Genomic DNA, 48,030 nt, shown 5'->3' on the forward strand with positions numbered 1-48,030 from the left:
CAGGCGGGAGCTCGGTGAACAGAGGCAGCCAGGGCCGATACGGGCGGCGGGGCCCGAGCCGGACGATCACGCGATCGGGCGCTCGCGCGGCCGACGCCAGAGGCAGATCCCGCACACCATCCCGGAGCGGCGTGACCACGCCGGACACCGCCTCCACCGCGGCTCGGCCGGAGGACGTCCGCCCGGTTTCGACCACACGGTCCAGCCATGCGCTGCCGGAGGGATCAGCCCGGTGCAACTCGCTGGACTGCCTCAGCGGGCGAGACATGGTGAAGGCGCTTGGGGCGGCCTTCGGCCGCGAGCCGCAGCAGCTCCCGTGTCCCCTCGACGTTCGCGCATAACGACCGGCCGCTCGTGACCGCCCGGGATCCATCTCCTGCGCCCGCGCGGCGGTCTCGTAGAGCATCCGCCCACAAAGTCTCATCCGGCAGTCGACCGAGTGCCGGGCGACCAGCCGGGCGATTGCCCTACGTGGACGGATGGAGGCGCCGGATTGCTTCCGTGCCCTCAACCCCCCCGGGTGCCACGCAACGTCGCGTCGACGTCAGCGAGCGAACTTCTTCGCCAGATATTCCTCCCAGGTCCGCTTGCCCACCGCGCGGTCGGGCGCGGTCAGAGCCCCGGAACGAAGGCCCGCGCCGGCCTTCCCCGGGATGAGCACCGGCAGGACGAGGCGGCGCTTGCCCGCTGCCCGCAGCCAGTTCCTGGCCAGCCCGCCTGCCGTGTACACCGTTGGCCCGGCCAGGTCCGGCACCTGTCCAGCGGGGCCGGCCAGCGCCAACTCGACGAGCCGGTCCGCGACTTCACCCGGGTCGACCGGCTGGCAGACGGTACGGGCCGGCACGATGACCACGGGCAGCTTGGACAAGACGGAGAAGATCCTGTCCAACAGCTCGTGGAACTGAGTGGCGCGCACACTGCTCCAGCCGATTCCCGACGCCGCCAGCAGCCGCTCCCCTTCCAGCTTGATCCGGTAGTAGGGGTACGGGATCCGGTCGATGCCGACGATCGAGATGTTGACGACGTGCTCGACCCCGGCCCGCTTCGCGGCCTCCAGCAGGTGGTGGAGGGCCGGGATGTCGTTCTTGAAATGCCGGATGTCGGTCGCACAGTGAATGATCGTACGGACGCCGGCGAACGCCTCGTCCAGGCCCGCGCCGCTCGCCAGATCACCGGTGAACCAGGTCACCCCCGCATCGCCCGGCAGCACGGCCTTGCGGGTGAGCGCCCGCACCGGCACCCCGGTGCGGCGCGCCCGCTCCAGCACCTGTCGGCCGAGTACGCCCGTCGCCCCGGTCACCATGATCCCGTTGTTGTTCATCAGCCAGCCCTTCTCGTATCGCTGTCACTCATGAGGAACCGACGACTCACGTGTTCTGTGACAGCTCCCGCAACTGACTTGACAGAAAGGCCAGTTTGTCAGGGTTGCGGACGATCCGAATCCCGATGATTCCCGCCTCGCCGACCTCCAGCGCACCCAACGAAGTCAGCTCGCCGTCCTCCCAGCCGAGCACCACCGCACCGCCGTTCGCCTCGGCGATCTCGATCCGTACCCCACTCGCCCACCGGGCGGACAGGCCTGCCAGGTACCGAGCCACCCTCTCCCGGCCGACGACCGGCCGTCGCGCCGCACCGACCTTGCCGCCGCCGTCCGACCACGCAACCACGTCGTCGGCGAGCAGTGCCTCCAACTGCGCCATCGCACCCTGAGCCGCCGCCTCCAGAAACCGGGCCAGCAACCCGCTGCTCGACTCCGGGGACGACACGAACTTCTGGCGACCGTCCGCCAGATGCTGCTTCGCCCTGCGGTACAGCTGCCGCGCGTTCGCCTCCGAGCAGTCGATCACGCCCGCGACGTCCCGATGGCTGTAGCCGAAGGCGTCACGCAGCACCACCGCCGCGCGCTCCGGCGGCGTCAAACGCTCCATCAGCACCAGCACCGCCAGCGACACCGCCTCGCGCTGCTCCGCCGTCTCCATCGGCCCCAGTGACCCGTCATCGGTCCGCACCGGCTCCGGCAGCCACGGCCCCACGTACTCCACACGCCGCACCCGCGCCGAGGTCAGCCGGTTCATGCACAGATTCGTGAGCACCTTCGCCAGCCACGGCCCCGGCGCAGTGACCTGCCCGGGCTCGGCCCCGTGCCACCGCAGGTACGCATCCTGCACGGCATCCTCCGCCTCCGCCGCCGACCCAAGCATCCGGTATGCCAACGAGAACAGCCGGGGCCGGTGCTCTTCGAACTGCTGCGCCTTGTCCATGAGCGCCTACGCTAGAAGATCATTGAGGATCTCGGCGGCCGGGGCGTCCTGCCGTGGACCAGAAGGTTGAGGAACTTCGGAGCGAAGACCGGCGGCACGCCTTGCGGTCCCATTCGATCGGCTCGGATTCGCGACGGCGGACGGGTCGGCGGAGAGGGAACCGCCTGTGCCCCTTGTTCTCTTCAGCCGGCGACCGAACTCATCCGCGCTGGCGCAGGTACGCCTCCAGTTCGGCGGCCCCGGTCAGCATCGCCCGCCCGCGGGCGGACAGCCGGCCGCGCCAGTCGCACAGTGCGGCCTCCAGCGGCTCCAGCCCACCGGCCGCCCGCACCTGGGCGATCAGCGGGGCGATCTGCTCCAGCAGGTAGCCGCCCCGCCTGAGCTGGTGGGCCAGCCGGGCGTCCCGCACGTCGGCCTCGCCGTAGAGGCGGTAGCCGGTCAGCGGGTCGCGGCGCGGGCGCACCAACCCGGCGCGCTCCCATTTACGCAGCGTCGCGGGCCGGATCCCGAGCTTCGCTGCCAGCGGCCCGATGAACGTGTCACCGGGCGGCCCGGACCCCGCGGCCGGCTCGGACCCCACTCCGGGCTCGGGCGCCGTGGTGCGGTCGGGCGCCGTGGTGCGGTCGGGCGCCGTGGTGGTGTCGGACGCCGTCGTGGGCTCCAGGTCGCGGAGGGCGCTCTCCACGGCCTGGAGGGTCCGGCGGTCGTCGAGGAGTTGGGCGTGGCTCTCGTCGATGAGGCGGAACGCCTCATCGACCGCGCCCTCGTTCACGGCCCGCATGATCGACGCCGCCCTCTGGTGGCCGTGGCCGGGCACCAGGGCAAGAAATGCGCGCAGGGCCCCCGCGTGCAGCGAGGTATAGGTGCGGTAGCCGTGGGGTGTGCGACCGGCGGCCGGAAGGATGCCGGCCTCCTCGTAATTCCTGACCGCCTGCGTGGACAGACCGTGCCCGCGCGCCAGATCAATCGGCCTGAGCTGCCCGCCGCTTTGAAGGTTTCGTCCCACCTGCCCGACGATATCGTGGGAAAGTTTCAAACGAAAGTTCAACGATACCGTTGAAGGCATGGCTACTGACATCAAGGACACCGCCCATGCCGTCGAGGCCGCCGCCGTCATGAGGCTGCTCCCAGCCCGGCCGCGGGTGCTCGCCCTGGGCGAACCCACCCACGGCGAGGACACTCTGCTCGACCTGCGCAACGATCTCTTCCGGCAGCTCGTCGAGCAGGAGGGCTACCGGACGATCGCGATCGAGAGCGACTGCATGATGGGCCTGGTCGTGGACGACTACGTCACCTCGGGCACGGGCACCCTCGACGAGGTCATGGAGTGCGGATTCAGTCACGGGTGGGGCGCGTCCGCGGCCAACCGCGAACTCGTGCGCTGGATACGGGCGTACAACGACGGCCGGCCCGCGTCCGAGCGGCTCCGCTTCGCCGGTTTCGACGGCCCGCTGGAGATCACCGGCGCCGCGAGCCCCCGGCAGGCCCTCATCCCACTCCACGGCTACCTCTCGGCCAGGGTGGACGCCGACCTGCTCCCCTGCTCCGCGGAAACGCTCGACCGCCTGCTCGGCGCCGACGACCGGTGGACCGATCCCGCCGCGATGATGGACCCGTCCCGGTCCGTGGGGCAGTCGGCCGAGGCCAGGGAGCTGCGGCTGCTCGCCGACGATCTGGTGGCACTGCTCGACGCGCAGACGCCACACCTGATCGAGGCGACCACGCGGGACGACTGGGACCGGGCGCGACTGTACGGACGCACCGCCACCGGCCTGCTGCGCTACCACTTCTGGATGGCCGACACCTCAACGAGCCGCATGACGCGGCTGGTAAGTCTGCGGGACCGGATGATGGCCGGCAACCTCCTCGCCGTCGCCGAACGGGGACCGGCGCTGGTCCACGCCCACAACGGCCATCTCCAGCGGCACAAGAGCACGATGCGGATGGGCGACCTGCCGCTGGAGTGGTGGAGCGCCGGCGCGCTCGTGAGCGCCCATCTGGGCGAGGAGTATGCCTTCCTGGCCACGGCCCTCGGCACGATCCGGCACCAGGGAGTGGGCACCCCGCCACCCGACACCATCGAAGGACTCCTGTACGCGCTCCCGGAGGACCACTACGTCGTCGACGCCGCCGGGCTGGCCACCGCCCTCGGCGACACACGGCCCGCCCCCCGCGTGTCCCCCTACTACGGCTACAGCCCACTTGACCCGGCCCACCTGGCCGGAAACGACGGGATCGTCTTCGTCAAGGACGTCCCGCAGAGCTAGTGCCACCGTCAACGGTCCAGCCTGTCGGGGCGCCTCGGAGGGGCGGGAGGCGTTCCGGCGTCCCGATAGTGAAGTCACCAGGTCGATGACAAACCCATCGGTACGCGGTGCTTCACTCTCCGTGGGCCTGACAGCGCGCAAGTGGCTCGACACATCCGCGTCGCGCCGGTGCAGGTCCACCACCGCACCAGGGCCGACCTCGCCGAGGCCGGGATGGCATCGAGGAGCTCCACAACGGCTACCACTACCTCGTCCTCACCACGCTCGGCCAACAGGAGGCGCGGGAGGAGCCGAAGGGCCACACGATCCACCCGGCCTGTATGCCGGCGGCCCCGCCATGCGCCTCCCCGACCAAAGCGACCCCTGACGATGCAGCCACGCAGCGTTGCTACCCGTACAGGAGCGGCGCGACCATCGGGCTGCGGAGGTCTCGGGAATTCGGGGTCCGGAAGATCGTCCACGGCGGGAACGCGCGGCGGCGGAGGCCGGAGCCGAGCACGGCCTCCTGACCGTCACTCCGGGCGGCGGGCGAAGAAGACGAACTCCCGGCCGGGGCGGTCGGGGGCGTCGCGCACCTCGTCCACGATGTAGCCGTTCGCGGTCAGCGCGGCCTCCACCTCCGCACGCTCGCGGAAGCGGAGGGTCGAGTCGGATGTGAGCGTCTCACCGGTCGCCGTGAAGATGACGGTGCCGCGGAAAGTCACCAGCGGCCAGCTGACGTCCGTGACGTCCACCCAGGTCTCGACGGGGCCGACTCCTTCGACGGCGACGACACGGTGTGTCGCTGCCCGGGTCCACCCCTCCCACGCCCGCCGGGCCGGGTCCCTTGTCTCGAAGACGAGGTGACCGCCCGGCCGCAGTGCCGGGCGGATCCCGCGCAGCGTGCCCTCCCACATCTCCGAGTCCACGATGGCCTGAACAACGTTGGCGGTCATGGTGGCGAGGTCGACCCGCATGTCCGGGAGCGCCGTCGCATCGCCGTGAATCCACCGCACCCGTTCGCCGCCCTGCTTGGACCGCGCGACGTCGAGGGAGGCCTCGGACGGGTCCACGCCGGACACCGTCAGCCCGCGGTCGGCCAGCATCAGCGCGAACGTGCCCGTCCCGCACCCAATGTCAAGGACCTGACGTGCCTTCAATTCCTGGGCCACGGCCACGTATACGTCCAGATCGCTGCGGTCCGGTTCGAGCGGATCGTAGAGTGCGGCCAGCCGTGGATTGTCGTAGGCCTCGTTTGCCATGCCCGCCACGCTACCGTCGGTCATGCATCCCACCGCGCCCACCTGAGTGATTCCGGTACGCCGGTCGAGACCTGCCCAACGTGCCGCCGGAGGTTCGATGCGCCTGCTCGATACCTTCCAGGAAAGCCGACAGCCGGCCCCGCCCGGCTGTCCATGAGGCAACAAGGAGCTGATCATTCATGGCTGTGTGCGAGGTCTGCAACAACGACTACGAGATGTCCTTCGAAGTGCATGCCGCAGGAGCCGTCCACATCTTCGACAGCATCGAGTGCGCAGCACAGAAGATGGCACCGATCTGCGAGAACTGCCAGTGCCGCATCCTCGGCCACGGCCTTCAATCGGACGGGCAGTTCTTCTGTTGCGCGCACTGTGCTCGCCAGAGGGGCGTTGCGCAACTCGTGGACCACGCCTGAGCGCCGGCAGAGCCGCACTGCCGGCGATTCCCCGCTCGACGACGGCCGAATGCTGACCCTCTGGCCGAAGTCTCCGGCCGGACGATTCGCAGTCCTGATCTCAGCGTCCAGCCGGTTCTTCAGCAGCGTCTCCGGTTCCGCGTCGTTGCGCATTCTCTGAAGGTTTCGCTGTCTGCCCAGGCCGACGGGCTGCACTGTCACCGAAGCCGCAGGACGCCCGGAGCGCGATCCTCGAAGATCTCGACCAGCCAGTCGAAGACAGTCGTTCCGCGCTCTTCACGCGCCGCGTCCAGATCGGCGCTGACAGCGGGCCGGTTCGTGGGGTGACACCGCGAAAGGCGGATCTCCAGCTGGCGAGCTGTCTCCGGGTAACCCAGATTCTCGCGAGACGCCTGATGATCCCGCCACTCGACCACATAGTCATCGTCGTCGGGCGCCCCGAAGCCACCGCTGAGGCAGTCGGCGAAAGCATCGAGGTTCCTGCCGAAGTAACCACCGGGACCGTTGATCGCCTCACCGATGACTCGCCAGAAGTCCTCCAGCGTCCTGATCCGGGCCCCGTCCAGTACATATATCGCCGTCACAGTTCGCAGAATACGTGCGGCTCGGCTGCGCCCCCGTCCTTCTGACGCACCCGCATCCCGTCAGGAACTGAACCTGCAGCGTCACACCGCCACACGGCCCATCACTCGACCGGCGAACGTTCCCCGGTCACAGCACTACAGGTCTTGTTCGGCCCAGATGGTCTTGCCGGTGGGGGCGTGCCGGGTGCCCCAGCGTTGGGCGAGTTGGGCGACGAGCAGCAGGCCGCGTCCGCCTTCGTCGAAGGTGCGGGCGCGACGCATGTGGGGCGTGGTGCTGCTGGAGTCGGAGACTTCGCAGATGAGGGTGCTGTTCTCGTGGATGAGGCGTAGCTGGATGGGTGGTCGGCCGTAGCGGATGGCGTTGGTGACCAGCTCGCTGACCATCAGTTCGGTGACGAAGACGGCGTCGTCGAGTCCCCAGGCGGCGAGTTGGTCGGTGGCGTACTGACGGGCCCGGGCGACGATGGCGGGGTCGGAGGCCAGGTCCCAGGCGACGACCCGGTCGGCGTGCAGGACCCGGGTGCGGGCGATGAGCAGAGCGACATCGTCGTCGGGGCGGTGGGTGAGCAGGGCCGTGAGAACCCGGTCGCAGACGGTGTCCAGGGCCTGGGTGGGGCGGGCGAGCGCGGCGAACATCTTGTCGAAGGCGTCGTCGATGTCGCGCTCGCGGGGTTGGAGCAGGCCGTCGGTGTAGAGGGCGAGGAGGCTGCCCTCGGGCAGTTCGGTCTCGATGGTTTCGAAGGGGAGGCCGCCCAGGCCCAGCGGTGGGCCGGCCGGCACATCCAACAGATACACACTGCCGTCCGGGCTGACCACGGCGGGCGGGGGATGACCGGCCCGGGCCAGCGTGCAATGGCGGGTGACCGGATCGTAGACCGCGTACAGGCACGTGGTGCCAATCCCCCCGGCAGCCTCGGCACCGCCTTCCGCATCGCCCTCGTCCGCGGAGAGGTGCATGACCAGATCGTCGAGGTGTGTCAGCAGCTCGTCGGGCGGCAGGTCCACATCGGCCAGGGTGCGCACCGCAGTACGCAGCCGCCCCATGGTCGCGGAAGCACGGATGCCGTGGCCGACCACATCGCCCACCACCAGCGCCACCCGTGCCCCGGAGAGCGGGATCACATCGAACCAGTCGCCGCCCACACCCGCCCCGCTCCCGGCAGGCAGATAGCGGGAGGCAATCTCCAGCCCCGCCTGATCGGGCAGCGTCTGCGGGAGCAGACTGCGCTGCAAGGTCATCGTGCTGGTGCGCTCCCGGGTGAAGCGGCGGGCATTGTGGATGCTGACAGCCGCCCTGGCCGCGAGTTCCTCGGCCAGGGCCAGATCATCCGGACCGAACGGCTCCGGACGCTGGTGACGACCGAAGAGAGCCGCACCAAGAGTGACTCCACGAGCACGCACCGGAACCACCATCACCGAGTGCGTCCCCGCCTCGCGGATCCAGGCGGCCCCCGGATCGTGCGCCACCCACTGGACAAGCGCCGGATCGGCCACGTCGTACACCGCGCCACGGCCCGCGACCAGACACTCCGCCGCAGGCGAAAGCGCCGGATAGGCCAAGCTCTCCCCCACCTTGCCCAGAGACTCCCGGCTACCCTCGTGCACCGACCGCGCAGCGAGGCGGCTCACGCGAACAGGCTGCCCGGCCGGCACGGCCGCCGGCAGCTCGTCACCGTGCCGGGGAGAATCAAGCAGGTCGACAGCCACGAAGTCCGCAAAGCCAGGGACGGCGACGCCGGCCAGCTCCTGCGCCGTACCCGCGACATCCAGACTGGAACCGATCCGCGCGCCCGCGTCATGCAGCAACAGCATCCGCTGCTGGGCAAGATCCTCCCCCGGCCCGCGGTGCGCCGCCACGCACACCGCACTCACCCGGCCGTCCGCATCCCGCAACGGAGCAAGCGAAGCCGACCAGCCGCCCTCCGGGCTCACACCCGTGGGACCGATGAAGGCCTTCACCTGCTGCGGCTCACCGGTCTCCAACGCCAGGCGCATCGCTCCCTCGGCCTCTACGCTCGCCGGATACGGCGCGATCTCCGGCAACCGCAGCCCGCGCATCTCCGACTCCGCGAAGGACAGCACCCGCTCCATACCGGCATTCGCCCGCACAAGCCGGAGATCTGCGTCGAACACCGCCCCGGCACAGGGGGACTGCACGAACGCCCACTCCCCCAGCGCCCCGCCCCCGGGCGTCACCGGCCTGCCCACCACCGCGGACACCACCAGCCACTCCACATCCCCGCCGCCACCCGCCGCCCGCCGGTGCGCCAGAACCCCCACCTCCAGCCGCCGGCCATCCTGGTGCCGTAGCGCCACGTTGCCGCCCCACCGCCCCCGCCCGGTCGCCGCCCGCCATGCGCTCTCACGCTCATCAGCGGCGTCGTCGGCGAGCAGCTGGGCGGCGGGGCGCCCCACGACCCCGGAGGGCGCGTAGCCGAGCAGCCGCGAAGCGCCCTCGCTCCACCCCGTCACGATGCCCTGCCCGCTGATCGTGGCCGTGGCCGTGTACGTCGACTCGAGCGGGGCCTCCGCCTCGCCTCGCCGCTCACCAGAAGGGGTGGGAATCCGCTCCATCACCACTCATCTCACCCTCGCCAAAGCCCGCACGACCAACGAACCAGCCCAGCCACCACCCCACTGACAAGCATGATCCTGCGGGGCAGCCAGCACCAACGCAGCGCTGCGGCGAGGCCCCCGGCCCGGCGCGGACCGCCGCCCACGCCGGCCCACGCAGGACGAGCCCGCCAACGAGCCTGCCCGCGGCACCCGCTCCAACCTCCAATGGACGTCGCCCGAACCTCGCTGGCCTGGGCGGATAAAGAAAACTTCAGAAAATGTGCCCCGTCGTGGAACCGGACCCCAGGCTTCCCGCGTGATGGACGGCAAATATCCGAATTTCGTCGATTTCATCGCATATGCACTGCTTCCGAGAGTGTGAGCAGCGATGCCCGAGCCGATCAGGCGGAGGAGGTCCGATGAGTCCCACGCCCACGCTGTCCGCCGAAGCCCCCGCACCCGCACAGCTCGCGCAGCAGGCGCTGGCTCCGCGCGAGCAGGAAACACTGCGGCACATCGCCGCAGGACGCACCTACCTGCAGACCGCCCGCCACATGGGACTCTCCAAGCACACCGTCGACGCCTATCTCCGCCGCATCCGCGCCAAGCTCGGCACCCACAGCACCGCGGAACTCACCCGCCTCGCCATCACTCTCGGCCTGTGACACCCGGCCACCCAAGCCATGCGGCTGCCCGAGCACGGCCTCGCCTCCCCCATGATCGCCGCGACAGCCGTCGCGGCGATCACCAAGAAGAAACTCATCGCCACCGCCACCGCCGTTCCGTGATCGACGGCATCGCTGGGGCAGGGGGGACAGGCGGGGGCACTGCCCGCATCCGCGTTTCGGGAGTATGTCCCCTGTCGCAGGAGGAGGCGGGCGCCTCCCGTGAGCGGGGTGCAACTCGCCTCTTACGGAAGGGAAATGGCGTACTGACGGCCCGTCTCTAACGTCGTGCTCCGTGACCGAGACGGGGCATGTGAAGCCCAGTGAACCCAAACACACCGACCGAATCGAACCCACCGAAGCCACCGAAGCCACCGAAGCCACCAGAGTCACCGAACCGGCCGAACTGGACTCACCGGCCTTTCCCCAACGCCTGGCCCGCCTGACCCCGGGCTGGCGCACCATCCGCGGGCGGGTTGCGGTCGTGCTGGCCGTACCGACGTGTCTGCTGCTCGTGCTCACCGGGCTCGCGGTCGCGGACCGGATGACCGACTGGGCCGCGGCCCGGGAGACCAGGGACCGGGTCGACGTGGTCCTCGGCGTACAGGCCCTGGTGCACGAGCTCCAACGCGAACGGGGCCTCACCAACGGGCTCTTAGGGGGAGCCGACGAGTACCGGGACGATCTGGCCGCACAGCGGGAGCGTTCCGACTCCGCGCGTGCCGGCCTCACGGCCGTACTCGCCGAGGACGCCGCCGACACGGAGTCCGCCGTCGAGGCGGCCGACGACCGGCTCGCACGGCTCGTCGCCGTGCGTTCCGGCGTCGACGCGGGCAGCGCGGCCCGCACCGAGACCTTCGACTACTACACGGCCGTGATCTCCGCGTTCATCCGCGCACAGTCGGCCGACACCACCGACACGGCCCGCGGCGACCGGACCCTGGTCGACGGGATGGCCGCGCTGCAGGCGCTCGCCGACGCCACCGAATCGGTGGCGCTGGAGCGCGGCGCGCTCAACGGCGTCTTCGCCGCCGGACGCTTCCGCGGGGACGAGTACCTGAAATTCACCGAGGTTCGGGCGGCCCGCGTGGCGGCCCTGCGCCAGTACGAACAGTCGGCGACAGCGGCCCAGCGCAAGGCGCTCAAGGGGACGTTCGCGACCAAGGACGCCCGGCGCGCCCTCGCGCTGGAGGACCGGGCCTCCGCTGCCGCGGACGGCTCGCGTCCCGGGGTCGACCCCGCGCAGTGGTGGCAGTCCATGACGGTCCTGGTCGACGACCTGTACGGCGTACAGCAACGCGTCGGCGCGGACGCACAGGCACGGGCCGGGCAGCTCAGCGACACCGCGACCGGGCAACTCATCGGGTTCATCGGGCTGGGAGTCCTCATCGTCGTGGTCGCGGCAGCCCTCGCCATGCTCTCGGCCCGCTCCATCACCCGACCGCTCGGCGCGCTCGCGGAAGAGGCGGACGACGTGGCCGGGACCCGGCTGCGGGAGGCGGTGCGACGGATCCAGGAGGCGGAGCCGGACCCGGCCGGCACGCGACCGCTCACGCCCGTTCCGTACGAGTCGAGGTTCCACACCGGCGCCCAGGAGATCTCCCAGCTCGCCGCGGCCCTGCGCAACGTGGAGCGCACGGCTGTGAGCCTCGCCGCCGAGCAGGCGGCCCTGCGCCGCAACACGTCCGAGTCCCTCGCCAACCTCGGCCGCAGGAACCAGAGTCTGCTCCGCCGCCAGCTCGGACTGATCACCACGCTGGAGAGCCAGGAGATCGACCCGGACGCGCTCGGCGAGCTGTTCGAGCTCGACCACCTCGCCACCCGGATGCGCCGCAACGCCGAGTCGCTCCTGGTGCTGGTCGGCGAACAGGAGCCGCCCCGCGCCTGGTCGGGGACCGTCACGACGCTCGAGGTGGTGCAGTCGGCACTTTCGGAGGTTGAGCAGTACCGGCGGGTCGTGCTGCCCGACGTCCAGCCGTGCCGCATCCGCGGCCACGCCGTCGCCGATCTCTCCCACCTGCTCGCCGAGCTGATCGAGAACGCCCTCTGCTACTCATCGGCGAACCTGCCGGTCGAGGTGTACGGCTGGCGCGATGTGGACGAGTACTGCCTCGCCGTCGTGGACCGCGGCATAGGGATGTCCGCCGAGGGACTGGCCCGGGCGAACGCCCGGCTGGCCGGTGAGGAGAGCTTCCTCGTCGCACCGACGGGATTCCTCGGCCACTATGTCGTCGGCAGGCTCGCCGCCCGCCTGGGCGCGCAGGTCGAGCTACGCCCGAGCGAGGGCTCCGGCACCACCGCGTACGTGGCCCTGCCGGCATCGCTGCTCGCCGTGTCGCCGCCTGCGCCCGCCACCGAGCAGCCGCTGACAGCCCAGCCGTGACCGGGCTCCCGCCGCCTGGCAGGCGCGCGGGCGCGACACGTCCCTCATCCTGGCGAGCCCGCGGCGGACCCGCGGCGGGTCCGGGGCGGGTCCGGGGCGGTTCCGCGGCGGGTCCGGCGGCAGGACGAATGCGTCGTGCAGACCACGCCGTCAGCACGGCGTCCCCGGGTCGGTGTACCGGAGCAGCGCGCCGACGCCTTCCCGCAGGCGCAGCACGTGCTCCGGTGCCACGACCAGTTCGGCACCGGTGCCGACGAGGGCGCGGACCAAGGCCTCGTCGGCAGGCTCCTCCCTGGGTGCCCGTACCCCGAAGGACAGCAGCTCGTCCTCCGTCAGGGCCAGCTGAGTGGGCCGTGAGCCCGTCCAGAGACGGAGGGACGACGCCGGAGGGCGGTTGAGCAGGAGTGCCGCGACCTGGCCGCGCTGCAGTGCCGCGACCGTGGCGGCCAGACCCTCGGCCGCGGCTCCGTGCCGGGCCCGCCTGGCGATGAACGTCTCCACGAGTACCCGGTCGTGGATGGCCATGTGCCCTCGGAAGACCGTCTCGAGCTGCGGCTCCAGGAGCGCCCGCCCGGTGTCCGTCGGCGTCTCGCCCCCGACCCGTACGACCCGGTCCCGCAGCCTGTCGGGCAGCCGGCGCACCAGGACGCCGCAGGCCCACTCGTCCCCGCCGATCACGAAGGCGTCGGCGCCGTCCTGCCGCGCCCACTGGTCCAGTTCGTGGCCGAGCCGGACGGCCGTGTCGTGCCACTCGCCCACCGGGACCCGCCGGTGCAGCCGCTCGCCCGGGGCGACGTTCGAAACCGGCCAGACACCGGTCTCCGCCACCACCGTCACCGTGCCCTCGGTCTCGGCGGTGGGCAGTCCGCCGTAGTGCACGACCGCGGTCAGATACGGGATCTCCGGAACGTGCTGCGCCACCAGCGGCATCGCGTCGGGCAAGGTGCCGTAGCGCGCCGAGTCGTGCGCTGGCGGCTTCGGCAGCTCGCCGTCCAGCACCAGCGCCCCGTGGGCGGTGAAGATGGCCTGCCCGTGCATGCCGGGCAGCTCCGCGTCCGCGCCCACCACCTGCTCCACGGCAGTGATGGTCGCCCGGTCGACGCCCTGTCGGGTCAGCTCGTCGCGCAGGCGGCGCCAGCGCAGCGCGATCGCCCGCTCCGGATGGTCGATGTCGCGCGAAGTGTCCAGGTACACGGACACGAAGGGGCCCGGCTCCGCATAGAGAGGCCCCAGGAACGACAGCCTCATCATCACTCCTCGGCGCTCTTCTCCCTCCTTCTTCTTCGATGATGCTGCAGTCGTACGGCAACCCACGATGCGAGGAAGAAGACCGGCAGCGTGGTCCCCACGAGCAGCGCGCCTCCCGTGGCCGCGCTCTCCAGCAGCCGGCCTCCCCGGCTCGCCACACCTTCGTAGGTCACGGCCACCACGGCCATCAGCAGCACATAACCGCCCACCGCGGTGCCGGCCACCTGGCGGATCAGTCCCGGCCACCCGCGCCCGCCGGCCATCAGGGCCGGCCGCCGCGCAGGCTGCCGGGAGCCGTACGGCTGTCGGCGCAGAATGCGCAGGCCGAGGGCGAGATATCCCATGACCAGCGCATAGCCGATCAGCATGAACGAGATGTTCAGCGGCAGGGGGAGCACGGCCGGTCCCTTCCCCCGCGCCGACGGATCATCACGACGCGTCCCGGAGCAGGAAGTGCCAGCCTCTGACGAACGTGTGCCAGCCGAACCAGAGCCACAGGGCGAAGAGCGCCCATCGCCCCGCGGGACGGCGCATGACGGCGCCCATGGCATCGCTGAGGGTGGGGAAGGCGTCGTCGGCCCGGATCAGGCCGATGCCCTCCCAGGTGAAGACGGCGCCGAACAGTACGGCCCAGACGAGATACCCGATCACCGGATGCTCCGCCACCGCGACCTCCCGCACGCGTGTGTGCCACTGCCCCGCCGGACCGGGGCGGTCAGGCTGATCATCCGCCACGACCGGCCCGGAAAGCCGGACCCGCCACGGGAAGGCGCGGTGGACGTGGCGTCGGACGCTTCCTCGAGCCCTCCGCCGGACCCTGGCCGGCGCACGGCAGACCATCCATCTGTGTGGCGTTCGGCGGGCCTGCGCCTCCTCGGCTCGGCCCCATGCCGCCCGGGACATGGTCGTTCGATCTCCGGTGCCGAACGGCCCGAACCTGGCATGTTCGGCAGCCTCGAAGTGCCGGTTCACAGGCCTTCTCAGAGGTTGGCGAAGGTCTGGACCTCGCGCGTTGCAGCATGATCAAATAGGGGATGACATCGTTCTGGACCGGCAAACGGGTGCGCCTGCGCGGTATCGAGCCCGACGACTGGACCGCGTTCATGCGCTTCGCCGAGGACGAGGAGCGGTTGGGAGACACACTGCACCCACCCCGTTCCGCCGAGAGCTACCGCGCCTGGGCGAAGGAGCAGGCCGCTGCCAAGTCCGATGGCAACTGCTTCCAGTTGGCAATCGAAGCCGCCGACACGGGGGAAATAGTCGGTGCCGTCGGCTCGCACCACGCCGACCCATGTGCGGGCTGGTTCGAGTACGGCATCACGATCGGCGCCGATCATCGGCGCAAGGGCTACGCGACAGAAGCTGTGGTGATGCTGCTGCGCTTCATGTTCGCCGAGCGGCGCTTCCACAAGGGCGGAGCGCGGATCTTCGCACACAACGAGGCTTCGCTGGCACTCCATCGTCGGCTCGGCTTCATCGAGGAGGGCCGCCTCCGCGATCAGGTGTTCTTCGCCGGTGGGCGCCACGATCTCGTCATGATGGGCATGCTCGCCGACGAGTTCGCCCAACTGCACTCGATGAGGGAACTGTGAGCTTGTCATCCGGGTCCGGTGTCGAGTGCGAGAACGAGATGATCGCCGTCCCGCCGGGGCAGGTAACGCTGTCGGACCGGCGGACGCAGCGCAATTGGTCGGTGGAGCTTGCGCCCTACCGGCTCTCGGCGTTCCCGGTCACTCAGGCGCTCCACGCACAGATCACCGGCCGACGGCCAAGCACCGCTCGTGGGGACCGGCTACCCGTCGAGGGTGTTTCCTGGTGGGACGCGGTCAGGTTCTGCAACGCCCTGTCCCAGCGCGAAGGATGCGCACCCGCCTACCGCCTTCATGCCGACGGCGAAGGCATCGACTGGGACGCGTCCGCCGACGGGTACCGGCTGCCGACCGAGGCGGAGTGGGAGCACGCCTGTCGTGCCGGTACGACCGGACCGCGTTACGGGCCGCTCGACGAGATCGCCTGGTGCCGCAGCAACTCGGGCGAACGCATCCACGATGTGGGCGGCAAGCAGCGCAACGCGTGGGGCTTCTACGACATGATCGGCAACGTCTGGGAATGGTGCTGGGACATCTACGACCCCGAGGTCTACGGCACCTACCGGGTGCTGCGTGGCGGCGGGTGGTTCGACGAGCACTGGAGCTGCCGGGCCTCGGTGCGGCGCCGCAGCCACCCGACGTTCCAGGTCGATGACGTGGGTTTTCGCATCGCGCGTTCCGTCATGCACTGACAGTGACGTGTGCGCCATGGTCGCATCCCACACCGCGTGACCACCTGCCGGTGATCACACCACGGACGACCGCGCCCGTCGACCTGCGGAGGCACGTGATGTCAGTGGCGGTCACGCGCGGCAACGGGCGCAACGGTCGGGACGAACAGACTCGAGGGTGTGCGGAATCTGCCGTCGTCGCCGCTGGGCCTGGATGGGCGGGTGGCCGGGGGTGGAGTGTCACAGGCCGAGGGAGATGGCCAGTCGGGTGAGTTCGGCCGTGTTGTTGATGTTGAGCTTGGCGCGGATGCGGCGGAGGTAGGCGTCGACGGTGTGCTTGGAGAGTCCCATGTGGCGGGCCGTCTGCAGGTAGGTGCGCCCGGCGGCGATGTGCCGCAGCGTCTCCTGCTCGCGCGGAGCCAGCGCGGGTGCGGGGGCTTCGGCGTACGGCGTGGCGAGTGCGAGGCTCATGGGATTCCCTCCGGCGGATCGGCCCGTTCATCTCTGCTCACGCCCTCGGAAGCAGGAGGCATATGCCCGAATAAGGCGTTTTGCCCTCTTTTCAAAAGGCTGCCGGGGCGACTTCACGACGGCGTCCGCCCACTGTCACAGGCGTGTCACACGCCACACCGTCACGGACGGTCACGGGCGATCACAGAGAAAGCCGGTCGAGCTGGTTGGCGCCGACCTGCCCCCTGCGGTCCCCGACGGTCAGGAGTGGGAGCAGCCCGCACACGCAGAGACCAGGCGGAACGACGACCTCGACGTACAGCGCTGCCTTCCCGGGCTACCCCTCAGTTCGCGCCACTGCCCGGCCGACGCCGTCTGGTGGACGGCGACCGTCGGCACCGGCCACGGGGTGGCCCGGAAAGTCATTTGCGGATGCAGGAACCCGGTTGACAGGCTGAGGTCATGAGCGCTCAGCCAGACCCCGTCCCGGGCTCCCCCACCACGCCCCGGGCGACGAACTGGGTGACCACGCCCGTCACCGCCGACCTCCTGCGCGGCGCGCTCGACTTGGAGCGCACCGAGCACGGTGTGCTGCCGCACCGGCTGCCCGCCCGGGCCCGCACGCAGTGCGCCGATGGGCAGTTGGCCATGGCGGAGGCCCAGCCCTCCGGCGTACGGCTGGTGTTCCGCAGCCGGGCCACCGCCGTCGAGCTGGACGCGCTCCGTACCAAGATGGCCTACCAGGGCGCGCCGCCCCGTCCGGACGGTGTGTACGACCTGCTTGTCGATGGCCGGCTGGCCGGGCAGGCCAGTGTGACCGGTGGCAACGTGCTGCTGGTGGACATGGCCACCGGATCTGCGGAAACCCGGCCCGGCCCGGTCGGCACGGTCCGGTTCACCGGTCTGCCCGACGGTGTGAAGGACGTCGAGATCTGGCTGCCCCACAACGAGATCACCCAGCTGGTCGCCCTGCGCACCGACGCCGCCGTCGAGGCCGTGCCGGAAGAGGGCCACAGCGTGTGGCTGCATCACGGCAGTTCGATCAGCCACGGCTCCGACGCCGCAAGCCCCACCACGACGTGGCCGGCGCTGGCCGCCTCTCTGGGCGGCGTGGAGCTGATCAACCTCGGTCTGGGCGGCAGCGCCCTCCTCGACGCGTTCACCGCCCGTGCCCTGCGGGACACCCCCGCGGACCTGATCAGCGTTAAGATCGGCATCAACCTGGTCAACACCGACCTGATGCGTCTGCGCGCTTTCACTCCGGCCGTGCACGGCTTCCTCGACACGATCCGCGAGGGGCATCCCACCACGCCGCTGCTGGTCGTCTCGCCGATCCTGTGCCCCATCCACGAGGACACGCCCGGACCCAGCGCCCCGGACTTCAGCAACCTCAGCGCAGGGAAGCTACAGTTCCGGGCCGCGGGCGACCCCGCGGAACGGCGCAGCGGGAAGCTGACGCTCAACGTCATCCGGGAAGAACTGGCCCGCATCGTGAAGCAGCGGGCAGCCGACGACCCGAACCTGCACCACCTCGACGGCCGCGACCTCTATGGCGAGGCGGACTTCGCCGAGCTGCCACTGCCCGACCAGCTCCACCCGGACGCCGCCACACACCGCCGCATCGGCGAACGCTTCGCCGCCCTGGCCTTCGGCACCGGCGGACCGTTCACCGCCGAACGCGCCTGAACGCCCGTACTCTCCCGGCGCCGGATCATTGCGCGTCCGCCCGTCCAGGGTGCGCCTATGCGGAGAGATGTCGCAAACCTGTGTTTCCCGAGGTCGAGTTCAGGTCGCCCGTCGACGCGGCCGCGGTTGCTGCGGCGGAGCACTGTCTGGGCTGCCGCCTGCCGTCCGAGCTCATCAGCTCTGCTTCCGGAAACCGACGGCATAACGGCACAGTGGGGCACCACTGAGTGGAATCAGCCTGGCGCGCCTGGACAGGTTGCCGCACGGAACCTTTCCTCGGGCCACGATCAGGGCTGATGACCATGATCGCCGCCGAGGCTCCTCCTTCCAAAGGGCCGGATCCGGTACGGCGGCGCGATGCGCGGCGCAACCGTGAGCTGCTGGTGGAGGCGGCCCGCGAGGTGTTCGCCGAGCAGGGGCTGGACGCGCCACTCGACGTGATCGCCCGCCGGGCGGGCGTGGGAAACGCCACCCTGTACCGGCATTTCCCCAGCCGCGCCGCGCTCGGCGACGAGGTCTTCCGGGATGCCCTGGCAGAGACCATGACCGCCGGGGAGCGGGCCCGGGCCGCCGAGGACGGCTGGTCAGGCCTGCTGGCCTACGTCGAAACGGTCTTCGCGGGCCTGGCCGCCGACCGCGGTACGAACGACTTGATGACCACACGCCTGGACGGCGTCGGCTCGCTGGACGCCGTCCACGCCCACAACCGCGAGACCGTGGATCTGCTTCTGCGCCGCGGGCGCGAACAGGGCACCATTCGCGACGATCTCAGCACCGAGGATCTCCTCCTCGCGCTGGCGGCGCTCGGCCGGGCCGTCCCGGCCCTCACCGCCGCGGCCCCGGACGCCTGGCGCCGCCCTCTCGCCCTGCTCCTCGACGGCCTGCGCGCCTCCCCCGCCGCCGGCCGGCTGCCCGAGCCCCCGCTCACCGCGGCCCAACTCGGGCAGGTCCTGGGCAACTTGGGCCCGCACTGAGACTGACCGGAGCGCCGGAGTGGCCTGCGCTGCGGCCCGGGACACCAGCCGCCGCCCGACATGCCTGAGGAGCTGCGGCACGGGATTCCGGACACTGGACACGGCATCAGGCCGGCCTTGAGCGTGCTCCGTCAGACAGCGAATCAGAAGGCTCGCTCACATCCGTGATGCTCATGGCCAAAGCCGTCGGACTCAGACAAGAGCGTCGAGCAACTCGCGTTCGCGCTGGGCGCTGAGGCCGGCTCGCCTGGCCCGGTCCAGCCCCTGCTCGCGTTCCCAGAGCAGTGTGTCGGCCAGCAGCTCCGTCCGGGGCCGGTGGCGGAGCCCCGCGGCGCGCGCCGCGGACCCGTTCCGGGCAGACCAGCCTTTCCAGCCCGGATCGACCAGCCACATCGGCAGCGACTGGGTGCCCATGTACTCCGCCACGCCGTTCGCGAGCAGCCACGCCGAGTCGGCGGTCACCACCGGCCCGGTGTGCTCGCCGATGGCGCGGGACAGCTCGATCCACTCTCCGAACGGAACGACCGGACCGACAGCGTCGTATGTGCCGATGCTGCCCGTCTCGGCGGCGTCGAGCAGCCAGGCGGTGAGGTCCCGCACGTCAACTGCCTGTGTGGGCATGGCCGTTGCATCGGGAACCAGCATCGGCCCTTGCGGATCGCGTGCGGCACGGGCCACCCAGTAGCCGGAGCGCCCGCTGTGATCACCCGGGCCGCCGATGAGACCGGCTCGTGCGATGAGGAGGCGGTCGCCCATGACGGCCGTCGACGCCTGCTCGCAGGCGACCTTCGCCTCGCCGTACACCGCGCGGTCGACCTCGCTTCGGTCGGTCGGAGCATGGAGGGCCGCGCACTCGTCCGCGTCCGGTGTCGCATGGGAGGCGTAGGCGCTGATGGAGGAGACATAGGTCCAGTGCCTGGCCCTGCCGCCCAGTGCGCCGAGCGCCTCGCGAACGAAGCCCGGCTGCCATGACACCTCGACGACCGCATCCCATTCGCGGTCGAGCAGTGGTCCGTACGCCGAAGGATCGCGCCGGTCGGCGGCCACCAGCCTCGCTCCGTCCGCGACGTCTCCGCTTTCACCGCGAGCGAGGCACGTCACCCGATGGCCGCGCTCAACAGCCTGCCGCGACAACTCCCGGCCCACCCATGCTGTTCCGCCCAGAACCAAGATCTCCATCCCGACACCCAAGCACCGCGAACACCGAGCGTCGAGGCGGGTTCACTGACAGCGGACTCGAGTCGTGGCGTCCTCCCGGGCATGAATGCCCGGATTCCCTGTCGCAGAGTCCGCTCGGCAACTTCATCGGGAGGAACTCTTCGACTGCTCCGGGGAGTGACGAACAGGCCGGTTGCCAAGAGGCGTACAGGCCCAGACCATCGAACGGGCCCTGTTCAGCGGTCAGGACGACGGCGCGTCGGGGCGGTCACCGATCGGCGTACAGCGCCTCCAGTTCCCCCGAGAGCGCGGCGCGCACGTGGCGGGTTACCTCGTCGGCCAGCACTTCGGGGTCGTCATTGAGCAGCGCCGCCATCGTCTTCTCGGCCACGTCGCTCGCAAGGATCTTCGGGGAGTCGACATCCGCCGCCAAGTCGGTGTCGACATAGCCGGCATGGACGCCGACCACCAGCGTGCCCTGCTCCCGCAGCGCCAGCCGGAAGGCGTTCGTCAGCGACCACTGAGCGGACTTGGAGGCCGCGTAGCTCGGAAGCCGCCTGTTGGCCACCCATGACGCCACGGACAGCATGTTGACCAGCGCTCCCCCGCCATGGGCGGCCAATACGGGCGCGAACGCACGCGAGACGGCCCAGGTGCCGAAGTAGTTGACCTCCATCTCGCGCCTGGCACCGTCGAATGACCCCTCGAGGAGGGACGGGCCACCGGCGACCCCGGCGTTGTTGATGACGATGCTGACATCGTCGGCGGCACGTACGGCTGCGGCGACCTGTTCCTCGTCGGTGACGTCCAGTCGCAGCGGAACGAGCCCGGGGTCCCGGACGCTCTCCGGCTCCCGGACACCGGCGTAGACCTTGGCGGCGCCGTGAGCGAGCAGTGCCTGGGCGAAGGCCAGCCCGATGCCACGGTTGGCTCCCGTCACAAGGGCTACCGAACCCTTGATGTCCATGATCACCCCTCCCTGCGGGCGAATGTGGAGGACTCCTGTCTTCTGACGCTAAGCCCCGGACAGCGGCTGATCGACCCGTCACCTGGCTGCACCTGAGTCGCTACCTCTTCGCGCACTCGACGGCAGGGCCACAAGACAGACACCCGCCCCGAGCCTGGCTCGGGGCGGGTGTCGCGTCTGTCCGCAGGGATACGGCGTTCGGATCAGCCGGCGCTGGGGCTGTCGCTCGGTGCCGGCGCGGGCGGGCTTTCCGGCCGGTCCGCTGTCGGTGCCGGTTCCGGTTCCGCTGCCGGAGCGGGGGTGGTCTTCTCCGGGGTGCAGGTGACCTTGTCGCGGGGCGTGTAGTGGGTCTGGAAGTTCTCCCGCTTGACTTCCCGGCCGTCCTGGACGAAGACGCGGTCGACGGCGACGTCGAAGCCTTCGAGCGGGGTCTGGACCTCGCACGTGGGACCGCTGCCGGTGCGTGTGCCCGGCGGTGTGATGTGGGTACGCGGTCCCTGGGTCGCGCGTATCTCGTCGTACTTCTTGGTGCCGAGGAAGGTGATGGTCACCGAGGTGTCAGTGGATTCGGCCTGGATGTAGAGGGCGTGGTCCAGGTCGTTGGTGAAGCGCAGATCGAGGGTGCCCCACGCGACGGTGGCCTCACGGCCTTCCGGATAGCGCTCGATGTAGAAGGAGTGGGCGCCGTACTCGAGGGGTTTGACGCCCGCGAAGAACATGGCGTTGAACATCGTGGTGGCGACGGCGGACACGCCGCCGCCGGGAGACTTCTCGTACTGACCATTGTTGATCATGATGCCGTCGACGAAGCCGTTCTCCTTCGTGCGCTCGCCGACGGTCTTGTTGAAGCTCCATTCCTGTCCGGGCAGGACGACGGAGCCGTTGATGAGTTCCACGGCGCGGGCGATGTTGGTGATGCGGTAGGGAGCGGCCGGGAAATTGACGGTGAAGGAGGAGACCTTCTCCGTGATGCCGAGCCGCTGCGCCGTGGCGCTCGTGAACTCCGGCTGGAGGGCTGGGGCGGCGATCTCGCCGGTGCGGGCCGCGCCGGTGCGGGTCAGCAGGGGCAGGACGGCCTCGTCGAGCGCGGTGTCGGTGACCTTCCGCCCCACGCGGGCCTCCTTCGCGACCACCACGCGGTCGTTGCCGCCGAGGCGAAGTGTGGCGTCCGAGGGGCCCTGAGCGGCTTCCTGCAGCGGCCCGGCCACCGCGGGATCCGCGAGCAGGCCCTTGGAGTCGAGGGCCGGCACGAGGCGGTTCTGATTGTCGGGCCTCATCGCCAGATGCTTGCTGAGCGTGGCGGGGCCGATGGATATGCGCTCGCCGGCGAGGGTGAGGGTGATCGGGCCGGAGAGTGCGGGCCGGGCGAACTGATTCATGGCCCGCTCCGTCTCCTGCGGACCGATCCGCGGCTTCGTCTGCTTCACCGGCATCACGACGGGGCCCGGGCCGCGGCCGGCATCGGTCGTGCGGAGGTAGGCGTCACGGAGAGTGTGAAGGGCCTGGTCAGTGCTCAGGGAGATACCGGTGACGGGGGCGATGGCCCGTGCCCGGCCGCCCTCGAACGAGATCGCCCCGTCGCCGGCCTGGCGCTCGGTGGCCGCGGCCATGCGCTCGACCGCGGCCCGGCTCTTGCGCTCGTCCACGCGTATCACCGGCTCGATGTCCCGACCGCCGGAGGTGAGGAGCCTGCCGGCCACGGTGAGGGGGTCGGAGCCTGCGCGAGCGGCGCGGTCGGCGGTCGCTGCGGTGTCCAGGGACAGTCCGAGCGTGGCGGGATCGGCCTTCTCGACGCGGTCCCCGATCTTCATCGCGACCGGCGCCGCGAAGGCCGGCGCGAGCTTTTCGTCCAGGACCCGCTGGGCCTCCGCTCGGCTCATGCGGCCGATGTCGACCCCTCGCACCTGAGTGCCCTCGGGGATGTCGCTGGTGGCGAGCCCGGCGGTGTAGATGCCGCCCAGGGCCAGCAGGACAGCCCCGCCCGCGGCGGGCAGAGCGTTCCCTGTGGCAGGCAGAGCAATCCGCCAGGTGCCCGTTGTGCGGGGTGCGCGTCCCATGTATCTCCCTGTAGCGCCGGCCGGCCGGAAAGGCGCTTGGGAACGCCAGAACAGCCCGATGTACGTGGATTCGCCCAAAACGATCCGGCAAAACAGGCAAAAAGAGATCAAAATGTGATTGGTTTCACGAGGGGGGAATCCCCCGGATGCCCGGATTCCCTGGAGCCACCGGGGCGCCTGGAGCCCTTGGGGCGCTTGGGGTGAGGTGTACGGGGCGCACGGGTGCACAGGGTGTACGGGGGTGGATGGGATTCGTGGCCGGTCAGGCTGGCACCCCGGCCCCATCAGCGCGAGGTGGGTGTCCATCGCTGGAGAGCGGGTGCTCGAGGTCGGGCTTGTCCGCCGGCGGCTGGGGGACGTCGTGATGCCTGAACAGTTTGCTGGGCCACCACATCCATCGACCCACGTCCAGGGTCAGCGCGGTCACCAGCACCGAGCGGACGATGATGGTGTCCAGCAGCACGCCGAACGCCACCGCGAACCCGAGCTCGGCCGCGAACACGAGCGGCAGCGAGGCCATCGCCGCGAAGGTACCGGCCAGCACCGCCCCCGCTGAGGTGATCACGCCTCCAGTGGCGGAGAGGCCCACCAGCGCGCCGCGCCGGGTGCCGTGTTCCAGGGTCGCTTCGCGCACCCGGGTGACCAGGAAGATGTTGTAGTCGATGCCCAGGGCGACCAGGAACACGAACGACAGGAGCGGGAAGGAGGCTTCCGCCCCGGCGAGGCCGAAGACATGGTTGAACATCAGACTGCTCACGCCGAGGGCCGCCGCGAACGACAGCACCACCGTCGCCATGAGCAGCAATGGTGCGACGATCGCCCGCAGCAGCAGAGTGAGGATGAGGAACACCACGATCAGCACGATGGGGATGATCACCTCGGAGTCGCGGGCGGCGGCTTCCTGCGTGTCGAGAACGATCGCCGTGTTGCCGCCGACCTCGGCATCCGCACCCTCGATCTGGTGGACCGCGGTTCGGGCCCGCTCCACGGTCCGCATGGCGGCCGTGCTGCTGGGGTCGTCCTTGAGCTCCCCGAGCACGATGACCTCACCGTTCTTGACCACCGGCGGCGAGACGGCGGCGACGCCCGGCACCCCGGACAGCGCGGTCTTCACCTGCTCCGCCGAGGCAGCCTTGGCCACGACGTGGACGGGGTCGCCCGACCCGGCCGGGAAGTGCTTGGACTGGATCTCCTCGCCGACCGCCATCTGCGGCTTGTTGGTGAACTGGTCCTTGTTGGCAAGCCCGTCGGCCTTGAGCCCGAACACCCCGAGTGCCATGAAGGCCAGGACGAGCGAGGTCCCGATCCAGACGATCCGCGGCCGGCCGGAGACGGCGGTGCCGACCCGGGTCCAGATGCCCTCCTTGGTCGCCGTGCCCGATCCGTACGACGGCTTCACCGGCCAGAAGATCCAGCGGCCGCAGATGACCAGCAGAGCCGGCATCAGGGTGACCATGGCGAGCAGCCCCACGAGGATGCCGACGGCACAGGCCGGCCCGAGACCCTGGGTGGAGTTCAGGGTGGCCAGCATCAGCAGCATCAAGCTGACCGCGACGGTCGCGGCGCTGGCGATGATGGCGGGAGAGGAGCGGTGCAGGGCCTCCGCCATCGCCTCGTGACGGTCCTCGTGCCGCCGCAACTCCTCGCGGTACCGCGAGGTAAGCAGGAGGGCGTAGTCGGTGGCGGCGCCGAACACCAGCACGGTCAGGATGAAGCTCGTCTGCTTGTTGACGGTGAGTCCGGCGTTCTTCGCCAGCAGGTAGATTACCGCTTCCGACGTGACCAGGGCTCCGCCCACGGTCACCAGGGGCAGCAGCGGCAGCAACGGGCTGCGGTAGGTGAGCAGCAGGATGGCGACCACCACCACCGCTGTGATCGTCGTCAGGCTGCCTCCCCCGCTGAATGCCTTGATCGAGTCGGATGCGTAACCGGCCGGTCCGGTGACGTGGAATCCGAGACCGTCCGCGTTCTTCTTCCCGACCTCGGTCATGTCGTCGACGACCTTGCCGATGCCTTCCCAGCCCGACTTGTCCTTGCGCACCTGGACCACGGTCTGGATGGCCTTGCCGTCCTGGGCCGTCAACGGGCCCTGCGGCTGCCCCACGACGTTCTTGACGCCCTTGAAGGCTTCGACGTCGGCTTGGGCCTTGGCCGTGTCGGCGGGCGTGATGCCCCCGGGCCGGTCGTAGACCACAATCGCCGGCAGGGTGTCGGCCGGCTGGAACTTCTCGGCCGCTCGACGACCTTGGTCGACTCCGCATTACCGGGCAGCCAGGCCGAATTGTCGTTCTCCTCGACGTCGCCGAGCTTGCCGGCCAGCATGAGGGCCGGGATCAGCAGGGCGATCCAGAGGGCGAGGATGACCCATTTCGCCACCCTGCCACTGGGCAATGACGTCAATTTGCGCACCACGTGAATTCCTCAGTGTTCAGTCGACGTGAGAGAGCTTGTCGGGATTGGCGACGGCGTAGATCCCGCACACCTGGTTGCCGTCCGGGGTGAGGTCGAGGACGAGGACGGCGTAGGGGGTGTCGCCGGCGAACAGCAGCGCTGAAGGGTCGCCGTTGACGCTGCGGTAGGCGATGTGGAGACCCTTGCCGGAGTGAGGGGCGACAGCGGCGAGCAGGCGGGCGACCTTGTCCCGGCCGTGGAGCGGCCGCGGGCCCCCCGCTGCCTTCCCTGCGCCGTCGCCCCACAGGGTCACGTCCGGCGCCAGCAGCTGCAGGAGGGCGCCCAGGTCACCGCCGAGCGCGGCGGCCAGGAACCGCTCGGTCACCTGCTGCCGGACGTGCGGCTCGGGCTCGTAGCGGGGGCGCCGGGCGTGGACGTGCTCGCGGGCGCGATGGGCGAGCTGGCGAATCGCCGAGGGACTGCGGCCGAGGATCTCTGCGATCTCGGTGTGGGCGTAGCCGAACACCTCGTGCAGGACGAACACGCCGCGTTCCAGTGGGGTGAGGGTTTCCAGGACCACCAGCAGCGCCATCGACACCGACTCGGCGCGCACTGCCGCATCCGCGGCGTCGTCGGGGACAGGAGTGTCGATGAGGGGGCTGACGAGCGGTTCAGGCAGCCATGGCCCGACGTAGGTTTCACGGCGGCGGCTGACGGTGGCCTGCTGGGCGAGGGCCCGGTTCACCGCGATCCGCACCAGGTAGGCGCGCGGGTTGTCGATCCGCTCCGCGCTCGGTGCCTGGTTTCTGGCCGTCCACGACAGCCATGTCTCCTGCAACACGTCCTCGGTGTCGGCGACGCTGCCGAGCATGTTGTAGACGATGGAGAACAGCAGCTCACGGTGGTCGTGGAACACCTGTGTCGCGGTGTTCGCCACCGGATCCGATGCCGGCTCCCGCGGGCTGCCTTCGGATGGGGCTGGCTGTGGGTCCGGCGGAGGGTGGTACATCGTAGGGCCTCCCGTCGCGGATGCATTCCGGACTGAGAGCAATCCAGGCCCCCGGAGTGTGACATCCGCCCCCGAAATATGATCCACATCTCATCAATGGCCCTGCGCCGCCTGGCAGGACGCGGTGAGGTCAGGGCCCCGGGACCGGCGTCGCGGCGGGGCCCGAAACCTCCGACGGGCTACAGCCGCCACCGGCGCCCGCATCCCGGCGAGGCCCACCGATGCCGCCGGAACACTGAACTCCAGAATCTGCGCGGCCAGCTGAACGAACTGGAACGCGAGGGGACCCCGCTCCAAAGCCGCCTCGACGCGGCGGCCATCGTCATCGTCGCACTGCACCACGACAACGCAGGCCTGCGCAAAGAACTCGCCGGACGCGACCGAGCCGGTCGCGGCACGGCGCCATCGTCGCCCTCGACGAATGACGCGCCGCCCGCACCGAAACCACCAGCCCTTTGCCGAAGGTCTTCAGTGCTGCGGATAGCCGATCTCTGCGATGTCCGCCGCAAGACCGGCCAGGGTGACCTCAGGGTTCAACGCACTGACCACTGCGTCGGTCAGCGGACGCGAGGCAAAGACGTGGCGGACAGCCTCGACGTCGACCGGGACCTCGTAATAGTCCTCGGCCCACTCCTGAAATGCCTCCGCAGAGCGATCCGCCAGCAGCTGGAACAGGTGCCCTGCGCCGTCCGGATCTCCCGCCGCGCCCCCGGGAAAGTCGATCGTTCCTGCCTTCCAGACATCATCTCCCGTCTCCCGCCACATGCATGCGGTGATGACAGGCATCCCGTCCTCGTCCGAGAATGCGGGTTCTTCCACACACGACCGGAAGACTTCGGGAACCTCGTCGAGCACGCCGGGCCATGGTCCGTCCTCTGCGTAGGGGCTCATGGGTGATTCATGGGCGAACCCACGGACGTACGCACCGGCCGCCGAGAAGACGATCGAGTACTCGTCGCCCGACCCGTTGCGCATCGAGGCCATCGCCTCTGTCTCGGACCAGTGGGCATCGAAGGAACAGCAGCGGTCGGCCCACTCAGGACTCAGCACCGCCTCCAGCATGGCCATGGAGCGGCAGTGGTCCCGGAGGACTGCTGTCCCGGGCAGCCGCCGAGCAACGTCATGAACGGTCATGCGCACATCCAAGCGCACGCTTCTGACACTCCGGATTCCTGCCGGACAGCTGTGGAGTCCTCGTCAATGGTCCGCTCGAGGTGGTGCCGGGCGTCCGCATCATCCGGGCCGCTGAACACGCACAGGTACTCTCCGCAGATGCCTCTTGATCAGTACGTCTACTTCGCACTGTCCAGCGAGCGCACCACCGCACAGGAGATGACGGCCTCACTGGGCATCGAACCTGATGAGACGACAGTGCGCGCAAGCCGCTGTGCCGAGCCGGCGAGACCCGTCCTCCATCGCTGGAAAGTCGTGTGCCGAGAGCCGGGCCGGCGGGTCGATGAACAGGTCACTCACGTCCTGGACCGGCTCCGTCCCCACACGGCTCGCATCGCTGAGCTCGCGCGGTACCTGGACGGAGAAGGATCTGGCCCCTCGGCGGTGCTGCAGATCGTGCGCTGCTTCAACGATGTCGAGGGCGCAGACGCGAGGGACCCGTCAGGCGCCCCAGAGGGCCCCAACCTCTTCGGCTGGCACCTGGACCGCGAGGTACTGGACTTCCTCGCCGCCACCGGTGCGGTCCTTGATGTCGACGAGTACGACATGACCCCGGACGTCTCCTGAGGCTGTCTCCCTTCCGAGGGGCGATGGTGTCCCGTCCGAGGGGTATCGCGTCTGCGGCACGCGCTCCAGGAAGAGCACCAGGCTGGAAGAGGAGCGGCCGATGGCTCCAACCACTCGCACACGGCCGGCGAACGCGCCCGGGGTCGGCGGTGCGGGTCGTGGGCGTCACTCAGATCGCGACGGCGGTGTAGGACTCGGTGTAGTGATCGCCGTCGGCCCCGTAGTAGGTGCAGGTGCGTGCGTTCAGGTCGACGTCGTACCAGAGCACCCCGGCCTTCCAGCAGCCCTGGACGAACTCGGGGAAGGTGGACTCACCGGCCTGGTCGGTCCGCAGGGCCGTGATCAGGGCCTCACGGTCGAACGACGCGATGTCGACCATGCCGCTGCAGAGCGGCTCACCCTGGACGGCGACGGGGCCGGCGTCGGTGAGGTAGAGGAAGGCGTTGGAGGGCACTGCCATGCGGCAGCGGCTGACGCCCGCCTGGCGGAGCGCTTCGGCGAGGTAGGGAAACCCGCCGACCTTCGGCCGGACGGCGGCCGCCCGCTCCAGGGCGGCCTGCAGGGTGGTGATCGCGCTGCTCATCGGTTTCTCCGGACGTAGTGGGGGCATTGCCCGTGCGGGAGTGCGCCACGGTAAGATGACAACAGGTTTCCAAACTGTCATCATGTTGTCAATGTGAGGGTGTGGCATGGCTGACGAGATGGCCCTGCTGGTCGCTGACGTGTTCGAAGCAGCGGGTCTGCTCCGCAAGACGGGCGAAGCCATCGCTGCGACCGAAGGGCAGACACAGGCGCGCTGGCAGCTGCTGAGCGTGGCCAGCGAGAAGGGGCTCACTGTGGCGCAGGCCGCCCGCCGCCTCGGGATCGCTCGCCAGGGAGTCCAGCGCGTCGCCAACGACCTCGTACGGGAGGAGCTGGCTGTCTTCCGGACCAACCCGGACCATCGCGCATCACCGCTGCTGACCCTCACCCCCGCCGGAGAGCAGACGCTGGCAAGGATCACCACCCGCGCGACCCGGGTTCACCGGACACTGACCGCGGAACTCCCCCTGGCCGAGATCACTGCCGCCCGAAGCCTGCTGCACCGCCTGATCGACCAGGTGCACCGCTACGAGCAACGTGATGAGACAAGCCGGCACCCATAGCTCGCGGATCGGAACAGCAACCGCTACGGTCCCCACTCAGGACCCCGCATGAGAGCACCTGCGCCTGCACTGTCGCAGATCCTGTGACATCCCCGGGCGATCGCCGGCGACTGCGGGCGGTGCCGCCGTACCAATGGCCATCCGGTAAGGTCGCGATCTTCGGCCGGCGCAAGCTCCGGAGTCCCTGAAGGCGAACGCCATGATCAACCTCGACCAGCCCACCGCACGCCTTCGCCTCGACGCCGCGCTCGACGGCCTGGCCGCCACCTTCCGCGGGATGACCGCCCACCATCTGCCACGCTCAGCCCGTGGCTCACCACCTGGGAAACACTGACCGGCACCCCGGCCGGCCGGCGCCTGGCCGAGGCGGTGGAGCGGTGGGAGTACGACCTGCTCGGAGACCAACTCCCGTGGCACGCCTGGGACAACGAAGAAACGATGCGCGCCGAGCTGACGGACTGGCTGGTCCGCCATGCCCCTATCCGGCTCCACGCCCACGGCGTGTCCGAGGAACTGCTGCACCGGATACGGCTGCTCGGCCTCACCGGCATCGACCGCTGGGACGACCCACAGTGGCCCGGCCAGCGACAACGCTCCCCCGAGACCCCCGGAACTGGCTCCTGCCCCCGCACCGGGCCGTCCGGGTGCGTGCCGGGGGGTCTTCCCCAGCTTCCGGCCGATCTACGGGAACTCGCGATCCGCGCACTCGATCGAACGGTCACCGAGCGATCGGAACTCACGGAACTTTGGGACGAATCAGACCACAGCAGTCCCTGGCGAGAGAAGATTCACGAACTACGCGGCGCCCTTACGCCACGCTGAGCACCATGCCCTGCGTGATCGCGCCGCAGAAGTCGGGCCAGAACCACGACCCGTGAGTGAGCCAGTCCCGCACCGCCTGCCCCGCGTCACTGCCACGCCGGCCAGGGACAGATCCGGCAGGCTACCGGCACGGGCAGCAGGACCGGCTCCCACAGGCGGCACGAGGGACGCGACAACGAGGGACGTGACGATTCCGCCGTCGATCGTGGAATGCTGGGTTGCCGAACTGCGCGCCGGCCTATGATCCGACCTTCCCGCACTGGAAGGTGATCCCTCAATGCCTGTGCCGAGCCTGCTCGCGGTTTACGCTCACCCGGACGACGAGTCCCTGTGGTCGGGCGGAGTGCTCGCCCGTCACGCGGCCGCGGGCGCTCGAACCGCCGTTGTCACGGCAACCTGGGCCGCGGACACCCCGCGCGCTGCGGAACTGGCCGAGGCACTCCGGATCCTCGGCGCCGACGAGCCGCGGATGCTCGGCTATGCAGACGCCCGTGCACCGCAGTCGGCCCCGGGCAATGTGCGGTTCTGCGATGCGCCGCTCGACGAGACGGTGCGGCAATTGGTCGCGCACATCCGGGAGTTCCGCCCGGAGATCGTGGTCACCCATGACGCCTACGGCGGACTGACCGGCCATCCGGACCATGTGCACACCCACCGGGTGACCATGCTCGCCGTCCAGGCCGCCGGGCTTGACCGGTTCCTCCCGGATGCCGGCGACCCCTGGCAGCCGAGCGCCCTCTACCTGGCCACGCACCCGCACTCGGCTGTGCGGGCGCTGGGCGGGTACCTGGCCGATGGGGGCAAGGCGATGCACAGCGTCCCGGACGCGTGGATCACCGCGACCGTCGACGTCAGACCCTGGGTGGAGCAGAAGTGGGCCGCCGTGCTGGCCCACCGCACCGAGCTGGAACGGGGAGCCGCACCGGCTCTCATGGCCGGCCTCCCGGCTGCCGTGCGGGAGCGGATTCTCTCCACCGAGTGGTATGTCCGCCACGACCCCGTCTCCGCGGCGGCAGCCCAAACGGAACTGACCGCCTGAGCAGGAGCCCGCCCGTGAGCGCGGCTGTCACGGCAGGCGCCCTGAGGCCGTCGACAACAACTGGCCGAGTACCCCGCGCAGGCCGGTGCCTCGCGGCAGGCTGATCAACACCTGGTCAACACCCGGTCCGGAAGCGGATATCCGTCGGCCTCCGTCCGGAGCCGACGAGCACCGCCCCCCGGAATCGCGTATTGCGACGCAACGACCACCCACAGCGTCGCGCATCAAATCACGGACCTTGCAACCGCGAGAACGCGGCTGATCAACTGCGCTTGAACTCCACCGGCCCGGCGTCCATCAGCACCGTGCCGTCGGTGTGCAGGACCGGCCGCCTCTCCGTGAACCGCTTGCTGTAGCGCTCGACTTGGCGGATGGCCACGCCTTGCGGATCCGTGAAGTCGACGAAGGCGCTGGCCACCCAGTACGACGTGTTGCTGTCCTCGTAGAGCGACACCGTCACCATCGAGCCGAGCCCGTCCTTGACGACGACCCGCGCACCGTAACTGCGGAAGCCGCCTGCGCCGTTGCTCACTGCGCTGTACGCGCAGATCAGGGCGTACCCCTGCTGGTCCGGGCGGACGATGCTGATCGTCCCCTCGCCGGAAGTTTTCGCGTCGCCGCTCAACTGCATGTACGGCGGCTCGTTCAGGGAGCCGGGGTTCTTGTAGCGCTCACCGTCCTGCATTCCCTTTCCCTTGAGCCACACAGGCATCCAGGAGGGGGCCGAGCTCCCGCGCCACGGTCGTCAAAGCGCGCACATCCCGTTCCGCGCGCGCGATCAGGATCGCTCCCTCCAGCGCACTGATCATGAGCGTAGCGAGTCCTTCGGCACGCCCGGCCGGCACGCCCATCTCCCCGAGGGCCTGCGTCACCGGCCGGGTCCAGCACGCGAACGCGGCAGCGGCAGCCGTCCTGGTGGATTCGGTGGAGGCCGTACAGTCCACCGTCGCCGCGGCGACAGGGCAGCCCGAAGCGAACCCGGCTGTCCGGTACTCCTCGGTCCACTGGTGCACCATGGCGGCGAACAGCCCGCTGGGCGACGGCTGGGGCATCTCGGCGAGGAACCGGCCGACGCGCTTGGCGGCGTACTTCCCGGCCCAGTCGACGGCTTCGTCGACGAGCTGCTGCTTGCCGCCCGGAAAGTAGTGCTGGAGAGAGCCGCGTGGCGCTTCCGCGTGAGCGACGACGTCCCTCATCCCTGTCGCCGTAACGCCGTCGCGCCGAATCAGCTGGGCCGCACTGAAGACGATCCGCTCCCGCGGCCCCCGTTCCGAACCCGCCATCACTGACCTCCAACCGACCGGCGCGGGCACCACTTCTCACCCCACGGATCAGGTCAGCCTATATACGCCGGTCAGGCCGTCCTGATCACGTGTCGAGCTCTCCAGCTCCACGTGGCGGGCGAGCGCGGTAAGCAGTCCGGACCTGCCCGGCAGCACGCAGGCCGACACGCGCTCGACGCCGCGTTCTCGGGCGCGGGCGAGGAGGGCGTCGACCAGGGCCGTACCCATCCCCTGCCGCTGCCAGGCGTCCGCGACGAGCACGCCGAGTACGGGCCCCCGCGGGGCCGCTCTCCGGCGCGGCGGCGAGGCTGGCAAGACCGGCGAGGCGGCTGCGGTCGCCCTGGTGGGCGACGACTGCGTCATGCGCCTCGGGACGGCGGGCCAGCGCGCTTTCCGCATAGTCGCGGGGCAGCTCGTGGAGGTATCCGAAGAACCGCAAGCGGACGGTCTCGGGCGAGCAGCTGTCGAAGAGAGCCTTCAGGGCAGGGCCGTCGGTCGGCCGGACACTGTCGAGTCGCCACGGACCAGCTCCCCCGGGCTGCCGCGTGCGGGCCGCGGAGGGCTCGTCGACTGTACTCCTGCCGGGCATTCCTGATGCGGATGAACCCACTATGACCACTGTCATAGAACCCAGTATTATGACCACTGTCATAGATGGCAAGCTCGACGAGGGCGGTGCACGGTGGACGTAGGTTTCCTCGGCCTCGGCGTCATGGGGCAGCCCATGGCGCTCAATCTGGCCCGGTCCGGTCAGGACCTCGTCGTCTGGAACCGAACCGCCGCCAAGAGCGAGCCGCTGCGGGCGGCCGGCGCACACGTGGCGGCATCTCCCGCCGAGGTATTCGAGCGGGCCCGCGTGGTGATCCTCATGCTGGCCGACGAGGCGGCGATCGACTCTGCCCTGGACCGCGGGGCGCCGGGCTTCGCCGTGAACGTCGCGGGGCGCACGATCGTCCCTATGGGGACGACGTCGCCGGACTACTCACAACGACTCGAAGCCGATGTCCGCGCAGTCGGCGGCAGCTACGTGGAAGCGCCTGTCTCCGGCTCGCGCGTGCCTGCGGAGGCAGGGCGGCTCGTGGCGATGCTGGCCGGCGAGCGGACCGCGGTCGAGACGGTCCGCCCGCTGATACGGCCGATGTGCCATGAGACGTTCGTCTGCGGACCGGCCCCGAACGCTCTGCTGATGAAGCTCTCGGTCAATCTGTTCCTCATCACGATGGTCACCGGGCTCACCGAGGCGTTCCACTTCGCCGACCGGCACGGCCTGGACAGGGAGCAGTTTCTGGCCGTGCTCGACGCGGGCCCGATGGCCAGTGGCGTCTCCCGCATGAAAGCACACAAGTTGATGACCCGTGACTTCTCCGTTCAGGCGGCAGCCGTGGATGTTCTGAAGAACAACCGGCTGATCGCGCAGGCGGCGAGGAAGTCCGACCTGGCTTCACCGTTGCTGGACGTCTGCCACGCCCTCTTCGACGAGACCGTGGCCAGGGGGCACGGCAGGTCCGACATGGTTGCGGTCCTACGCGCCATTGAAGCCCGAACCGACGAAGGCCGACTTCGCTGAGGCATTCGGTACGAGGCCGACGGCGCCCCCCACCGCGACCAACGACGCCACGGAACAGGCAGGACGACACGGAACGCTCCCCCGGTTCGAGCCAACGGGACGAACGCTTCCAGTTCGGGGTCCATGTCGGCCATCCTCACCGGCACCACCCCGAGATCACCCGCCAACGGGGTCGTTGGCGCTGCTCGCACAGGTACCCCAGGGCACCGTGCGAAACAACGCCGACGTGGCCGCGATCGCCCGCATAGCCGGCAACCCGGAAAATCTGGAGACTCTGGACGCCTACTGCGCCACCGGCTCCCTACGTCGGGCCGCTGACCTCCTCCACCTGCACCACAGCAGTGTCGCCCGCCGACTCGACCAGATCGCGAAGACCCTGGGCATCGAACTCACCGAACCCACCGGACTGATCCGGGCCGGGCTCGCTCTCACCGCATGGCGGCTACTCAACGACTGAGGAAGACAACCCGGTCGCCCTCCGGCTGGCGGGTCACGACGAACGGGCTACGGGGTGACGATGCTGATGCCCCGCATCCGCGCGCCGGTCTCGGTACGCGGGCGATGCGTACTGCCCGGCGCGAACACGACATAGCTGCCCGGTCCGAGCCGCTGTCCTCGGTCGATGAACTCGCCCGAGATCACGTGATAGCGCTCTTCGCCCTCGTGCACGTCCACCTCGGGCCATTCGGTTCCCGGAGCGTAGTCGTACATCCAGCCGCGGGCCCGCTCGGTGGCAGGCAGCCGCCGCCGGATGATCCCGGGAACGACTTCCGGCAGCGCGTCGCAGCGGCCAGGCCCTTCTGGAGGAGACGGAACTCCCCGTGGAGACGATCGCGGTCCGAGTCGGACTGTCCTCGGCCGCCAACCTCCGCAGGCGCTTCCATGCCCTGGTGCACACCACGCCCGCCGCCTACCGGCGTTCCTTCGGCCGCCACGAACCCGGCACAGACTCCTGGTCAGGCGCCTGAGGAGGTCCCCACGCGAGTGGAGCGGCGTGCGTCCGGCTGTCGGGGTCACCGAAATCCCGTTCGCGCCGCAACGCGCCCTCGTGCGCGCGCGGTCACCCCAAGGCGCGCATTACGCGGGACGGGGAGGGAGTTGCGGCTCTACCATCGAAAGACGGATCTGCGGTCGCCCGACGTCGCGGACGGCAATTCACACCGGCTCAGCAGGAGCTGAGTTGTTTCCGGCGTGCAGCGTGACCGCAGCCGAGGTCCGGAACGGCCTGGTCCCTCAAGCGGAGGGGGCGTCGGGATCACGCCCATCCGTATGCCGGGCGGCGCGCTGCGGCCCGGCTACGAAGGCCTGATCATCGTGGCCTGCGGCCCGACGGAATTCCGCATGAACGGCTGCCTGGTGATCGACCAGGGACCGAGTGATTGAGAGCAATTACCGATCGCTTCCCGACTTTCAGCGCGGGGGCCTGTACGAGGGATATGGGGATGCAGATGAAGCCACGCCAGCATTTGCTGGACATCTGGCAGGCAATCGCGCTCCACTCGTTCGAGGACGGTGAATGGGAGTGGGGTGAATGGGGCGGGAGGAGCAGTGTCGCGGATGCAGAACGTCTGCTCTGCCTCATGTATCCGGCGACCGAGATCCCGGCGTTCCGGCTCGACGACCCGGACACCATGGAACGTGACGTCCGGTCGGCGCTGAAGAGCGTCGGCGGACGGCTGGAACTCCCGGTCACGCTCGTCGCGGTCCTCGCGGAGTTCATGCGCAGCCACACGGCGGAAGGCAAGAGGCCGAGTTTCGCCGGCGGTTACTACTACATCTCCGGCGATCCGGAGCGGGAACTCACCTCGGAGCAGCGGGAACTGGGCGTCGTCGACTCCTTCTCGATGTCGATCACCCTCTCCCTCGCCACCCTCGGCTTCCTCAAGGTTTGCGAGACGAGGACACGCCGCGCCGAGGTACGGGCCCTGATCGACGAGCTGAAGACCGCCACCGAGACCCGGCTCACCGCCGCGATGGTCAGTCTGCTGCGCTCGTTCACCGTCAACGTCTTCGACCCGGAGGAGCCCCAGGGCCGTACCCTCGGCGAGTTGCTCGGCACGGGCCAGGTCTCCGAGCGGATCGTCTTCCAGCAGTTCCGGCGCCGGTTCAAGGCACTGCGCGCCACGGTCAGCGACAGCTTCATTCTCGGTGTCGACGTCGCCGACCGCCTCAGGGACGACAGCCAGCTCTTCGAGATCGGCTGGGCCTGGAGCCTGGTGCGGGACGCCCCGCCGGTGGAGACCGTCGGGCCGATCGGCCCGCAGCCCGACGGGGTCGCGGACCCCGTCCCGTACCTCTACTTCACCGTGGTCGCCCTCGACGGCATCCAGGACCTGTTCTCCGAACGCACGCTCACGCTCGGTCTGCTGAATGCCGAACAGCAGCGGCTGGCCGAGGCGTTACGGCTGCGATGGGAGGTCACCCAGCAGTACTGGTCGGGCATCGCCCGGTTCGGCGAGGGCAGTTGGCCGCTGGAGGACATCCCCTGGCGTACGACGGGACAGCGGCTGGAGTCGGAGTACTTCTCCCTCTCCGTCGCCGCCATCCTCGTCCAGGACCTCGTGCGCCGCCGCGCCACCGACGACGACCTCGCCCGTACCGTCGGCATTATGGAACGCCTCGCCGAACGGGGCCGTATCACCAGCCGTACGACCCAGAATGATCCGGCCATCGGACTGCATCATCCCGGTGTCCGGCTGCCGCTCCTCGGCAGCCAGACCATCGGACCACCGATGCAGTGGACAATGGGCGACTTCTCGGCACAGCTGCTCAAGCGGAGCATCCAGCTCTGCGCGCTGTCCCGGAACACATCCGCGCATGACCGGCTGCTCCGTCTCGCCGAACGAATCCTCGACCACATGTGGACCCGCCGGATCACGAACGGTGACGGCGCCGGTCTGTGGGACCAGGTCCGGGCCGCGTATCCCGAGGCGCCGCCCAACGAGGGCCCGTTGTCGTGGAACATCACCGAGCGCGTCACCGAGTGCATGGTCGCCGCGTACCAGCTGTACACCCAGCCGCCGATCCGCAGCGCCGAACTGGCCGCTCTCGCGGCCGCCCTGCTCAGCGAGGCCACGCACCTCCTCGGCAACGAACAGCTGGAACCCACCTCCTTCGCCGACGGCTCCCGCGGCATCGCCCTCAGGAGCATCGAGGCCAAGCTCCGCCGCGCCCGGCGCATCCTCGACGACCAGCCCGGCACGGCCTTCGCTCTGACCCTGGACGCACTCGGCGGACTCGACACCCTGGCGCTGGCCAGGCATACCGCCTCCCGGGGAGTGTGAACGGTGCTCCTCTTCGCCGCTTCCGACAAGGGAGGCACCGGCCGCTCCGTCACGAGTGCCAATGCCGCCTACCGCAGGGCGCTCGCCGGGGACGACGTCTGCTACCTGGACTTCGACTTCGGATCACCCACGGCCGCCGCGGTCTTCGACGTTCCGAGGGTGCTGCGCGGCATCGGGCAGGGCGGTCTCCACTCGTACCTCCAGGGCAAGACCACCGCGCCCGTACGGCTCGACGTATGGGCCGAGACCGAGCACGAGGTGCTGCGCCACCGTCCCAGCGGCTCGGGCACTCTGGTGCTCCTCCCCGGCGACCGCGACGGGGGCGAATTCGCCGTCGGCGAGGACACGCTGAGCCGGTGCGTCGACCTGTTCCTGCGGCTGAACAGCGAGTTCGACCTGATCGTGGTCGACCTGAGCGCGGGCCGCAGCTACGCGACGGACATGGTCCTCGAAGCCACCTCACGGCCGGAACTGCGCGACGTCGACGCCCGCTGGCTCGTCCACCACCGGTGGACCCGCCAGCATGTGATCGCTGCCGCCCACCTGGTGTTCGGTACGCGGGGCATCGTCGCCGACGGCGTGGCCCGCGGCCATGACGAGGACCGGCTGCGGGGCAGTATCCGGTGTGTACGGGTCGCGGTGCCCGACCCCGAGTCGGCGCTGTGGTCCCAGGTGCCGCCCGCGCAGTCCGCGTGGATGCGCAAGTGCGACCAGGACCTCAACAGGCTCGCGGCCGAGCTGGACATCGGCATCGGCCGGGTGCTGGGTGCCGTTCCGCTGGAGCCCGTGCTCCAGTTGCGCGAGCAACTGATCACCGACGAGGACGTCCTCGCCAGCCGGGTCGCGAACCTGGAGACCTATCAGGCACTCGACGACCTCGCGGCCCGGCTGACCGACGACGACGCGTGGGGGCAGCCGTGACGGCGTTGTCCACCGTGGTGCGCCGGGCTAGGGTCACGAACGGGTGCCTTCACCCGGTGGACCTTGAGTGATCTTCTCGACGTGAGGCGTTCTCGGGAGGGGAAACAGTGGGGGGTCGCAAGCTCGTTCTGGTTACGGGATCGGGTCTGGTCACTGACGAAGCGTGCGCTTACGTACGCAGTCGCGACTACGAGATCCGTCACGTCGGGGACGACTATCTTGATGCCGGAGGGCTGCACGAGGCGCTCGACGGGGTCGCCGCTTACCTCATCGGCGGCTACGAGGAACCGCTGGACGAGCACTTCGACCAGCATCGCGCACTGGAAGCGGTGGCTTGGCTCGGATCGGACTACAAGGCGTTCGTGCCGGGATGGCCGCGCGGGCACGAGCGGGGAATTGCCTTCATCACCTCACCTGGCACGAACGCCGACTCTGTCGCCGAGTTCACGCTTCTCCTGTGCCTGACCATGAGGCGGCCCTTCACCGAGAGCATCGTCCGTGCCCGCAGTCCCATTCCGGGGCTGCCTGTTCCTGGCCGGGAATGCGCCGGGCAGCGCATCGGGATCATCGGCCTGGGACGGATCGGTGCACGGGTGGCGCGGATGGCGTCGGCAGGTTTCGGCATGGACGTCTCGTACTTCAGTCCTCGACGCGATGCTGCGGTCGAGCGGTCCCTGGGAGTGACCTACAGGAGCAAGAACGACCTGCTGGCCTCCAGTGACATTGTCACCCTGCACCGCCGCGGGCCCGAAGCCCACGAGCCGCCGGAGCTCTCGGCCGCGGACCTGGCCCGGCTGTCACCGGGAAGCACAGTGATCAATACAGTCCATCCCCGGCTGGTTGATCTGCCGGCTCTCCTGGTGGCGGTGCGGGACCGCGGCGTACGAGCGGCGTTCGACGGCGTGGGAGAAGGACCGGCGTGGCGCGAGTTGCTGGACTTCGGGCCCGGCCGGTTCCTCGCGCTTCCGCAGATGGGCTTCAACACGCTGGATGCCAATGCCAGGGCGGCCATGACCACCGCCCGCGCCGTCTGCGACGTCCTGGACGGCGGCATGCCGTCGGCGGTGGACAATCCGGACTTCCGGAAGGTTCGCAGCCGGGTCAGTCATGACGACTTGCCACGCCGCACTCGGTGATGGCCGACTGAAGTATTCCCACGCCGCGTTCAAAGTACGAGGGATCGCGAGACAGAGCGAGCCGTACGTACTGCCGTCCGGCGGCATCGCCGGACGGCCAGTGGAATCGGTCGCCCGGCAGTACGCGCAGCCCCTGTCGTATACCCGCCTGCATGATCTCGTCGCGGCGGGGTCCCAGGAGCAGCCATTGCACGCTCATGCTCTCGGTGACGAGACGAGGCGTCACCTGCTCGGGCAGCTCCAAGGACGCCAGAGCCGAGCGCAGTCGGCTGCGGTTGGCGAGGACCAGACGCCTGGCGCGTTCGACCTCATTGTCGCGCTCGTCCTCCAGGACCTCTGAGAGGAGGACGAGGTCGATCGAGGAGACGTTCAGAAGGATCTCGCTGCACACCTTCTCGAGCGCCGGCCCGATGTCGGGGGTTGCCGACAGCACACTGGCCTTGGTGTCGAGGAGCGACAGCACTTTTCCCGTATCGTCTATGCAGATGACCGACGCCCCGGCACCCACCCCTTGCGCGACGAGGTCGAAGCAGGCAACCGGGTCGAGCATGCGGAACGACAGGTCGAACACCAGAAGGACACGCCGCCGGGCGGCCCAGTTGATCGTTTCCCTCACCGTGTCACGGTCCCAGGTGGCTCCGGTGGGATTGTTGGGCAGCACGACGACGAGCGCCTCGAGGCCCAGGCCGTCGAGATAGTCGAAGTCCGGGGCAGGCATGAGCCGTTCCTGCGGTACTGCCGCCGGCTGCACGCCGGCAAGACGCAGCAGCGCGGGCAGGTTGTCGAATGTCGGTGTGACCAGGCCGGTCCTCCGTCGCGTGCCGACGAGGAACTTGGCGACGGCGTCGATGGCGATGGAGGCGGAGTACAGAAGACGGCGAGAGGCCCTGCTGTAGTCCTGGCCGGTCCACCGTGACAACGCCCGGAGGAATCGCTGTTCCACGGCTGGTACGGACAGATCCGCCTGGAACGCGCGCTCGACCGCGGAGCGCAGCCGGGTCTGCGCATGGGCGGGCAGGGTCTGCCGGGCGTGCCCGTCGGCGAGATTGACGCGGGCGGCGAGTGCAGAGCTTTCCAGTTGCGTGAGATTGGGACCTGCGTCTTTCATCGCACCTCGCAGACGATCAAGGAGAACATGGCCGATGCCGAGAAGGGGCGAGTGTGCAGGACCTGTACGCCTGCCACTGGCGCCTCGAGTCCGATGCGCCGCGCCGCGGACAGAGCATCGTCGCCTCCCGGGCATGAGGGTTCGTGTTCGAGGATGATCAGGCCCGGGCCCGGCTGTACGGGCCAGTGGGCGAGCATGCGCAGCACCATGCCGGTGTATCGGGTGCTGTCTGTCCCGGCTGCGGCTGACTCCGGACCGTCTGTCCCGCCCGGGAGGGCAGGCGGCCGACGGCCGCCGCTGACGGCTTCCAGCAGGCGGCCGGCGGTCTCACGCAGTGAGGAACTCCCGTGGTCCGGCTTGCTGGTGGTGCCGAACGGTGGCGAGGTGTAGACCACCCACCCGGGTTCCAGGCGGTCTCGCGCCCCCTCCCACGCCTCGTGGGTGCCCGCATCACCCCATCTGACCTCACTGGCCGCGACAGGGCGAGGCCCTGACGCCGTATCCTGCTCGATCCGGGCCCTCTGCCGCGACTCCATGGAGTGTGTGGTGGCAGCGGTGACTGCGAGACACCCTGCCAGGAACGCGTCCTTCGATGCGGTGAAGCGTGCCAGGCCATCGGCGGAGTGGAGCAGAGCCCCGACGGCATCGGCATCGGCATCGGCGAAGTGGACCAGCTGGTCGAGCAGTTGGAGATGCCGTTGGTCGCAAAGGGCCTTCGCCGTGGCGACACAGACCAGCAACGGGTCGATGTCCATGCCGATGAAGGGAACGCCCATCTCGCGCGCGGCAACAGCCGAACTTCCCGCACCGCAGAACGGATCGATGACCACGGACGGCCGACCGTGAAGGTCCTCGATGATGCGCCGCGTGGTGCGGGCGTTGGCGGAATCGGTGCGCTGGTACCACCGGTCTATCGGCTGAGCCGGATCCGGACGGTATTCGGCGGGCACGGCGGGCAAGTGGTACGCACGTGAAGCGATGTCAGACGTCCGCACCGTGATCCCACCCCATCACCGTGATCCCACCCGTCGGCGTTCGCTGGTTCACCCCCGCCACGAACTGACGCGCCGTTACGATACCGACAGTGGTGCGATATCACCACACCGTCACGGCCCGGATGGGCGACCGACCCGAAGCGGGAGGCATACATTGCCAGGTCATCCACCTTCGTCCACGCCCGAGACTGAGGACGAGCCGATCCTGGAACGCCAGCCGGGCGGTGCTGTGGCACTGGTCGCATGGCAGGACGCCGGAGGACCACCACGGCTGGCGTCGGGAGGCGACGACGGCACCGTTCGTATCTGGGACCCCGTGGCGGGGGCTGGGGTGGGCCAGCCGCTGGTGGGTCACTCGGCGGGCGTCTGGGCGCTGGCGAGTTGGACGGAGCCCGACGGTGTGTGTCGGCTGGCCTCCGCCGGCGACGACGGCACCATCCGCATCTGGGACCCCGCGGCGGGGGCTGTGGTCGGCGAGCCGCTCGTGGGTCACTCGGCGGGCGTCTGGGCGCTGGCGAGTTGGACGGAGCCCGACGGTGTGCGTCGGCTGGCCTCCGCCGGCGACGACGGCACCATCCGCATCTGGGACCCCGCAGCACGAGAGCAGATCGCCTGCGCAGCGCACACCGGGCGGGTGATGGCACTGGAGGTCTTCCGTTGCCGCGATGGTTCTCTGCGTATCGCCTCGGCCGGAGATGAGGGCACGATCCGCTTGTGGGACCCCGCGACCGGTGCACAGTTGGGGGAACCCCTGGTGGGTGACTCCGGATGGGTGCTCGCGCTGGCCGCGTTCCGGGCTTCCGACGGCGGCTTTCTGCTTGCTTCGGCCAACTACGACCGGACCATCACGGTCTGGGACCCGGAAGTGGGTCGGTCTCCGGGACCTTCCATGACAGGGCACACCGCCGGTGTTGCGGCCCTGACCCGGTGGACGGATCCGGACGGTGCCGACCGGCTTGCATCGGCGAGCGACGACGGCACCATCCGGACCTGGGATCCGCAGACCGGGCAGGCTCTTGGCGCACCCTTGCGCGGCCACAGCGCGGGCATTCTCTCGCTGGCGGTGTGGAGCGAGCCGGGCGGCGCGATTCGGCTCGCATCGGCCAGTTCAGACGGAGCGGTGAGGATCTGGGACCCGGAAACCAGCCGTATGCAGAGGCCGCCGCTCGTCGGCCACTCCGGGTGGCTGCGTTCCGTGGTCGGGATCGCCGGAACGGACGGCAGTACGAGACTGGCATCGGCGAGCTACGACGGCAGCATCCGCATCTGGGACGTGGCGGCAGGGACCTCGCTCGCGGCAGCCGACGGCGGACACCCGGGCGGCGTTCTGGCCTTGGCGTCATGGCTCGGCCCGGACGGGCCCCGGCTGGCCTCGGCAGGTTATGACGGCAGTATCCGTGTGTGGGATCCGGGCACCGGGCAACCTGCCGGTCCGGCTCCGATGACCGGTCACATCGGGGGTGTTCTCGCGCTTGCCGTGTGGCGTAGCGGGTCGGGTGCGGTGCGGCTGGCTTCCACCGGCTACGACGGAACGGTCCGAATCTGGGATCCTGACCGGGCGGAGCAGGTGGGTGAGACGATCGCCGGCGATCAGGGCAGACTCTGGGCGGTTACCTGCTGGACGCCCCCCGACGGCAGGACCCGACTGGCCGCAGTGGGTGACGAGGGCACCGTGTACATCTGGGATGCAGAGACGTGCGCTCCGCTTCGCACGCGACTTCACGGCCACAGTGGCGGCGGGCGAGCCCTCACGAGCTGGGTGGGCCCGGACGGTGCTCGTGTCGCGGTTGCCTGTGGTGACGGCACCATCGTCGTATGGGATCCCGAGACCGCCGCACAGGTCGCCTCTCCCTTGACCGGCCATACGCTGTGGGTGTGGACTCTGGCCACCTGGGAGACTTCCCAGGGCCGCCGACTCCTCGCCTCCGCCAGTTACGACGCCACGATCCGGCTGTGGGATCCCGAACGGGGCCTGGCCATCCGCAGTGTCGAGGTGGGCGCGATTTCCCTGTGGGGACTTACTGACGCCCCCGCGGAGCGGGATCTCCTCGGACGCGAGGCCCTCGTCGATTCACTGGTGCACCAGATTCACCGGGCAGACGGCGGAGCACCGGCTGGTCAGGGGCCCGTGGTCGTTACTGTCGAAGGTCCGTGGGGCTGCGGGAAGAGCACCCTGATGCAGCTGGTCCGGGGCAGGCTGCCCACTGTCGGGAACCAGCAGCCGTCTGCCGCCTCCTCTGCCCCGCATCTCACCGTGCGGCAGGCAGTACGCCTGATGCGGGACGGCCGGCCCGAGACGGCGAGCGGTGATGCGCGCCCGTCGGCACCTTACGAGGGTGTGGTCACGGCCTGGTTCAACCCATGGTCGCATCAGTCGGGCGGACAGGTGTGGGCGGGTCTCACCGAGGCGGTCATCGAGGCCGCGGCGCCCGTGCTGTACCCCACGGAACTCGACCGGACGCGGTACTGGTTCACCCGGAACCTACGCAAGGTGGACCAGTACGCTCTCCTGCGCTCCATCCGCAGACGGATCATCTCGCCCGTGCTGGGAGTGTGGCTGGCGGGCCTGGTCGCTCAGCTGGGCATCACTGTCCTTGGCGACGACCATGACTTCCACTTATTGGGCCATCAGGTCAGCGGAGTGGCCCTGGCGCTGGCCCTCTCCACCCTCGTCGCCCTGACAGGGATTGCCCACACGCTGCTGCGGTACTTCCGGGAACCGGTCTCGGTGTACATCGGGACCACGCTGCTCGAGGGGCCGCTGGCCCCAGGGACCGCCGTCCAGTGGCCCGGGGACGAAGCAGGGGGAACCGCCGACCCGCTGTACCAGGCCACCGGTGGTCAGCTGTACCTCCATCAGCACGACATCCACGAGCTCTTGGACGATCTGCGCCACCGCGGGTACGGGCTGGTGGTATTCGTGGACGACCTTGACCGCTGCCACTCCGACACGACCGCGCAGGTGTTTCAGGCAATCAACCTCTTCCTCTCCGGCCTGACTGCCGAGGGCGGCATGCAGGGATGTTTCGTCGTTGGGCTCGATCCGGTCGTCGTGGCCTCGCACATCGACCGGGAACTGGAATCACTCGGCGCCGTGGCCACGGCACCTCATGGTGATGACCCGTCAGTCGGCTGGGCCTACCTGCGCAAGCTGGTTCAATTGCCCGTCCGTGTTCCCGAGGTAGGAGACGAAGGCCTTCACGATTTCGTCGAGGTGGCGACGTGGGCCACGCCGACAGACATGCGGCGGGTTGGCAACGGGCCGGCCCCGTCCCCCGTGTCTCCCGTCGGCGACCCTCCCGCCACCGGGCCGTCTGCGTTGCGGCCCCGGGGCACCACGTCCGCGGCATCCTCCAACACGGTCGTGCCCGCTCCCCGCTCCCCCACACGTCTCCGGCCACCGGTGGAAACCACCTCCTGGCGCAATCTGGAGCGGCACCCCAGGATCCTCACACTCCTCCGCAGGCGGCTGAGCGCACAGCCCGGGCGTTCCATACGCGAGGCCAAACGACTGCTCAACGTCTGGCAGCTCTACGCCCGGGTGCTGGACAACGTGGAACCGCTCACGGATCCGGAGGCAACGATCACCCGAGCCTGTCACCTGGTGCTCCTTGCGGAGATCATCACCCGCTGGCCGTCATTGCAGTCTGCGCTCCACCAGCGGTTCGACGACCGTCGGGGTCTGGACCTCCTCGTCGAATCGATCGAGGATGAACAACGTTGGGAGGCGACGACGACCCGGATCGGTCTTGACACACGCGAGCACGAGCGAGCGCTGCGCGGACTGAGGCAATTGCTGCGCGACCATGATGGGCAGGAGATCGCCGCCCTCGCACGACGTCTGCTGTAGCGACCCATCCCCGTGCACACTTGCTGGCCGTCAGCGGCAGCAGAGCTTCCTATGAGGAGGAGTGCTTGAACGAGGCCACTCGCCTTTCCCCCGCGCATCGGCGGCCGCGTCCCGCCAGACTCGATGACCTGGCCGACCTGTGCTCACTCGACCATGACATCTTCGGAGAACTGGCCTATCCCTACTTCGTGCTCCGTCAGTGGTTCGACGTGCACGGCGAGCACTTCGTCGTGATCGACAGTTCTTCGGCCCGGGCGGGGCTGTGCGGATACGCCATGGTGGCGCTTGAACCGAGCCGCGAGACCGCCTGGCTGCTCGGACTGGGTGTTCACGAAGACCACCGGGGCCGCGGCTTCGGTGACGTACTGATGTCCAAAGCCATCGAGATCTGCGAGAAGGCAGGAGCGCAGCAGGTCAAGATCACGGTACGGCCCACCAACGACGCTGCTCTCGCGGTCTACAACAAAGCTGGATTCACTCAAGTGGATGAGGAGGACGACTACTTCGGTGCCGGAGAACCACGACTGCTCTTGCTGAAGCGGAACTGACCGAACGTGAACGACAGCGGTGCGTTGCCGTGCGTCACAGCCCCGGCTGGGATTCGCCCCCAGGATCCCTCGGCGGCAGGAGGGCACTCCCCGTCCGGACCTACGACCCGGCCAGAAGCCGCTTCGAGAGGGCATCCGCACCAGCCCGACTGGACCGCCGCTGATACGTCTACGCCGGTGAGCCTGCGGTCTGCGAGCGATGGTCGGTGGCCACGGCGGCCGTCAAAGTCGTCGTTCCGTTCATGGTGCGGACGCCAGGGCCCCGAAACTTCGGCGACCGCCTCAGCATCGATCGGCCACACTGGCCGCCACGAGCCTGCACCAGCCTGAACGCCCGACGGCAGACAGTGCCATCGGCCCGCGAGCGTGCGGCACTCTGGCTATGGGCCGAACGCCGTGACGTGCGAGGCATTCTTGGCCTGGCCGTCATTTGTTACCGCACCTCGCTTGCTGGTACAGGGTCGACAGCGCGTCGTCGATGGGGTGGCGCTGCGGCTTCCCCGAGGAGTCCGCCTCGTTCCACCTCGCGAGGTTCATTGCGACAGACATCTGCCTTCTGCCGTCGGCGCGGGTCAGGGAGATCGTCGAGGCGCCCCATCCTGAGGTGGTGAACGCACAAGAGGCCGGAACCACGCCCCGGCGGCACGCTCAGCGGCACAGCCGCGCCACGAGGTCCAGCTCGTCCGCCCACAGCGCCGGGTTGCGCGGACCGATGTGCGGCGCGGCCAGAGACCGTACACGGAAGGGATTGTGCGGCGTCACCTCGTCCGCTTCGCGGATCATCAGGTCCTGCAACGCCGGCGGGATCGAGCGGTCCTCGGTGAACCGCAGATACGTACGCGGCACCCGGCCCCACTGTTCCGGCACTCCGCGGGCGTCGCTGAGCGCGATGGCCGCCGACTCGTCCGGCTCCAGAATATTGAGGAGCGCCCGCACCTCGGCGTCCGGCCAGTCGGCGGCGACCGCTTCCTTCGCCGCCGCGAAGAGCGCGGGGTCGCCCGAGCGCCAGTTGACCCGGTTGACACCGAGCTCCGGCAGTGTCTGCACGACGGGTATCCGGAGGATGGCGCTTGAGGACGCCTCCGGAGTCGTCATCAGCCGGCTGACCGAGGTGTGCTTGGTGGGGCAGAACGCCGAGGCATACACCAAGTGGGAGATGAGCTCGGGCACTTGGTTGGCGACCGCGTTCACCGTTACCCCGCCCAGGCTCTGGCCGACCAGGATCACCGGACCGTTGCGGTGGGCTCGCCGCACGACACCCACGACATGCGTTGCGAAGTCGGCCAGCGTCACCTTGGACATCGGGGACGGCTCGGTACGCAGCCGCTCCAGGTCCTGCGGGGTCTGGTAGGAGACGGGGAAGTACGCGCCGAGGCCGTGCCCGGGCAGATCGACCGCGATCGCGCGGTACCCGCGCAGTGCCAGCTGGCCCAACACGGCTGTCCAGCCGAAGGAGTTGCTCCCGGCGCCGTGGACGAGGACAAACGTGGGCTCGCCGCGCCGCCGCCCGTCCGCGTGCGTGGCGGAGGCTGCCGCCCCCACCGCTGCGACGGCCCCGGCCCCGGCCACCGCCGCCCTCAAAACACCGCGGCGCGACTGTCCGCCGGCGCCGACGTTTTCGCTCATGCCGCTCATGTCACTCATGCGCCCGACTCTAGGAGTGGGCGCGCACATGATCGTCCCGTTTCGGCCAGTCTGCCCGGCAGGGCCGTACTCACACCCGGGTGGCGACGACTGTCGCCTGGTCAGCAGGTCTGTGGCTCGGTGAGCGGACCGCGGGCCGGTCACTCGGCCGCGCAACGCTGGTGGCGCCCTGGTCTCGGCGGCCTCACGGTCCTGCAGGCCCAGCCCGGTGTCGACAAGCTCCCGGTCCGGATGCGGATGAACGGACCGTCGTCGGTGGACGGGCTGCCAGACGTCCAGGTCAAGGTCCTGCTGCGGGGGGGGGGGGGGGGGGGGGGGGGGGGGGGGGGGGGGGGGGGGGGGGGGGGTGGGGGGAGAGAGGAACAAGAGGAGAGAAAG

Annotated in this window: 44 protein-coding genes and 3 pseudogenes; 22 read left to right on the forward strand and 25 right to left on the reverse strand. The window is 69.5% G+C overall.

Annotation, left to right across the window (positions count from 1 at the left end; genetic code table 11):
* Nucleotides 1-94: 94 nt before the first annotated feature.
* Nucleotides 95-193: pseudogene (locus AC0699_RS24760) on the forward strand (IS5/IS1182 family transposase); the annotation flags it as partial.
* A 31-nt stretch (nucleotides 194-224) separates the two neighbouring features.
* Here the strand turns inward: AC0699_RS24760 and AC0699_RS24765 are convergent.
* The 4 genes from AC0699_RS24765 to AC0699_RS24780 form a co-directional block, all read right to left on the reverse strand.
* Nucleotides 225-416 (reverse strand): SDR family oxidoreductase, encoded by a 192-nt coding sequence (locus AC0699_RS24765; protein WP_478663994.1) that lies wholly within the window; start codon nucleotides 414-416, stop codon nucleotides 225-227.
* 128 nt (nucleotides 417-544) lie between these two features.
* Nucleotides 545-1,321: an SDR family oxidoreductase gene (locus AC0699_RS24770; protein WP_478663996.1), complete on the reverse strand. Its 777-nt coding sequence runs from the start codon at nucleotides 1,319-1,321 to the stop codon at nucleotides 545-547.
* Nucleotides 1,322-1,367: 46 nt separating this feature from the next.
* Nucleotides 1,368-2,261, reverse strand: a complete 894-nt coding sequence (locus AC0699_RS24775) for an RNA polymerase sigma-70 factor (protein ID WP_478663998.1) — start codon at nucleotides 2,259-2,261, stop codon at nucleotides 1,368-1,370.
* 199 nt (nucleotides 2,262-2,460) lie between these two features.
* Nucleotides 2,461-3,267 (reverse strand): TioE family transcriptional regulator, encoded by an 807-nt coding sequence (locus AC0699_RS24780; RefSeq protein WP_478664000.1) that lies wholly within the window; start codon nucleotides 3,265-3,267, stop codon nucleotides 2,461-2,463.
* A gap of 58 nt (nucleotides 3,268-3,325) precedes the next feature.
* Between AC0699_RS24780 and AC0699_RS24785 the strand changes: the two genes are divergently transcribed.
* Entirely contained in the window at nucleotides 3,326-4,528 is a 1,203-nt protein-coding gene (locus AC0699_RS24785) for an erythromycin esterase family protein (RefSeq protein ID WP_478664002.1), read from the forward strand.
* Nucleotides 4,529-5,040: 512 nt separating this feature from the next.
* Here the strand turns inward: AC0699_RS24785 and AC0699_RS24790 are convergent.
* Complete coding sequence (locus tag AC0699_RS24790) at nucleotides 5,041-5,769, reverse strand: class I SAM-dependent methyltransferase (RefSeq protein WP_478664005.1); 729 nt, start codon at nucleotides 5,767-5,769, stop codon at nucleotides 5,041-5,043.
* A 179-nt stretch (nucleotides 5,770-5,948) separates the two neighbouring features.
* Between AC0699_RS24790 and AC0699_RS24795 the strand changes: the two genes are divergently transcribed.
* The gene (locus tag AC0699_RS24795; RefSeq protein WP_469772544.1) at nucleotides 5,949-6,182 is read left to right on the forward strand and encodes a hypothetical protein; all 234 of its coding nucleotides are present in this window, start codon (nucleotides 5,949-5,951) and stop codon (nucleotides 6,180-6,182) included.
* Nucleotides 6,183-6,379: 197 nt separating this feature from the next.
* On the opposite strand, the gene AC0699_RS24800 is transcribed toward AC0699_RS24795, so the two are convergent.
* On the reverse strand, nucleotides 6,380-6,766 hold the full coding sequence (locus AC0699_RS24800) for a barstar family protein (RefSeq protein WP_478664008.1): 387 nt from the start codon (nucleotides 6,764-6,766) through the stop codon (nucleotides 6,380-6,382).
* A 135-nt stretch (nucleotides 6,767-6,901) separates the two neighbouring features.
* Nucleotides 6,902-9,340 carry a SpoIIE family protein phosphatase gene (locus AC0699_RS24805; protein WP_478664011.1) on the reverse strand — a complete coding sequence of 813 codons (2,439 nt, stop codon included), beginning with the start codon at nucleotides 9,338-9,340 and terminating at the stop codon, nucleotides 6,902-6,904.
* Between the two features lie 401 nt (nucleotides 9,341-9,741).
* Between AC0699_RS24805 and AC0699_RS24810 the strand changes: the two genes are divergently transcribed.
* Both AC0699_RS24810 and AC0699_RS24815 read left to right on the forward strand, forming a co-directional pair.
* Complete coding sequence (locus tag AC0699_RS24810) at nucleotides 9,742-9,987, forward strand: response regulator transcription factor (protein ID WP_478664013.1); 246 nt, start codon at nucleotides 9,742-9,744, stop codon at nucleotides 9,985-9,987.
* Between the two features lie 295 nt (nucleotides 9,988-10,282).
* Nucleotides 10,283-12,370 carry a sensor histidine kinase gene (locus AC0699_RS24815; RefSeq protein WP_478664015.1) on the forward strand — a complete coding sequence of 696 codons (2,088 nt, stop codon included), beginning with the start codon at nucleotides 10,283-10,285 and terminating at the stop codon, nucleotides 12,368-12,370.
* Between the two features lie 150 nt (nucleotides 12,371-12,520).
* Here the strand turns inward: AC0699_RS24815 and AC0699_RS24820 are convergent, their stop codons facing one another.
* Genes AC0699_RS24820 through AC0699_RS24830 form a run of 3 tightly spaced genes read right to left on the reverse strand, consistent with a single transcriptional unit; the run spans nucleotide 12,521 to nucleotide 14,284 of the window.
* Entirely contained in the window at nucleotides 12,521-13,621 is a 1,101-nt protein-coding gene (locus tag AC0699_RS24820; RefSeq protein WP_478664017.1) for a baeRF2 domain-containing protein, read from the reverse strand.
* Entirely contained in the window at nucleotides 13,621-14,016 is a 396-nt protein-coding gene (locus AC0699_RS24825; RefSeq protein WP_478664020.1) for a DUF6256 family protein, read from the reverse strand. The genes AC0699_RS24820 and AC0699_RS24825 overlap by 1 nt, the downstream gene beginning before the upstream one ends.
* A gap of 31 nt (nucleotides 14,017-14,047) precedes the next feature.
* Entirely contained in the window at nucleotides 14,048-14,284 is a 237-nt protein-coding gene (locus tag AC0699_RS24830) for a DUF6186 family protein (protein ID WP_478664022.1), read from the reverse strand.
* A 368-nt stretch (nucleotides 14,285-14,652) separates the two neighbouring features.
* Here AC0699_RS24830 and AC0699_RS24835 point away from each other — a divergent pair, with 368 nt between their 5' ends.
* Both AC0699_RS24835 and AC0699_RS24840 read left to right on the forward strand, forming a co-directional pair.
* Complete coding sequence (locus AC0699_RS24835; protein WP_478664023.1) at nucleotides 14,653-15,210, forward strand: GNAT family N-acetyltransferase; 558 nt, start codon at nucleotides 14,653-14,655, stop codon at nucleotides 15,208-15,210.
* Between the two features lie 38 nt (nucleotides 15,211-15,248).
* Nucleotides 15,249-15,899 carry a formylglycine-generating enzyme family protein gene (locus AC0699_RS24840; RefSeq protein WP_478664139.1) on the forward strand — a complete coding sequence of 217 codons (651 nt, stop codon included), beginning with the start codon at nucleotides 15,249-15,251 and terminating at the stop codon, nucleotides 15,897-15,899.
* Between the two features lie 219 nt (nucleotides 15,900-16,118).
* Here the strand turns inward: AC0699_RS24840 and AC0699_RS24845 are convergent, their stop codons facing one another.
* Complete coding sequence (locus AC0699_RS24845) at nucleotides 16,119-16,349, reverse strand: response regulator transcription factor (RefSeq protein WP_478660319.1); 231 nt, start codon at nucleotides 16,347-16,349, stop codon at nucleotides 16,119-16,121.
* A gap of 441 nt (nucleotides 16,350-16,790) precedes the next feature.
* Between AC0699_RS24845 and AC0699_RS24850 the strand changes: the two genes are divergently transcribed.
* Together AC0699_RS24850 and AC0699_RS24855 are read left to right on the forward strand one after the other, a co-directional pair.
* Nucleotides 16,791-18,014 carry a GDSL-type esterase/lipase family protein gene (locus tag AC0699_RS24850; protein WP_478664026.1) on the forward strand — a complete coding sequence of 408 codons (1,224 nt, stop codon included), beginning with the start codon at nucleotides 16,791-16,793 and terminating at the stop codon, nucleotides 18,012-18,014.
* Between the two features lie 302 nt (nucleotides 18,015-18,316).
* Nucleotides 18,317-18,988 (forward strand): TetR/AcrR family transcriptional regulator, encoded by a 672-nt coding sequence (locus AC0699_RS24855; RefSeq protein ID WP_478664142.1) that lies wholly within the window; start codon nucleotides 18,317-18,319, stop codon nucleotides 18,986-18,988.
* A 192-nt stretch (nucleotides 18,989-19,180) separates the two neighbouring features.
* Here AC0699_RS24855 and AC0699_RS24860 read toward each other — a convergent pair whose 3' ends face one another.
* From AC0699_RS24860 to AC0699_RS24885, 6 genes and pseudogenes are all read right to left on the reverse strand, one after another.
* On the reverse strand, nucleotides 19,181-20,167 hold the full coding sequence (locus AC0699_RS24860; protein ID WP_478664029.1) for an NAD-dependent epimerase/dehydratase family protein: 987 nt from the start codon (nucleotides 20,165-20,167) through the stop codon (nucleotides 19,181-19,183).
* A gap of 247 nt (nucleotides 20,168-20,414) precedes the next feature.
* Nucleotides 20,415-21,113 (reverse strand): SDR family oxidoreductase, encoded by a 699-nt coding sequence (locus tag AC0699_RS24865; RefSeq protein WP_478664032.1) that lies wholly within the window; start codon nucleotides 21,111-21,113, stop codon nucleotides 20,415-20,417.
* 203 nt (nucleotides 21,114-21,316) lie between these two features.
* Complete coding sequence (locus AC0699_RS24870) at nucleotides 21,317-23,170, reverse strand: VanW family protein (protein ID WP_478664036.1); 1,854 nt, start codon at nucleotides 23,168-23,170, stop codon at nucleotides 21,317-21,319.
* A gap of 262 nt (nucleotides 23,171-23,432) precedes the next feature.
* A pseudogene (locus AC0699_RS24875) lies at nucleotides 23,433-25,582 on the reverse strand (MMPL family transporter).
* A 16-nt stretch (nucleotides 25,583-25,598) separates the two neighbouring features.
* Nucleotides 25,599-26,570 carry an RNA polymerase sigma factor SigJ gene (gene sigJ, locus AC0699_RS24880; RefSeq protein ID WP_478664039.1) on the reverse strand — a complete coding sequence of 324 codons (972 nt, stop codon included), beginning with the start codon at nucleotides 26,568-26,570 and terminating at the stop codon, nucleotides 25,599-25,601.
* Nucleotides 26,571-27,038: 468 nt separating this feature from the next.
* A complete protein-coding gene (locus tag AC0699_RS24885; protein WP_478664042.1) occupies nucleotides 27,039-27,704 on the reverse strand; it encodes a hypothetical protein in 666 nt (221 codons plus the stop codon).
* 138 nt (nucleotides 27,705-27,842) lie between these two features.
* Between AC0699_RS24885 and AC0699_RS24890 the strand changes: the two genes are divergently transcribed.
* A complete protein-coding gene (locus AC0699_RS24890; RefSeq protein ID WP_478664044.1) occupies nucleotides 27,843-28,310 on the forward strand; it encodes a DUF4279 domain-containing protein in 468 nt (155 codons plus the stop codon).
* Between the two features lie 169 nt (nucleotides 28,311-28,479).
* On the opposite strand, the gene AC0699_RS24895 is transcribed toward AC0699_RS24890, so the two are convergent.
* Complete coding sequence (locus AC0699_RS24895; RefSeq protein WP_478664047.1) at nucleotides 28,480-28,893, reverse strand: DUF1398 family protein; 414 nt, start codon at nucleotides 28,891-28,893, stop codon at nucleotides 28,480-28,482.
* 106 nt (nucleotides 28,894-28,999) lie between these two features.
* Here AC0699_RS24895 and AC0699_RS24900 point away from each other — a divergent pair, with 106 nt between their 5' ends.
* The 4 genes from AC0699_RS24900 to AC0699_RS24915 all read left to right on the forward strand — a co-directional run bounded on the left by AC0699_RS24900 (nucleotide 29,000) and on the right by AC0699_RS24915 (nucleotide 31,316).
* Nucleotides 29,000-29,455, forward strand: a complete 456-nt coding sequence (locus AC0699_RS24900; protein ID WP_478664050.1) for a MarR family winged helix-turn-helix transcriptional regulator — start codon at nucleotides 29,000-29,002, stop codon at nucleotides 29,453-29,455.
* A gap of 199 nt (nucleotides 29,456-29,654) precedes the next feature.
* Nucleotides 29,655-29,789, forward strand: coding sequence for a hypothetical protein (locus AC0699_RS24905; RefSeq protein ID WP_478664053.1), 135 nt, complete (start codon nucleotides 29,655-29,657; stop codon nucleotides 29,787-29,789).
* 104 nt (nucleotides 29,790-29,893) lie between these two features.
* A complete protein-coding gene (locus AC0699_RS24910) occupies nucleotides 29,894-30,277 on the forward strand; it encodes a DUF4259 domain-containing protein (RefSeq protein WP_478664144.1) in 384 nt (127 codons plus the stop codon).
* Nucleotides 30,278-30,554: 277 nt separating this feature from the next.
* A complete protein-coding gene (locus tag AC0699_RS24915) occupies nucleotides 30,555-31,316 on the forward strand; it encodes a PIG-L family deacetylase (RefSeq protein ID WP_478664055.1) in 762 nt (253 codons plus the stop codon).
* Nucleotides 31,317-31,578: 262 nt separating this feature from the next.
* Here AC0699_RS24915 and AC0699_RS24920 read toward each other — a convergent pair whose 3' ends face one another.
* Genes AC0699_RS24920 through AC0699_RS24930 form a run of 3 tightly spaced genes read right to left on the reverse strand, consistent with a single transcriptional unit; the run spans nucleotide 31,579 to nucleotide 32,998 of the window.
* Complete coding sequence (locus tag AC0699_RS24920; protein WP_478664057.1) at nucleotides 31,579-32,001, reverse strand: hypothetical protein; 423 nt, start codon at nucleotides 31,999-32,001, stop codon at nucleotides 31,579-31,581.
* On the reverse strand, nucleotides 31,988-32,599 hold the full coding sequence (locus AC0699_RS24925) for a TetR/AcrR family transcriptional regulator (RefSeq protein WP_478664059.1): 612 nt from the start codon (nucleotides 32,597-32,599) through the stop codon (nucleotides 31,988-31,990). The genes AC0699_RS24920 and AC0699_RS24925 overlap by 14 nt, the downstream gene beginning before the upstream one ends.
* Before the next feature lie 48 nt (nucleotides 32,600-32,647).
* The gene (locus AC0699_RS24930) at nucleotides 32,648-32,998 is read right to left on the reverse strand and encodes an N-acetyltransferase family protein (protein ID WP_478664061.1); all 351 of its coding nucleotides are present in this window, start codon (nucleotides 32,996-32,998) and stop codon (nucleotides 32,648-32,650) included.
* A gap of 283 nt (nucleotides 32,999-33,281) precedes the next feature.
* Between AC0699_RS24930 and AC0699_RS24935 the strand changes: the two genes are divergently transcribed.
* Together AC0699_RS24935 and AC0699_RS24940 are read left to right on the forward strand one after the other, a co-directional pair.
* Entirely contained in the window at nucleotides 33,282-34,166 is an 885-nt protein-coding gene (locus AC0699_RS24935; protein WP_478664065.1) for an NAD(P)-dependent oxidoreductase, read from the forward strand.
* Between the two features lie 208 nt (nucleotides 34,167-34,374).
* Nucleotides 34,375-34,623, forward strand: coding sequence for a helix-turn-helix domain-containing protein (locus tag AC0699_RS24940; protein WP_478664068.1), 249 nt, complete (start codon nucleotides 34,375-34,377; stop codon nucleotides 34,621-34,623).
* Nucleotides 34,624-34,670: 47 nt separating this feature from the next.
* On the opposite strand, the gene AC0699_RS24945 is transcribed toward AC0699_RS24940, so the two are convergent.
* Nucleotides 34,671-34,943 carry a cupin domain-containing protein gene (locus tag AC0699_RS24945; RefSeq protein WP_478664147.1) on the reverse strand — a complete coding sequence of 91 codons (273 nt, stop codon included), beginning with the start codon at nucleotides 34,941-34,943 and terminating at the stop codon, nucleotides 34,671-34,673.
* Between AC0699_RS24945 and AC0699_RS24950 the strand changes: the two are divergent.
* From AC0699_RS24950 to AC0699_RS24965, 4 genes and pseudogenes are all read left to right on the forward strand, one after another.
* Nucleotides 34,931-35,134 (forward strand): annotated as a pseudogene (locus AC0699_RS24950) (helix-turn-helix domain-containing protein); the annotation flags it as partial. The gene AC0699_RS24945 and the pseudogene AC0699_RS24950 overlap by 13 nt on opposite strands.
* Nucleotides 35,135-35,608: 474 nt before the next feature.
* Nucleotides 35,609-37,450, forward strand: a complete 1,842-nt coding sequence (locus AC0699_RS24955; RefSeq protein WP_478664071.1) for an SCO2524 family protein — start codon at nucleotides 35,609-35,611, stop codon at nucleotides 37,448-37,450.
* Nucleotides 37,451-37,453: 3 nt separating this feature from the next.
* Entirely contained in the window at nucleotides 37,454-38,371 is a 918-nt protein-coding gene (locus AC0699_RS24960) for an SCO2523 family variant P-loop protein (protein ID WP_478664073.1), read from the forward strand.
* Between the two features lie 107 nt (nucleotides 38,372-38,478).
* Nucleotides 38,479-39,507 (forward strand): NAD(P)-dependent oxidoreductase, encoded by a 1,029-nt coding sequence (locus tag AC0699_RS24965; protein ID WP_478664076.1) that lies wholly within the window; start codon nucleotides 38,479-38,481, stop codon nucleotides 39,505-39,507.
* On the opposite strand, the gene AC0699_RS24970 is transcribed toward AC0699_RS24965, so the two are convergent.
* Together AC0699_RS24970 and AC0699_RS24975 are read right to left on the reverse strand one after the other, a co-directional pair.
* Nucleotides 39,473-40,615, reverse strand: coding sequence for a pyridoxal phosphate-dependent aminotransferase (locus AC0699_RS24970; RefSeq protein ID WP_478664078.1), 1,143 nt, complete (start codon nucleotides 40,613-40,615; stop codon nucleotides 39,473-39,475). The two genes, AC0699_RS24965 and AC0699_RS24970, sit on opposite strands and share 35 nt — an antisense overlap.
* Complete coding sequence (locus tag AC0699_RS24975; RefSeq protein ID WP_478664081.1) at nucleotides 40,612-41,610, reverse strand: DNA methyltransferase; 999 nt, start codon at nucleotides 41,608-41,610, stop codon at nucleotides 40,612-40,614. The genes AC0699_RS24970 and AC0699_RS24975 overlap by 4 nt, the downstream gene beginning before the upstream one ends.
* A gap of 229 nt (nucleotides 41,611-41,839) precedes the next feature.
* Between AC0699_RS24975 and AC0699_RS24980 the strand changes: the two genes are divergently transcribed.
* Complete coding sequence (locus AC0699_RS24980) at nucleotides 41,840-45,460, forward strand: P-loop NTPase fold protein (protein ID WP_478664085.1); 3,621 nt, start codon at nucleotides 41,840-41,842, stop codon at nucleotides 45,458-45,460.
* Between the two features lie 65 nt (nucleotides 45,461-45,525).
* Nucleotides 45,526-46,008 (forward strand): GNAT family N-acetyltransferase, encoded by a 483-nt coding sequence (locus AC0699_RS24985; RefSeq protein ID WP_478664088.1) that lies wholly within the window; start codon nucleotides 45,526-45,528, stop codon nucleotides 46,006-46,008.
* Nucleotides 46,009-46,656: 648 nt separating this feature from the next.
* On the opposite strand, the gene AC0699_RS24990 is transcribed toward AC0699_RS24985, so the two are convergent.
* Nucleotides 46,657-47,652 (reverse strand): alpha/beta hydrolase, encoded by a 996-nt coding sequence (locus AC0699_RS24990; RefSeq protein ID WP_478664091.1) that lies wholly within the window; start codon nucleotides 47,650-47,652, stop codon nucleotides 46,657-46,659.
* Between the last annotated feature and the right edge of the window lie 378 nt (nucleotides 47,653-48,030).

The organism is Streptomyces sp. NPDC043870 (genome assembly GCF_056435785.1).

Bases quoted from the DNA above. Each gene is read 5' to 3' on its own strand.
- AC0699_RS24770 (WP_478663996.1), bottom strand. From the start codon at position 1,321: ATGAACAACAACGGGATCATGGTGACCGGGGCGACGGGCGTACTCGGC.
- AC0699_RS24805 (WP_478664011.1), bottom strand. From the start codon at position 9,340: ATGGAGCGGATTCCCACCCCTTCTGGTGAGCGGCGAGGCGAGGCGGAG.
- AC0699_RS24860 (WP_478664029.1), bottom strand. From the start codon at position 20,167: ATGGAGATCTTGGTTCTGGGCGGAACAGCATGGGTGGGCCGGGAGTTG.
- AC0699_RS24970 (WP_478664078.1), bottom strand. From the start codon at position 40,615: ATGAAAGACGCAGGTCCCAATCTCACGCAACTGGAAAGCTCTGCACTC.
- AC0699_RS24835 (WP_478664023.1), top strand. From the start codon at position 14,653: ATGACATCGTTCTGGACCGGCAAACGGGTGCGCCTGCGCGGTATCGAG.
- AC0699_RS24885 (WP_478664042.1), bottom strand. From the start codon at position 27,704: ATGACCGTTCATGACGTTGCTCGGCGGCTGCCCGGGACAGCAGTCCTC.
- AC0699_RS24990 (WP_478664091.1), bottom strand. From the start codon at position 47,652: ATGAGTGACATGAGCGGCATGAGCGAAAACGTCGGCGCCGGCGGACAG.
- AC0699_RS24840 (WP_478664139.1), top strand. From the start codon at position 15,249: ATGATCGCCGTCCCGCCGGGGCAGGTAACGCTGTCGGACCGGCGGACG.
- AC0699_RS24845 (WP_478660319.1), bottom strand. From the start codon at position 16,349: ATGAGCCTCGCACTCGCCACGCCGTACGCCGAAGCCCCCGCACCCGCG.
- AC0699_RS24905 (WP_478664053.1), top strand. From the start codon at position 29,655: ATGATCAACCTCGACCAGCCCACCGCACGCCTTCGCCTCGACGCCGCG.
- AC0699_RS24895 (WP_478664047.1), bottom strand. From the start codon at position 28,893: ATGAGCAGCGCGATCACCACCCTGCAGGCCGCCCTGGAGCGGGCGGCC.
- AC0699_RS24910 (WP_478664144.1), top strand. From the start codon at position 29,894: ATGCGCGCCGAGCTGACGGACTGGCTGGTCCGCCATGCCCCTATCCGG.
- AC0699_RS24865 (WP_478664032.1), bottom strand. From the start codon at position 21,113: ATGGACATCAAGGGTTCGGTAGCCCTTGTGACGGGAGCCAACCGTGGC.
- AC0699_RS24795 (WP_469772544.1), top strand. From the start codon at position 5,949: ATGGCTGTGTGCGAGGTCTGCAACAACGACTACGAGATGTCCTTCGAA.
- AC0699_RS24810 (WP_478664013.1), top strand. From the start codon at position 9,742: ATGAGTCCCACGCCCACGCTGTCCGCCGAAGCCCCCGCACCCGCACAG.
- AC0699_RS24925 (WP_478664059.1), bottom strand. From the start codon at position 32,599: ATGGCGGGTTCGGAACGGGGGCCGCGGGAGCGGATCGTCTTCAGTGCG.
- AC0699_RS24785 (WP_478664002.1), top strand. From the start codon at position 3,326: ATGGCTACTGACATCAAGGACACCGCCCATGCCGTCGAGGCCGCCGCC.
- AC0699_RS24930 (WP_478664061.1), bottom strand. From the start codon at position 32,998: ATGCGGAAAGCGCGCTGGCCCGCCGTCCCGAGGCGCATGACGCAGTCG.
- AC0699_RS24775 (WP_478663998.1), bottom strand. From the start codon at position 2,261: ATGGACAAGGCGCAGCAGTTCGAAGAGCACCGGCCCCGGCTGTTCTCG.
- AC0699_RS24915 (WP_478664055.1), top strand. From the start codon at position 30,555: ATGCCTGTGCCGAGCCTGCTCGCGGTTTACGCTCACCCGGACGACGAG.
- AC0699_RS24900 (WP_478664050.1), top strand. From the start codon at position 29,000: ATGGCTGACGAGATGGCCCTGCTGGTCGCTGACGTGTTCGAAGCAGCG.
- AC0699_RS24855 (WP_478664142.1), top strand. From the start codon at position 18,317: ATGATCGCCGCCGAGGCTCCTCCTTCCAAAGGGCCGGATCCGGTACGG.
- AC0699_RS24870 (WP_478664036.1), bottom strand. From the start codon at position 23,170: ATGGGACGCGCACCCCGCACAACGGGCACCTGGCGGATTGCTCTGCCT.
- sigJ (WP_478664039.1), bottom strand. From the start codon at position 26,570: ATGTACCACCCTCCGCCGGACCCACAGCCAGCCCCATCCGAAGGCAGC.
- AC0699_RS24820 (WP_478664017.1), bottom strand. From the start codon at position 13,621: ATGATGAGGCTGTCGTTCCTGGGGCCTCTCTATGCGGAGCCGGGCCCC.
- AC0699_RS24955 (WP_478664071.1), top strand. From the start codon at position 35,609: ATGCAGATGAAGCCACGCCAGCATTTGCTGGACATCTGGCAGGCAATC.
- AC0699_RS24920 (WP_478664057.1), bottom strand. From the start codon at position 32,001: ATGCAGGACGGTGAGCGCTACAAGAACCCCGGCTCCCTGAACGAGCCG.
- AC0699_RS24790 (WP_478664005.1), bottom strand. From the start codon at position 5,769: ATGGCAAACGAGGCCTACGACAATCCACGGCTGGCCGCACTCTACGAT.
- AC0699_RS24850 (WP_478664026.1), top strand. From the start codon at position 16,791: ATGAGCGCTCAGCCAGACCCCGTCCCGGGCTCCCCCACCACGCCCCGG.
- AC0699_RS24890 (WP_478664044.1), top strand. From the start codon at position 27,843: ATGCCTCTTGATCAGTACGTCTACTTCGCACTGTCCAGCGAGCGCACC.